Origin of the sequence: Crossiella sp. SN42, from assembly GCF_023897065.1 — a bacterium.
Classification (GTDB): domain Bacteria; phylum Actinomycetota; class Actinomycetes; order Mycobacteriales; family Pseudonocardiaceae; genus Crossiella.
Genome location: NZ_JAMHIV010000016.1, coordinates 115,034 through 172,205 on the forward strand (window position 1 = coordinate 115,034; position 57,172 = coordinate 172,205).

Consider the following 57,172-nt stretch of genomic DNA (forward strand, 5'->3'; position numbering starts at 1 on the left):
CTGCCTGCACCGGCACGCTTCCCCTGACTCAACGTCCAGAGTCGAAACCGTTCACCCCCGTGGGTTGTGGATCTGCTTCCACCAAGGATAACGCTTCGGAGGCCGCCGGTCATTCCGGTTCCCCCCGCGGCGGTGGGGACAGCCCTACCACCAGGTGACAGGGCTCCTCCATGGTTGACCGGAGCGGCATGCCGCAGGCTTTGCGGTATGACGGAGACCACCGCCCCGCGCCGAGTCGGCGACAGCGTGAAGAGCGCCGCCCGCTCCGCGCTCTACCTGCTGTCCGGGTTCCCGCTGAGCCTGTTCTGGTTCGTGCTGTTCGTGACCCTGCTGGCGGTCAGCGTGGGCACCGCGATCATCTGGGTGGGCGTCTTCCTGTTCATCGCCACCCTCTTCCTCGCCCGGGGCGCGGCCAGCCTGGAGCGGATCTGGCTTGGCATCGTGATGGGCCACGCGGTGCCCCAGCCCTACCGCAGGCTGCCCGAGGGCGGGCCGCTGACCAAGCTCAAGCGCCTGGTGTCCGACCCCGCCACCTGGCGTGACCTGGCCTTCCTGGTGGTGTTGTTCCCGGTTCGGCTGTTCGGCTTCATCTTCGGGCTGCTGCTGACCGTGCTGCCGCTGCCCTTCCTGAGCGCGCCGTTCTGGTACTGGACGGTGCCCGGCGGCATCCAGATGAACCTGGCCTTCAGCTGGAGCATCGACACCCTGTGGGAGTCCCTGCTGGCGGTGCCGATCGGCGTGGTGCTGGCCGTGCCCTGCCTGGCCGGCCTGCGCGGGCTCGGCTGGGTCTACGGCCAGCTGGCCGCCGCCCTGCTGCGGCCCAGCTCGGTGCAGGCGCTGGCCACCGAGGCGACCGAGCTGCGGGCCAGCCGGGCCCGCGGGGTGGACGCGGCCGAGGCCGAGCGCAGGCGGATCGAGCGGGACCTGCACGACGGAGCCCAGCAGCGCCTGGTCTCGGTGGCCATGGAGCTCGGCCGCGCCAAGGCCAAGCTGGACACCGACCCGGAGGCCGCGCGGGTGCTCATCGACGGCGCGCACTCCGAGGCCAAGCAGGCCATCGCCGAGCTGCGTGACCTGGCCCGCGGCATCTACCCCGCCGTGCTCGGCGACCGTGGCCTGGACGCCGCGCTCTCCGCACTGGCCGGTCGCTGCCCGGTGCCGGTGCACGTCTCGGTGGAGCTGCCACAGCGGCCGCCGGCCGTGGTGGAGAGCACCGCGTACTACATCGTGGCGGAGTCGCTGACCAACGTGGCCAAGCACGCGAAGGCGGTCACGGTCGCGGTGACCGTGCAGCGGCACGGGGACCGGGTGCTGGTGGAGGTCTACGACGACGGCAAGGGCGGCGCCACGCCGCAACCGGGGGGTGGGCTGGCCGGGCTGGCCGACCGGGCTGCCACCATCGACGGTGTGCTGACCGTGGAGAGTCCCGTGGGCGGGCCGACCAAGATCCGGGCGGAGCTGCCGTGCGCGTGGTGATCGCCGAGGACTCGGTGCTGCTGCGGGCAGGCATCGAGCGGCTGCTGGCCGATGACGACATCCACACCGTGGCCAGCACCGGGGACGGCGCGGACCTGCTGGACCTGGTGACCGAGCACAAGCCGGACCTGGCCGTGGTGGACGTGCGGATGCCGCCGACCTTCACCGACGAGGGCCTGCGCGCGGCGCTGGCGGTCCGGGACCACTACCCCGGCTTCCCGGTGCTGGTGCTCTCCCAGTACGTGGAGGAGCGCTACGCGGTGGAGCTGATCGGCGGCGGCGCGGCCGGGGTGGGCTACCTGCTCAAGGAGCGGGTGGCCGACGTGGCCGAGTTCGTGGACGCGGTCCGCCGGGTCGCCGCGGGCGGCACCAGCATCGACCCGGACGTGATCGCCCAGCTGCTCGGCCGCCGCCGCGACCCGCTGGAACAGCTCACCCCGCGCGAGCGCGAGGTGCTGACGCTGATGGCCGAGGGCCACTCCAACCTGGCCATCGCCAAGACGCTGCGGGTCTCCGACGGCGCGGTGGAGAAGCACATCGGCAACATCTTCGCCAAGCTCACCCTCGAACCCACGCCGGACGAGCACCGCAGGGTCCGCGCCGTGCTGACCTACCTGGGCCACCACTGACCAGCTGCGGGCCCCGGCCGGACCGGCGTGGCGGTGATCGCGGCCTGAGTCAGCGGCCGAGCAGCCGGGCCGGGGTGTCGTGCAGCACCGCGCGCAGGAACTCCGGCCCCAGGTCCTGCGCCCAGCCCGCGATCGCCCGCAGCTGCTCGCTGTACTCGTAAGGAATATTCGGGTAGTCGGTGCCCAGCGCCACCCGGTCGCCGAACTCGGCCAGCCGCGCGGTCCAGTCCGCAGGCAGCGGCGCGTTCCGCTCGGTGAAGGCCACCCCGACCATGGTGGTGTCCAGGTGCACCCTCGGGTAGCGGCGCAGCAGCTCCAGCGCGGCCAGGTAGTCCGGGGTGCCCGCGTGCGCGAGCACCGCGGTCAGCCGGGGATGGCGGCGCAGCACCGTCTCGAAGACGTCCAGCCCGGTGTGCCTGCCGGGCAGCGGCCCGTGTCCACAGTGGATGACCACCGGCACCCCGGACTCGGCGATCAGGCCCCACACCTTGTCCAGCAACGGATCCGCCGGGTCGTAGTCGCCGACCTGCACGTGCGCCTTCAGGCAGCGCACGCCGCGCTCCAGCGCGCGGGCCAGGTAGGCGTCCGCGCCGGGCTCGGGGTAGAAGGTGGCGGTGGGCACCGCGTCCGGCTCCCGCTCGGCGAACTCCGCGGCCCAGTCGTTGAGCCACTCGGCCATGGCCGGCTTGTGCGGGTAGAGCAGCGGCGCGAAACCGATCACGCCGAAGCCGCGCAGCACCGCCAGCCTGGTCGGCTCGTCGAAGCGGTAGCGCACCGGCCAGGCCACGCCGTAGTGCTCGCTGGCGGCGTCGAAGTAGGCCCAGACCTTGGCCAGCACCCGCTCCGGCATGAAGTGCACGTGGATGTCGATGAGTCCGGGCAGACCGAGCCCGCGCACCCAGTCGCGGATCTGCTCGTCGCTGCCCGGCCCGGTCACCACTTGCCCTTGCGGATGCGCCCGGCGACCTTGGCCACCTCGCGCTCGGCGTCCCGCTTGGCCAGGTCGTGCCGCTTGTCGTAGGACTTCTTGCCGCGGGCCAGGGCCAGCTCGATCTTGACCTTGCCGTCGTTGAAGTACATCGACAGCGGCACCAGGCTCAGCCCGCTCTCCTTGAGCTTGCCGATCAGGCGCTCGATCTCCCTGCGGTGCAGCAGCAGCTTCCGGTTGCGCCGAGGGGTGTGGTTGGTCCAGGTGCCCTGGAAGTACTCCGGGATGTGCACGTTCCGCAGCCACACCTCGCCGTCGTCCACGGTCGCGAACGCGTCGACCAGCGAGGCGCGGCCGAGACGGAGGCTCTTGACCTCCGTGCCGACCAGCACCACGCCGGCCTCGTAGGTGTCGACGATCGCGTAGTCGTGCCGAGCCTTGCGGTTCGACGCGATCACCTTGCGACCGGTTTCTTTGGGCATGAGAAGACCTTACGTGCGGGGACCAACCAGTTTACTGCCGCACGTACAGCCGCAGCGTGACGTAGCCGGTGACCGCGGAGATCACCACGCCGACCAGGAACAGCCACGGCGAGACGAAGAGCACATCGCCCATGCTGATCGCCGGGATCACGCCGTTGCGCACCGGCTCGGCCAGCACGCTGTCCACGATGGTCGACTTGATGATGGCCAGGCCGCTGACCGCGAGGATGGCGCCGATCACGCCCGCCACCACGGCCTCGATGAGGAAGGGCAGCTGGGTGTACCACCGGGTCGCGCCGACCAGGCGCATGATGCCGACCTCCGTGCGTCTGGTGAACGCGGAGACCTGGATGGTGTTGGAGATCAGCAGCAACGCGGCCAAGGCCTGCACCAGCGCGATGAAGAAGGTCGCGTTGCGCAGGCCGTTGAACACGTTGAACAGCTGGTCGATCAGCGCCCGCTGATCGTTGATCTTCGAGACGCCTGGTTTGTTGGCGTACTCCTTGGCCAGCGCCTCGAACCGGGTCGGGTCCTTGAGCTTGACCCGGAAGGAGGCCGGCAGCGACTCGGGACGGACGATCTCCACCAGGTCGCGGTTGGTCGCGTAGATCTCCTTGAACCGCTGGTAGGCCTTGTCGCGGCTCTCGTAGGTCACGGTGTCCACGAGCGGGCTCTCGGACAGGCTCTTGCGCAGCGCAGAGCAGATGTCCTGGGCGCAGTCCTTGTCATTGGCGCTGAGATCGCCAGAAAGGGTCACGCCGACCTGGAGCTTGTCGTAGTACTGGTTCTGCACCTTGTCGATGAGCCGCACGATCAGCAGGCCACCACCGAGCAGGCCGAGGGAGATCGCCGTCGTCAGGATCATCGCGATCGTCATCGTGATGTTCCGGCGCAGGCCGGTGATGACTTCGCTGAACACAAAACTGGCGCGCATCGGGCTTCGGCGTTCCTTGGGTAGTCGGGGAGGAGGAGACGGGACCGGAACTACCGGCCGACGCCGTAGACCCCTCGGGCGTCGTCGCGGATGACCTTGCCGAGGTGCAGCTCCACCACCCGGCGGCGCATGGCGTCGACGATCGAGTGGTCGTGCGTCGCCATCAGCACGGTGGTGCCGGTGCGGTTGATCCGCTCCAGGAGCAGCATGATGTCCTGGCTGGTGTCGGGGTCCAGGTTGCCCGTGGGCTCGTCGGCCAGCAGCAGCAGGGGCCGGTTCACGAACGCTCGCGCGATCGCGACCCGCTGCTGCTCACCGCCGGAGAGCTCGTTGGGCAGCCGGTCCGCCTTGCCGTCCAGACCGACCAGTTCCAGCACCTCGGGCACCACCTTGCGGATGGTGTGCCGCGGCTTGCCGATGACCTCCAGCGCGAACGCCACGTTCTCCGCGACGGTCTTGTTCACCAGCAGCCGGAAGTCCTGGAACACACAGCCGATGCGCTGGCGGAGCCTGGGCACGCGGCGCCGCGACAGCTTGCCGACGTTGTAGTCGGCCACGTGCACGGTGCCCTTGCTCGGGGTCTCCTCCCGCAGCAGCAAGCGCAGGAACGTCGACTTGCCGGAGCCGGACGGTCCGATGAGGAAGACGAACTCGCCCTTGTCCACGTGCACCGACACATCGTCGAGCGCGGGACGGGTCGAGGTCTTGTATGCCTTGGACACGTGTTCGAGCCGAATCACGACGCCGGAGTCTACTCATGCGACGTGTGGGTGCTGTGCGACGCAAGCCCGCAAGCGGGTATTCGGTCGGTTACATGGGGTGAACGGCACTTCGACCACCCCTTTTCCGCCCGCGCATGGGCCCGATTCGTACCCCGAGTTGACCGGAACACACGGAGTGTCAACAAAAATGACCGTCCGTATCGGACACGCGCGGGCGGAGATCCGGGGTCAGCCGGTGCGGCGCCAGCGGATGCCGGCCTCCAGGAAGCCGTCGATGTCGCCGTCGAGCACCGCCGAGGGGTTGCCCACCTCGTGGTCCGTGCGCAGGTCCTTGACCATCTGGTACGGGTGCAGCACGTAGGAGCGCATCTGGTTGCCCCAGGAGCCGCCGCCCTCGCCCTTGAGCGCGTCGATCTTGGCCTTCTCCTCCTGGCGGCGGCGCTCCAGCAGCTTGGCCTGCAACACGCCCATCGCGGTGGCCTTGTTCTGCAGCTGGCTGCGCTCGTTCTGGCAGGAGACCACGATGCCGGTCGGGATGTGCGTGATGCGCACCGCGGAGTCGGTGGTGTTCACGCCCTGGCCGCCGGGACCGGAGGAGCGGTAGACGTCGATCCGCAGGTCCTTCTCGTCGATCTCCACGTGGTCGGACTGCTCGACCACGGGCACCACCTCGACCGCGGCGAAGGAGGTCTGGCGGCGGCCCTGGTTGTCGAACGGCGAGATGCGCACCAGCCGGTGCGTGCCCTGCTCGACCGAGAGCGTGCCGTAGGCAAAAGGCGCCCTGACCCGGAAGGTGGCCGACTTGATGCCGGCCTCTTCGGCGTGTGACACGTCGTACACGTCGGTGTTGTAGCCGTGCCGCTCGGCCCAGCGCAGGTACATCCGCATCAGCATCTCGGCGAAGTCGGCGGCGTCCACGCCACCGGCCTCCGCGCGCACCGAGACCAGCGCCTCGCGCGAGTCGTACTCGCCGGAGAGCAGGGTGCGCACCTCCAGGGAGGCGATCGCCTCGCGGAGCTCGGCCAGCTCCTTGTCGGCGTCGGCGGCCGAGGACGCGTCCTCCTCCTCCTCAGCCAGCTCGTAGAGCACGCTGAGGTCGTCGAGGCGGGAGCGCAGGTCGGTCACCCGGCGCAGCTCGCCCTTCTTGTGGGAGAGCTGGCTGGTGACCTGCTGGGCGCGTTCCTGGTCGTTCCACAGGTCCGGCTGGGCGACCTGCTCGTCGAGATCGGCCACCTCGGCACGCAACTTCTCGAGGCCCATCACCGCCTCCACGCTGGCCAGGGTGGCGGAGAGGTCCTTGATGTCGGCTGCGACGTCGGGGTTCACAGCCATAGAGCGTACTGGGAAGCGGCCGCTCAGGTGACGGGGATGGCGTCCAGCAGCTTGATCACGGCCCGGGTGTGCGCCACGGCGAAGTCCGCGGCGGCCTTGGCGTAGGGGTCGGCGGCGGCCTTGGCCGCGTTGCGGGCCTCGTCCAGCTGGCTGTTGTAGGCCTGCTTCGCGGTGTCCACCAGCGTCTGGCGCTGCTTGGCCGGCAACGAGCCGGCGTGCATCAGCCGCAGGATCAGCGGGCTGCGCAGGTGGTCGGGGCCGGGCTCGGTGGCCAGCCAGGCCTTGAAGGCCTTCTTGCCGGCCGCGGTGATGAGGTACTGCTGGCTGGAGCGCGGCCCCTGCTTGCCGAGCTTGAGCAAGCCGTTGTCGGCCAGCGCCGGCAGTTCCCGGTAGACCTGGCTGCGCGTGACGCTGAAGAACGCACCGAAGCGTTCCGTTGCGGCAGCAACGAGCTGGCCGCCGGTCTTGGGACCGTCGTGCAGCAGGCCGAGGAGAGCCGCGGCAGTCGCGTTCAGTTCTGACACATGTCCAACGGTGCCACGGCTTTCCCCCGCTGTCCACATTGGTCAGCCGTTCTGTCCATTGTGTATGGTCGCGCTCTGGGCCGAACGGGCCTGGTGATCACCCGAATGGCCCTCTGCGGACTGGAACCGCCGGGCGCAGGGATCCGCGGTCGTGCACCAGATGCCGGGGGCTGGGCATGGGTCCGGCAGGCACCTCCACCAGCGCGGGCTCGGCCAGGTGGACCGCCCGCGCCACCGCCGCCGTCAGCGCCTCAGGGTCGGCGGCCCTGCTGGCCTGCACGCCAAAAGCCTTGGCCAGGCTGAGGAAGTCCACGTCTGTCGGGTTCTCGTTGAACACCACGGTGACCACACCGATCCGATAACGCTGGGCGGTGGCCAGCTCCTGCGGGTTCCACGCCGCCACCCCGTCGCCGAAGAGGGCCACCACCGGCCGGTCCGGCTGGGCCAGCTTGGCGCCCAGCGCGGTGGCGAACGCGCCGCCGAGCCCGCCGTCCTGCCCGGCGGAGAGGAAGGTTCGCGGCTCCAGCACCGGGTATGCCGAGGGGACCACGCAGCCGACCGGGCCGACCTCGTCCACCAGCACGCCCTCGGCCGGGATCGCTTTGCGCAGCGCGGAAACCCAGCCCAGCTGCGGCCCGCAGGAGGTCAGCTCGCGGGCCGTCCACGCCCAGATGCGGTCCACTGTGGACACCGGCCAGTAGCTGCGCGGCCGGTCCGCCAGCGCTTCGGCCAGCGCGGCCAGGCCCAGCCGGGCGTCGGCGCACACCGCCACGTCCGGCTCCCTCGGCCCGCCCAGGTCGTGCTCGTCGGCGTTGAGCAGCACCAGCTTGGTGTGCGCGCCGATCCGGTTCGGCTCGCCCGCGGCGTCCAGGAAGCGGGCCCCGACCGCGAGCACCACATCGGCCGCCCGCAGCAGCTGTCTGCCCGCCAAGTGGGGGAAGGCCAGCGGGTGGTCGCCGGGAATCGCGCCCGGACCGCCGAGGCTGGTCACCACCGGCGCGCCGAGCGCCTCGGCCAGCGCGAGCAGCTCGGCGTCGGCGTCGGCGGCCTGCACGCCCCAGCCCGCGTACAGCACGGGTTTGTGTGCCGCGCGCAACAACTTCGCCGCGGCCTCGATCTCGCCCTGATCCGGCCGCACCGGGAGCACGCCGTCGATGCCGGGGTCCAGCAGCCGGATGTCGGCCTCGGCGGCGAGCACGTCCGGCGGCAGCTCCAGCGCCACCGGCCGGGGCCGCCCCGAGCGCAGCGCGCGGACCGCGGTGCGCACCATGGCAGGCACCTGCTCCGGCCGCCTGGCCAGCGCGCACCGGGTGGTCAGCGCGGCCAGCACACCGGACTGGTCCGGCAGCTCGTGCGGCAGGCCGAGCCCGCCGCCGATGAGGTGCGAGGGCACCTGCCCGGCCAGCAGCAGCACCGGCGTGGACCGGCTGTGCGCGGTGGCCAGGCCGGAGAGCGCGTCCAGCACCCCGGCGCCCGGCCCGACCAGGCACACCCCGATCCGGCCGGAGGCGCGGGCGTAGCCGTCGGCCATCCTGGCCGCGGCCTGCTCGTGCCGCGCGGCGTAGAAGCGCAGTGCCCCGCCGGTGCGCTCGATCGCCTCGGTGGCCGGCGCCAGCAGGTCGTGCGGCACCCCGGACAGATCGCGCACCCCTTCCGCGAGCAGCTGCGCGGCCAGGGCCTGGCCGCCCGTCATGCGCATACGCGGCGCCCCCTCGTGCTCGGTTCGCCCCGGCAGTCTTGATCGCCGACTGGAGCAACGATTGTTCGTCAGCGCACGCACAGTGGTTGGCAACGCACACGCTGACCCGGTTCACTGGACGGATACCGGGAGGAGGCCGCCATGCCCGTGCTCGTGCACACCAGCACCGTCACCGAGCGCGACCGCCTTGACTACTGGCGGGATGCCGGCGAACGGGCCGCGATGCCGATCGAGATCACCGACGCGCGGGCCGAGCACTTCCGGGCGAGCCTGCGCGGCCAGCGCTTCGGCGCGGTGCAGGTCAACGAGATCACCACCAGCCCGCACGTGATCCGGCGGGCCCGCAGGGGCGGCGAGACCGGGTACGAGCTGTGCAAGACCACCCTGGTGGCTCAGGGCAACTGCGTGCTGAACCAGGACGGCAGGCGCACCGAGCTGGGTCCTGGCGACATGGTGCTCTACGACAGCTCCCGGCCCTACGAGATGGTGATGCCGGAGGACGTGCGGCTGCTGGTGCTGCAGTACCCGCGCAAGCTGCTGGCCACCACCGACGAGGAGGACCGGCTGCTGGCCACCCGGCTGCCCACCTCGGCCGGCCTCGGCCAGGTGGTCGCCCAGCTGCTCCGGCACGTGGTGTCCACAATGGACGAGACCGACGGCGCGACCGGGGTGCGGCTCACCGACAACCTCATCGACCTGCTCGGCGTGCTGCTCGGCGAGCACAGCGCGCCGAGGTCGATCGAGCCCGACTCGGCGCGGCGCGCGCTGCTGCTGCGGGTGCTCTCCTTCGTGGAGGCCCGGCTGCACGATCCCGACCTGGACCCGGAGTCCATCGCCGCGGCGCACCACGTCTCCACCAGGTACCTGCACAAGCTGTTCGAGGACCGGCCCGAGTCGCTGGCCGCCTACGTGCGGGCCCGGCGGCTGGAGCGCTGCCGCAGCGACCTGCGGGACGTGGCCCAGGCCGGCCGTCCGGTCGCGGTGCTGGCGGCCGCCTGGGGCTTCCGGGACGCCGCGCACTTCAGCAAGGTGTTCAAGAACGCCTATGGTCTACCGCCGGGTGAGTACCGGCGCTCCTTCACGCAGCGCAGCCAGCAGCGCGTTCCTTAGCCCCACGCGGGTGGTTCGGCCGACGCGGACCGGTGTTTCCGGCGCACAGGTCTACCCCGGACGGCGCAACAGCCCGGAAGATCACTCGGCGCGGGGCTCGTCCAACGCCGTACGGGCCCCGTCGTCCGCCGACGAGCAGATCCTGTGACGGGGAGGTCCTGCCGTGCACCGCAGTTGGTTCCGAACGAAGCTGGCCGAGAAGAAGACCGAGGTGACCACCAAGGTCAAGAGCAATGTGACCGCGCGGGCGAAGGCGTTGATCCCGCAGCGGCTCACCGAGTCCGCACCACGCGACAACTGCATGGTCTGCGGCAAGAAGCTCAAGCCGCATTCCGTGGCCAACGGCGACGGCCGGGTGTGCTCGCCCGCCTGCGCGCACGCGTGGGTCAAGGGGCTCTAACCGAAACGTGGGCGGGCCGGTCCAGCCCCTCCGCTGGACCGGCCCGTTCTTCCCCCTCGACCAGCTCGTCCCCGCCTCAGCCGCCGACCCGCAGCGGCACCGAGTCGAAGCCCCGCAGCAGCGCGCCGGGCCGCCGGCGCAGCTCCGCGACGGGCACCGCCAGCTCCAGCTTCGGGTAGCGCGCCAGCAGCGCGTTGAAGGCGATCTCGCTCTCCAGCCTGGCCAGCCGCGCGCCGAGGCAGAAGTGGATCCCGTAGCCGAAGGCCAGGTGCGGGTTGTCCGCGCGGTCCAGGTCGATCTCATCCGGGTTGGCGAACCGCCGCGGGTCCCGGTTCGCCGCGCTCGTGCCGAGCAGCACGAACGTGCCCGCGGCCACCGGCACCCCGCCGATCTCGGCGTCCACGGTCGCCCGCCGGACCAGCCCCGGGTGCACCGGCCCGTCCAGCCGCAGGAACTCCTCCACCGCGGCGGCCACCAGCGCGGGCTCCTCACGCAGCCTGGCCAGCACGTCCGGCCGCTGGAGCAGCAGCACCACGCCGTTGCCGATCAGGTTGACCGTGGTCTCGTGCCCGGCGTTGAGCAGCAGCACGCCCATGGCCACCAGCTCGTCAGGGGCCAGCCGGTCGCCGTCCTCGCTGATCGCGATCAGGTCGCTGATCAGGTCGTCCGCCGGGGCCGCCCGCTTGGCCTCGATCAGCCCGCTCATGTAGGCGACCAGGCCGTCGATGCCGGCCTGGGCCTCCCGGATGGCCCGCTCGGAGCCCAGGTAGGCCAGCATCTGGTGGGAGAGCGCGCTGAAGTGCGCGCGGTCCTCCGGCGGCACGCCCAGCAGCTCGCAGATCACCAGCACCGGCAGCGGGAAGGAGAAGTCGGCCACCAGGTCGATCTCGGACTGCCCGGCCACCTGGTCCAGCAGCTGCCCGGCCAGCTCGGTGATCCGCGGCCGCAGCGCGTCCACCCGCTTGGCGCTGAAGGCGCGCACCACGAGCTTGCGCAGCCGGGTGTGGTCCGGCGGGTCCACGTTGAGCATGGACCGGCCGAGCAGATCCTGGAACTTGCGCAGCACCGGCGCGGTGGGTCCCTGCAGGAGCGCCACGGACTCGCTCAGGTCGCTGCTGAACCGGGGATCGGCGAGCACCTGCCGGACGTCCTCGTGCCGGGTGACCAGATGCCGGTCCAGCCCGTCCGGGAACGCGATCGGCACCACCGGCGAGGTCTCGCGCACCCGCGTGAGCAGGTCGAACGGCTCCGGCCCCATCAGGGTGAGAAATTCAGCAGTGGGCGTCGACATGACACACTCCCCCAGATCCTGGCCCAGACTCTACGGCTGTAGAGGCTCTACAGCCGTAGAGTACACGGAACGACGCCGAGGTGCGACCGAGCATGAGCAACGAGCAGCCCACCCGCCGCGAAGCGATCGCCGACGCGGCCATCGAGGTGCTCGCCGAGGCGGGCTCCCGCGGCCTGACCCACCGCGCGGTGGACGCCAAGGCCGACCTGGCCGCCGGCTCCACCTCGTACTACTTCCGCACCCGCCTCGCCCTGCTGGAGGCCGTGCAGGCCAGGGTGAACGAGCGCCAGCTGGCCGTGATGACCGCGGTGGCCGAAGCCCAGCCCCGCACCCCGCTGGAACTGGCCCAGATGATCAGCTCACACATGCGCGCGGTGCAGGCCGACCCGACCCTGACCATCGCCACCATGGAACTGACCCTGGAGGCCGTCCGGCGCCCGGAACTGCGCCCGGGCGTCGCGGCGGCCAGAAGCCGGTTCGCGGACTGGCAGAAGCGGATGCTGCGCGCTATCGGCGGCGAGCCCTCGGAGGACCTGGCCCAGCTGCTGGCCAGCCTGGGCACCGGGATGATGGTCGAGCTGCTCAGCCTGGGCGAGGCGGTGCCCCCAGAGTTCTTCGACCCGGAGGTCCAGGCCCGCAACTTCCAGCGCCTGCTCGGCAACTACTGACCCAGGCCCGCCGAGCCCCGTCGCCCAGACTGTGCGGCCCCGCCGGTCCCATCCCGGCCACCGCGGCGGCATTGGCGCACAAACACCAAAAAGAATCCGGCCCCCAGGGCTTAAAACCCTGGGGGCCGGATCTAGTAGCGGGGACAGGATTTGAACCTGTGACCTCTGGGTTATGAGCCCAGCGAGCTACCGAGCTGCTCCACCCCGCGCCGTCTTGCTTTTTTGTTTCCGTCGTTCTTGCTGACAGGAACTACTTTACACCCACGTCCATGCATTTCCAAATCGGGGGGTAAAACCGCCCCTGACCTGCTGGAACTTCCCCCAGCCTACCCGCCCCCGGGCGACCGCCGGAGATCGTCGCCCGGCCCCTCCACCCCCAGAAAAAGCGGAAAGGCCCGGCGAACCGGGCCTGACCACGACATTCAGCTGACGGAAGGTGCGGGGCGAATCACCTGGAGACCCAGAAATGTGACCCACCCCGCACTCCCAATCATCCGCCCGGCGTCGAAGTGGGCGGTGTAGAGGTGCCCGTGCTGGGCGGCGGCGCCTGGCGGGCCTGGTCGAAACGCTTGGACGCCTCGTCCAGTTCCTTGAGCGCCTGACCCTGGGTCGCGTAGTCCCCGTCGGCCTGTGCCTTCTTGTACTTGGCCCAGGCGGTGCCCATCTCGTTGGCCGCCTTCTGGGCCGCCTCGCTCAGGCTGCCCGTGTTCGGGTTGGGCGGCGGCTGTCCCGGCGTGGTGGTGCCACCACCGGGCTGGCCGGGGTTCGTCGTGTTCGAACCCGCGCCCGCGCCGAACACCTGGTCCAGCGCCTCGGACAGGGTCGCCTTGAAGCCGACCCGGTTGCCGAAGCTGACCAGCACCCGGGCCAGCTGCGGGAAGGCGTTCTGGTCCTTGCGCTGGATGTAGATCGGCTCCACGTACAGCAGCCCGCCGGCCACCGGCAGCGTGATCAGGTTGCCGTTGACCGCGCTGGCGTTCGGGTTGTTGAACAGCGTCCGGTTCTCCGTCACCTCAGGGGTGGAGAAGAACCTGTTCTGCACCTGGCCCGGACCCTCGGTCTGGGTGTTGGTCGGCAGTCTGAGCACGTTGAGCTGGCCGTAGGTGTCCGGATCGGAGGACGCGCTCACCCAGGCGGCCAGGAACTCCCGTTTCAGACCGGTCAACGCGCTGGTCAGCTGGAAGGTCGGCTTGGTCTGGCCGTTGAGCTGGGCCACCACGTAGTACGGGGGCAGCTTGCCCTCGCGGTTGCCGGTGGCGGTGGAGGTGCCCACCGACTCGTCGGTCGGGTCGTCCGGCACGTCCCAGAACTCGTTCTGGTTGAAGAAGATGCCGGGCTGGTCGACGTGGTAGCGGGCGAGCAGGCTGCGCTGGACCTTGAACAGGTCCTCCGGGTACCGGAAGTGCTCCCGCAGCGAGGGCTTGACCTCGTTGTTGCCCTTCACCAGGCCGGGGAAGACGCCCCGCCAGGCCTTGAGCACCGGGTCCTGCTCGTCCACCGCGTACAGGGTCACCGTGCCGTCGTAGGCGTCCACGGTGGCCTTGACCGAGTTGCGGATGTAGTTGATCTGCGTGTTGGGCAGCCGGGGCTGACCGGGCAGCGAGTCCTGCACCGTCTCGCCGAGCGACATGCGCTGGGCGTACGGGTAGTTCTGCAGCGTGGTGTAGCCGTCGACGATCCACTGGATCCGGCCGTCCACCACCGCGGGGTACGGGTCGGCGTCCACGGTCAGCCACGGCGCGGCCTTCATCACCCGGTCCCGCGGGTTGCGGTTGTAGATGATCTTGGAGTCGTCGCCGATGGCGCTGGAGAACAGGATGTTGCGTTCACCCTCGTTGGCCGCGAAGGCCAGGCGGTTGAACCAGTTCCCGATCGGCACCCCACCCTTGCCGGTGTAGGTGTACTTGCTGGAGTCGGTGTCGTACTCCTGCGGCTGCCCACCCGCGGCGCCGACGATCGCGTAGTTGGTGATCTTCTCGCCGAAGTAGATCCGCGGCTGCTCCACGTTGAAGATGCTCTTCGAGGACAGGTCGCTGACCTGGTAGTTCGGGTAGCCGCCCTGGCCGCTGCCGTCCTCGATCGCGGAGTTCACCGTGTTCGCCGGGGCCGCGACGAAGCCGTCGCCGTGGGTGTAGGTGAGGTGGGCGTTGAGCCAGTCACGCTGGTTCTCGGCCAGCCCCTGCGAGTTCAGCTCGCGGACCGCGACGATGTAGTCCTGGATCTTGCCGTTGATCGTGTAGCGGTCGATGTCCAGCTTGTCGCCGAAGGCGTAGAAGTTCTTCCGCTGCTGCTGCTGGGTGAACGTCGGCGCGAGCACGTTCGGGTCCAGCAGGCGGATGTTCGGGATGGTGCCCTTGTCCGCCTTGACCTCGGCCTGCGAGGACTCGGACTTGCCGGGGTAGTCGGTGTACTTGACCTTCTCCGGAGTCAGCCCGTACGCCTGTCTGGTCGCGGCGATGTTCCGCTCGATCGACTGGGACTCCCTGGCGATCGGGTTCGGCCGCACCGAGAACTGCTCGAGCAGCAGCGGCCAGGCCGCGCCCAGCAGCACGCTGGAGAGCACCATCAGCACCGCGGCGATCACCGGGATCTGCAGGTTGCGCACGAACGCGCCGACGAAGAAGGCCACCGCGCAGATCACCGCGATGATGGTCAGGATCAGCTTCGCCGGCATCACCGCGTGCAGATCGGTGTAGGTGGCGCCGTTGAACTGGTCCTTGCGGGTGCTCAGCAGCAGCCCGAACCGGTCCAGGTAGTAGGAGACGCCGTAGAGCAGCACGAACACCCCGGCCAGCACGGCCAGCTGGACGCGCGCGGGGACGGAGAGCTGCCCGCCGCGGCCGGCCAGCCGGATGCCGCCGAAGATGTAGTGCGCGATCAGCCCGACGAAGAACGCGCCGGCCACCGCGACGAACGCCCAGGAGACCAGCCACTCGTAGAAGGGCAGGCGGAAGGCGTAGAAGCTGATGTCGTGGCCGAACTCCGGGTCGGTGACACCGAAGGACGAGGAGTTCAGGAAGAGCTGGACGCGTTCCCACTCGCTCTGCGCCGCGGTGCCCGAGACCAGGCCGACCGCGATGGGAATGCCCCACCCGACGATCCGCACCCGGGAGAGCACCGCGGTGCGGTAGCGGGAGACGGGGTCGTCCGGACCGGCCACCGGCACGAACACCGGCCGGCTTCGGTAGGCGATGAACAGGCTCAGCCCGACCGCGCCACCGATCAGCACGGCGACCGAGACGAACAGCACGATCCGGGTGAACAGCACGGTGGTGAACACCGAACGGAAGCCGACCTCGCCGAACCACAGCCAGTCGACATAGGTGCCGAGCAGCTGGGAGGCCAAGAGGAAGGCGCCGAGGACTACCGCGCCGACGATGAGCAGAATCCGACTACGTCGGGATAGCTTCGGCATCCCGACCGGGGGCCGCATGGCCACGTGAGCACGCTCCTGGGTTGCGGTCGATCAGTTTTCAGCGGTCTGGGCCGGATGTCGTCCAGGCCCGAGAGCACGGCTGAGCAACGGACAGGCATCGTCCCGTATGTCCAACTCTACGGACGGCCGTTTGGGTTCCTGACTCGCCTCGTGTTATCGAAGTGCGACGATGTGCGCCGTGTCTTCCGCACCCGACTTCACCGCCGCCCTGCCCGCAGCCGCACGAGAGGTGGACGACTTCGTCGCGACCGGTGGCTGGGACCAGCCGCCGCAGCTGTTCGCGCTGGTCCCGACGGCCGCGCTGCTGGAACAGGAACCCGAGCTGGCGGACAGCCTGGACCCCGACGCCATGCTCACCCCGATCGCGCAGGAGAGCCTGCCCGACGGTGACCTGGGCACCGCGCTGGCCCGGATCGTGTGGCCGGCCGCGGTGCAGGGCTGTGTGGTGACCCAGGAGATCGTGGTGCTGCCGCCGGAAGCGGAGGACCAGCTCAACGGTGCGGGGACCGACCCGGAGGAGGCCGCGCGGATCGCCGCCGAGCACCCGGACCGCAGGGAGGCCCGGCTGGTGGCCGCGGTGCTGCGGGACGGCACCGGCGCCTGCGTGCTGCGGGTGCGCAAGGCCCCGGACGGTCCTGGCGACGAGCTGGTCGAGCAGCCCGACCTGGCGCCGAACCTGCTGGCCGCGCTGCGGCAGACCTTCCAGGACTGAGCCGCGGCACACCGGCCGGGTTCGCCGAGGACCCGGCCGGTGTGCCGGCGTGTCCGCTCAGCAGGCGGGCGTGGGCTGGTTGCTCCGCAGCGCCTCCAGCGCGTTCACCGCCTGCTCCAGCGTGCCGACCTTGATCAGCTTGAGCCCCTCGGGGGCGCGCTGCCTGGCCTCGGCGCAGTTGCCCTCCGGCACCAGGAACACCGAAGCGCCCTGGTTGCGGGCGGCGATCATCTTGAACGGGATGCCGCCGATCGCGCCCACCTTGCCGTCGGCGTCGATCTCGCCGGTGCCCGCGACGGACTGGCCGCCGTTGATCTCACCGGGGGTCAGCTTGTCCACGATGGACAGCGCGAACATCAGCCCGGCCGAGGGGCCGCCCACGTCCTTGAGCGCGATCTTGATCTGGAAGGGCACGTCCGGCCGCTCCGCCGAGGTCACGCCGAGCACGCCCTGCGGCCGGTCCTCGGCCTTGCCCAGGGTCACCCGGGCGGTCTTCTCCGGGTCGGTGTTGTGCTGGTAGCGAACGTCGACCTGCTCGCCGGGCTTGCTGCCCTCCAGCGCGGCGCGCACCTCGGCCGCGGTGGCCACCGGCTTGCCGTTGACCGCGATGATCCGGTCGCCCGGCTCCACGATGCCCTTGAGCGCGCTGTTGTCCTCGATCTTCATCGCGAGCACCTTGACCGGGTACTTCAGGTACCGCAGCGCGGCGATCTCGGCGCTGGTCTGGGAGTCCTGGAAGGCCTTGGTGTTCTCCTGGTCGATCTGCTGCTTGGTCTTCTCCGGCGGGAACAGCTCCTCGCGCGGGGCCAGCGCGTAGTCCCCGGAGAGCCACAGGCCGAAGGCGCTGAGCAAGGTCATGCCGTCGTTGAGCGAGACCGTGGTCATGGACAGCTTGCCGCCGGTCGGGAAGGTGTTCTCACCGCCGATCTCGACCACCTGGGTGTCGTTGACCTTGCCGAGGGTGTCGTAGACCGGGCCGGGGCCGAGTGCGACATACGGCACCGGCAGCAGGGCGCCGAGCAGGCCGAGCACCAGCACGAGCACGGAACTGAAAAGCAGCGTCCAGGTACGGCGGGTCACGACCACACAGCGTACGGGGCGGGCGACGCCACCGGGTGCACCCACCACGGTCCGCGTACCGTGGAGGCATGACGGACCAGCCGTTCGGCTTCAGCGCACCGGACCCGGACGAGGGCGACGGCCGCAAGCGCTCCGAGGGAGCGGGCGGCCAGCAGAACCCCTTCGGTTTCGGCCTTCCCGGGATGCCACCCGGGGGCATTCCCGGTCTGCCGGGCATGCCGCCAGGCGGCAGCCTCGACATGGGCGCGCTCGGCCAGATGCTCAGCCAGCTCGGTCAGATGCTCAGCCAGTCGGCTGGGCAGTCCGGACCGGTCAACTACGACGTGGCCAAACAGATCGCCGTGCAGCAGCTCATCGACAGCGGCGGCAACCTCAACCCCAGCGGCCAGCAGGACACCGCGGTCGCCGACGCGGTGCGCCTGGCCGAGCTGTGGCTCGACCCGGCGACCGCGCTGCCGGTCGGCGCGCGCAGCACGCAGAGCTGGTCGGCGATGACCTGGGTCGAGCAGACCCTGCCCGCCTGGCAAAGGCTGTGCGACCCGGTGGCGCAGCGTGTCTCCGGCGCCTGGGTGGACGCCCTGCCGGACGAGGCGCGGCAGGCCGCTGGCCCGCTGCTGTCCATGGTCGGGCAGATGGGCGGGCTCGCCTTCGGCTCCCAGCTCGGCAACGCACTGGCCCAGCTCGGCGCGGAGGTGCTGACCTCCACCGAGGTCGGCCTGCCGCTCGGCCCGGAGGGCGTGGCCGCCCTGGTGCCGGCGAACGTGGAGAAGTTCACCGAGGGCCTGGGCCGCCCGGCCAGCGAGGTGCTGGTGTTCCTGGCTGCTCGCGAGGCCGCGCACCAGCGGCTGTTCGCGCACGTGCCGTGGCTGCGGCAGCGGCTGATGGCCACGGTCGAGGAGTTCGCCAGCGGCATCAAGGTCGACGTGGCCGCCCTGGAGAACCTCGCCGGCCAGATCGACCCCAGCAACCCCGCCGCCCTGGAAGAGGCGATGGGCTCCGGCGTCCTCAACCCGGAGCACTCCCCAGAACAGAAGGCGGCGCTGGCTCGCCTGGAGACCATGCTGGCCCTGGTCGAGGGCTGGGTGGACGTGGTGGTCGGCGACGCGGTCGGCGACCGTCTCCCCGGCGCCGACGCCCTCCGCGAGACCCTGCGCCGCCGACGCGCCAGCGGCGGCCCGGCGGAACAGACCTTCGCCACCCTGGTCGGCCTGGAGCTCCGCCCGCGCCGCCTGCGCGCCGCGGCGGCACTGTGGCGGGTGATGACCGACCAGCACGGCATCACCGGCCGCGACTCGGTCTGGGAACACCCGGACCTGATCCCCACCGCCGAGGACCTGGACGACCCGCTGGGCTTCGCCGAACGCTGGGGCCAGGACAACGCGGACCTGGACGACCCGATCGCGGCGATCCAGCGCGCCGAGGAGGCGGAACGCCGCGAGCAGGGCAAGGACGAGAAGGACAAGGGCGGCGACGAAGGTCCGGCCCGCGACTGACGAAGGTCGCGAGCCCGGACCGGACCATCCGGCACGCGGCGGACGGCTCGGCTCCGAGCCGTCCAGCCCGCGGTCAATGACGCTGGCCCCGGTCGCTCAGTCCGCTCCGGCCGCTCAGTCCGCGCGGCGAGCGGGCCTGATTCCAGCCGTCCGGCCCTCGACCGGCAGTTGGCCTCGTCCATCCGGCCCCGATCAGCGGCCTCGGCCCGGGCGGTCCAGGTCGCGACCAGCGGTGAGGCCCAACCACTCATTCCGCGCGACCAGTGGTCTCGGCCCAGTCGCCCAGCCTGCGACCAGCGACATTGGCCCCGACCGCTCCGCCCGCGCGGCCAACGGGCCCGGTCCCGTCCGCTTCGCCCGCGGCCAACGGGCTCACCCCAGCCGTCCAGCCCGCGACCGGCGGCTTTGTCCCCTCCATCCGGCTCGCGCCCCGGCGACCTCGGCCCCCTCCATCCGGCCCCGCGACTAACGGGGCTGGTCCCGGCGGGCCGCGCGCGGTGCCATGAAACGGTGTCCGCTGACCTGCCCCGCCGCGCCTTCCTCCGCGGCGCGGCCGCCCTCCCGCTCGCCGGGACCACCGCGGCCGCCGCCACCCAGCCCGCCGCCGCCAACACCCCCGCCGACTCCGGCGCCGCGCACGCCGCCGAGCCCCTGGCCGGCGACGATGCCGCCCGCAAGCGCCGCCGGGTGCGCTTCGGCGTCAACTACGTGCCCTCCCGCAACTGGTGGTTCAGCTGGGCCGACTGGGATCGTGGCTCGATCGCCCGTGACCTGGCCCAGATCGCCGCGCTCGGCATGGACCACATCCGGATCATGTGCGTCTGGCCGGAGCTCCAGCCCAACCCGCACTACGTCCGCGGCGAGCAGCTCGACCGGGTCGCCGAACTGCTCGACCTGGCCGACCGGTTCCGGCTGGACGTCGAGGTCACCGTGTTCAACGGCGCGGTCAGCGGGCTGCTGTTCGTGCCGCCCTGGCTGATCGACAACGGCAACGGCAAGGTCCGCGACTTCTTCACCGACCCGGACGCGCTGGCCGCCCAGCACCGCCTGCTCGAAGCCCTGGCCACCCGCATCGGCCGCCACCGCCGGTTCCTGGGCTTCGACCTGTCCAACGAGGTGCACTGGGCCGGCATCCCGCTCGGCCTGAAACCCACCCCGGCCCAGGGCGACGCCTGGCACAACACCCTGTTCGCCACCTGTGAGCGGGTGGCCCCCGGCAAGCTGCATGTGTCCGGAATTGACCACTACCCCTGGCTCACCGACGCCTATTTCAGCCGCGACGGACTGGCCACCAGCGGCACCGCCTCAGCCGTGCACACCTGGGCGGGCTGGACCAGGGTGATCCAGGACTTCGGCCCGCTGTCCACCCCGTCGGTGCACTACTCGGAATACTTCATCGAGGTGATCAAGGCTTTCCACCAGGACCTGCGCCGCCAGGTGTGGGTGGAGGAGACCGGTGTGTCGACCAAGTGGATGGCCGCCGAGCTGATCCCGGAGTGGACCGAGCGGTCGATCCGGGCGATGGCCTCCTGCGGTGAGCTGTTCGGCGTGAGCTGGTGGTGCTCCCACGACCTCAACCCGAAGCTGTCCGGTTTCAACCCGCTCGAATACGACCTCGGCCTGCTCACCAACACCGGTGACCGCAAACCCATCGGCGACACCCTGGCCCGGCTGGTCCGCGAGTACGACCGCCACCCGCCGGCACCGCTGCCCCGGCCGGTCGCCCTGGTGCTGCCGGACAACCAGATCCCCGGCTTGGACTTCCTCAAGGCTTTCGCCCGGCTCATCGACCGGGGCATCCGCCCGGCCGTGGTCAAGCAGTCCAAGGCGAGCGATCCGGCCTACCTGGCGGCCCGCCGCATCGAGCGGCTGCTCCGGCCGGAGGAGGCGTGACGACCTAGCTCAGCCCCCGTCCCCGTCGACCTCGATCCCCAGGCCGGCCGCCGCGGCGAGTCCTTCCAGGAAACCCATCGCGCGGTCGGTCTTGGGATAGGCCCGCACCAGCTGCCAAAACTCGGCGCTGTGCCCGTGCACCAGCAGGTGCGCCAGCTCGTGCACCAGCACGTAGTCCAGCACCCAGGACGGCACGTCGCGCAGCCGCTCGCTGACCCGGATGGACCCGTCGCCCGGCGAGCACGAGGCCCACCGGGTGCGCATCGGCGGCACCCAGCGCACGCTGCCCGGCACCGCCTTGCCGTCCAGGTACTTCGCGGACAGCTCGGCACACCTGGCCAGCAAGACCTCGTCGGAGGAGCGGGCGGGGGAACGCCGCCGCGTCTCGTTGCGCTGGAGCTTGCGCAGCATCTCCTCGACCCAGTGCTCCTCTTCAGCCCGGCTCATCCGCGCCGGGAGCAGGACAACGATCTTGTCCCCCTCGCGGTACGCGGTGACCGTGCGTCGACGCCGCCAGCTGCGGCGTACCTCGACCTGCGCCTTCGCCACGGGGTTCACCGTACGGCCAGCACCGACATTTTGGCGGCAGCCATCCACAGGCAAGGTCGGGTGAAGCGGGCACACCGTGGCTGTGTCGTTCCGGCGGTTCCCAGAAACCACAGGTAGCGTGGCCGCGAGTCGCGAGCGAGGCGGGCGGGCCGAGCTCAGTCAACCCCGGTCGTGGGAGATCGGGGCCACAACAGCCAAGGGAGGTCGCCGTGGCCGAGAGCTACAACGGCTACTGCGTGAAGTGCCGGGAGAAGCGGGACTTCGAGGGCCAGGTCGAGGAAAGCAACAACCGTCGGATGGCCAAGGGCACCTGTCCGGTGTGCGGAACCAAGATGACCCGAATTCTCGGCAAGGCGACTGTCTGACCGAACAGACCGTCGCCACAACACGCGACACCACACGAACCGAGGGGCGGCTCACCACGAGCCGCCCCTCGGTTCGTGCCCGCGTCTACCAGCCCAAACCCCACTCCAACACCCCCGCCGCCAATCTGTGGATAACCCATCCCCCTGTGGATAGCTTTTTTCCACTTTCGCCCCCACCCTGCGACGGTGGCCGCATGACCAGCACTCTCCTGCCCACCGCACCCCCACCTCCGGCCACCAGCGCCGATCCCCCGCAGACCCGCACCAGGCCGCGGATCCTGCCCTGCCTGCCGGTGCTGCGCCGCGAGGACGACGCGGTCCAGCTCGGCCTGGACCGCAGACACGGCGTGCTGCTCGACCGCCTGTCGCCCGACCAGGTGAAAACCGTGCTGCGCCTGGACGGCGGGCACACCGTGGCCGATCTGCACGACCTGGCCCCGCCCGCCCAGGTCGACCAGGTGCTCGACCTGCTGGAGGAGGCCGGGCTGCTGGACGAGCCGGTCGGCCCTGGCGCGGGCGGGCGGCTGCGCAGCGACCGGGCCACCTGGGCCTTACGCACCGGCTCGCCGCCGGAGACGTTGATCGCGCTGCGCGAGCACGCCGCGGTGCTCGTGGTCGGCGGCGGCAGGCTGGCCACCGGCATCGCCGGGCTGCTGGCCACCGCGGGCGTCGGGCACGTCCGGGTGGAGACCCGCGGCGCGGTGGACGCCGACGACCTGGGCTGCGGGTTCACCGAGGCCGACGTCGGGCAGCCGAGGGAGGCGGCCGCGCGGGCGCACCTGCGGCGCTGCTCGCCCTCGGTGCGCACCGAGGCGCTGCCCACCCGCCGCCGTCCCGACCTGGTGGTGCTCACCGACTGGCACGCACCGGACGCGGTCCGGCTGAACCAGTTGATGGTCGAGCGGGTGCCGCACCTGGCCGTGCGGGTCAGCGAGGGTGTGGGCTACGTCGGGCCGTTCGTGCGCGCGGCGCGGGGCGCCTGCCTGCAGTGCGTGGAACTGCACCGGGGCACGGTCGATCCGCACTGGCCGCGGATGTCGGCGCAGCTGCTGCGGCAGGTGCCACCGCCGGAGCTGAGCTGCGCGCAGGCCACCGCGGCGCTGGCGGCCACCCAGGTGTTGCTCGCGCTGTCCTGGCCGGAGACCGGGCGGGTGCCGCCGCCGAGCTGGTCCGCGGTGCTGGAGATCGACCCGATCAACGCGTCCATGGGAAAGGAGGTGCTCAAGCCGCATCCGGATTGCCCCTGTGGCGCTGGCTCACCCCATGCTGATTACATGTAGTCAGACAACTAGGTGGGCAGGGCCGCCGCGACGGCCGGGTCCGTCCTGACCGCTGTCGACCTCGGGGGAGAATCGCTCGGTGACCGAAATCCCGCGCCGTGCCGTCGCTCGCACGGCCAAGCTCGCCAGCCTGCCGCTCGGCGTGGCGGGACGTGTCGCCGCCGGCTGGGGCAAGCGCCTCGTCGGCCACAGCGCCGAGGAGATCAGCGCGGAGATGTCCGCCAAGACCGCCGAACAGCTGTTCGCGGTGCTGGGGCAGCTCAAGGGCGGGGCGATGAAGTTCGGCCAGGCGCTGAGCGTGTTCGAGGCGGCCATTCCCGAGGAGATGGCCGCGCCGTACCGCGAGGCGCTGACCAAGCTCCAGTCCGCCGCGCCCGCGCTGCCTGCCAAGACGGTGCACCGGGTGCTCGCCGAGCAGCTGGGCAGCGGCTGGGCCAAGCGGTTCAGCGAGTTCTCCGACGAGCCCGCGGCCGCGGCCAGCATCGGCCAGGTGCACCGCGCGGTGTGGCACGACGGGCGCGAGGTCGCGGTCAAGGTGCAGTACCCGGGCGCGGACGAGGCGTTGCTCGCCGACCTGCGCCAGCTGGAGCGCTTCAGCAGGCTGTTCCAGGCGGTGGTGCCCGGTATGGAGGTCAAGCCGCTGCTCACCGAGCTGCGGGAGCGGATGGTCGAGGAACTGGACTACCGCAACGAGGCGGCCAACCAGCGCACCTTCGCCACCGCCTACGCCGGGGACGATCGGGTGTTCGTGCCCAGGGTGGTGGCCAGCGCGCCCAGGGTGATGGTCACCGAGTGGGTCACCGGCACCCCGCTGTCGGCGATCATCCGGGACGGCGACCGCGAGCAGCGGAACGCGGTCGGCGGCAGGCTGGCGGAGTTCCACTTCTCCGCACCGGCCCGCTCCGGTCTGCTGCACGCCGACCCGCATCCCGGCAACTTCCTGGTGCTGCCCGACGGCAGGCTGTGCGTGCTGGACTTCGGCGCCTGCGCCCAGCTCCCGGACGGCCTGCCGGAAACCCTGGGCGTGGTGACCCGGATGGCCCTGGAGGGCCGCTCCGACGACATGCTGACCAGGCTGCGCGACGAGGGCTTCGTCCGCCCGGACGCCGAGCTCGACGCCGAGGACGTGCTCGCCTACCTGGGCCCGTTCGTCGAGCCGCTGCGCACCGAGCGGTTCCACTTCACCCGGTCCTGGCTGCAGGGCCAGGCCGAACGGATCAGCGATCTGCGCGGCCCGGACTTCCGCACCGGCCGGTCCCTGAACCTGCCTCCGCAGTACCTGCTGATCCACCGGGTGACCTTCGGCTCCATTGGCATCCTGTGCCAGCTGGACGCGGAAACCTCCCTGCTGGACATCGTCACCCAGTGGCAGCCCGGCTTCGCCGACGAGAGCTGACCGGCCCCGCCACCAGCGGGACAGGCGGACGGCTCGCGGCGAAGGCAGCTCGCGGCCGCGAGGGCCGGGTGAGGAGAAGGGCCGGGCGGCGGCTCGGGGCGACGGCTTCCTGCGCCGGAAGCGGCGAAGGACCGGGCGGTTCCGCTCTACGGGAGCGGCTGGGCGTCGGGCGACTACGCGCAGCGGGAGCGGCTGAGCGCCGCGCGACTCTGTGCGGAGCGGTGCGGGGCTGGTGGTGCTGGCTGGAGCCGGTGGTGCGGGTCCGGGGCTGGTGGTGCTGGGTGGGCTGGCTGGCCGAGGAGGGCTGGGTCCGGGGCAGGATCACCAGTACTCGTCGGGCAGTTTGCCCTCGATGTCGCGCACGTGGGCGCGTGCGCAGTCGGGGCACAGCCAGCGGGTGCCGCGGGTGGTGTGTTCGGCGGACCAGGCGAGGCGGACGGCTGGGTTGGCGTCTTGGTCCTGCCGGTGGCCGCAGCGGATGCACATCGGTGTGTCGGGCTCACCCATGTGCCTGACGGTAGCGCCTTAGCCGAGCAGCGCGGCGTCGTGGGCGATGAGGGCAGCCTGGACCCGGTTGTCGCAGCGGAGCTTGGCCAGCATGCGGCTGACGTGGGCCTTGATCGAGCTCTCGCTCAGGCACATCACCCTGGCGATCTTGGCGTTGGCCATGCCCTTGGCCACGTGCACCAGCACCTCGCGTTCCCGCTTGGTCAGGGCGCGGACCCGGTGCGAGGCGCGGTCCCTGCGGTCGGCCTCGGCGCCCGCGACGTGGTCCACCAGGCTCCGGGTGGCCGCCGGGGACAGGATCGCGTCGCCGGCCGCGACCACCCGGACCGCGTTGACCAACTCCTCCGCGCGGCCGGTCTTGGGCAGGAAGCCGACCGCGCCCGCGCGCAGGGCCGGGAGCAGCAGGTCGCCGACGGCCGGGGCGGCGAGCATGACCACCCTGGTCACCGGTGAGTGGCGGCGGATCATCCGGAGCGCGGCCAGTGCGTCCGTGCCGGGCATCACCGCGTCGAGCAGCAACACCCTGGGCCGGTGGGTGCGCACCAGGTCGACCGCGCCGGGGCCGTCCTTGGCCTCGCCGACCACGACGATCTCGGTCGCGCGGTCCAGCACGCCGCGGACGCCGGTGCGGATCAGGAGCTCGTCATCGGCGATGCCTACGGTGATCAAACCGGTGCGTTCTGGCGTCGGGACACTGGATCGCTCCGATGTGTTGTCTCGTCGGTAGACCGGCGCTGTTCTTGTCATCAGCGTCATCTCTGCACCCCTACAGATTTCGTTGCCTGTGGGCAGGTGTCCGAACTCAAGAGATCGGATGGCTAAGTCTGACTCGAATCCTGACTGACTGGCTAGTCATCCAGTCGGCCGAGTCCGCTCAACGTGCCGGGGTGGCGACGAACAGTGACGACGGGGCCGCTTGCCGAACCGTTACCGAGGCCGCGACGGGGTTACCGGCGGGTCTTCTCGGTATGCGTCCGATCGGCGTCGTGCGGTACGGCGTTGGTTTGGTCAGCTGGGGGCGGATCCCAGGTGCACGGTGTCGCCTGCCAGCCAGTAGATGTCCTCGCGGTTGGCGACGTAGGCCTCGTCGGCCGGGTCGAGCAGCCGGAGCAGGGTGGTGCGGTCGGTTTCGGACAGGGCGTCGATGGTGACGTCCTTGAGCCAGTGCAGGCGGTGCACCACGGCGGCGCGCAGGGACTCCGGCAGCGGGGCCGGGTGGTCGGTGATGAAGCTGCGGGCGGTGACGCCGGTCAGGCCCGCCTTGGCCAGGACCAGGTTCCAGCCGTAGGGCAGCGGGACCGCGCCGTCGAGCTCCTGGCGGAGGCGGCAGAACCAGGCGTCGCGGGTGGCGGCCAGGCGTTCTTCCAGGCCAGGGGTGCCAAAACCCAGGTCCCAGGGCAGCACGCGGATGGGCAGGCCGCCCTCGACCAGGGCCAGGGTGCCGCCGGGGCGCAGCAGTGCGGCCAGGTCGTCGACGGCTCGCTGCTGGTCGGGCAGGTGGTGCACGACCCGGCTGGCCCAGACCAGGTCGGCGCGGGGCAGGGTGGCCAGCACCGCCGGGTCGGCCAGGTCGTCGGGGACCTTCTCGATCTTCACCACGGCCGGGTCGATATCGGACTGGGCGTGGGTGGCGGCCACGCGCAGCAGTTCTTCCTTGGCGTCGAAGAGCACCAGGGTGCCGCCGCCGCGGGCGGCCAGCGCGCGGGCCAGGTGCGCGGACATGCCGCCCGCGCCGCAGCCGATGTCGAGCACGACCTCGGTGGACCCGGTGACCAGGGACCCGGCCAGGGTGCGGTGGGTGTGCGCGGTCAGCTCGTCGTGCTGGCGGAGGCGGGCCAGCCACTCGCCACTGTCGTAGTCGGCCATATGAAAACCATACCCATTAACGCCGACAGGCGTTGCTCCACGGGGAAGCAACGCCTGTCGGGGTTGTCGGAGTAGGGATCGGGGTGGGCTTCAGGACGCGGAGAACCTCTCCGCGCGGCGAGCCGCCCACCTGGACAGCGCCCGCCACCGGCGTGCCGAGGCCAGCTCGCAGGCAAGCCTGCGTTCGGCCGACACCCGTTGAGCCTCCTGTATTCGTACCTTCGACAGTTCTTCGTACAGATGCATCGTCTTGAATCCTCGGCTCGGTCGTTCGATGTTCATGATCAGGAAGGTGGCATCGCCGCTGGAGTTCACGCCGCCGCCTCCTCAGTGCCGGTCGCGACCTGGGTCGCGGAGGTCTCGACGCGGTCGGTCTTGCGCGGACGGCCGCGAGGCCGCTTCTTCGCGATGACCACACCGCGCTCGAAGATCTCGCCACCCCAGACGCCCCAGGGCTCGCGGCGGGTCAGCGCACCGGCCAGGCACTCGGCGAGCACCGGACAACCAGCGCAGAGACCCTTCGCGGCCTCGAGGTCGGCGGGGGCGTCGGCGAACCACAGGTCTGGGTCGTTGACACGGCAGGGCAGGTTGAGACCTGCGCCTGACGCGTCGTCCAACAGGTCAGTCACACCGGCGGAGGTGTCCCAGCCGGTAGGGGCCACGTCGCGAGTCGACGGAGCGGTGACGGTAAACAAGGTTTTCTCCTTCAGTACCAACGGGTTTGGTGCTGGATTTTCGGGTGGAACGACAAAAAGGCCGCGGTCCCTGATGGGGGTCCGCGGCCTGGAGAGGTCGGTCATTCCTGACCTGGGGTCAGGGACTTCTCTCCAACGCGGACATACGACGCTCATCGGTGTTCGGCACATCGACGGCAGCCGGGATCAGGGTGGTAACGGTGGCGGGGGTCCAGGCAGCGAACACACTGGTCCCCTGGATCTGGGCATAACGCCGGGCGGCAAGGCCGACCCTCGCGTTCACGCAGAAGCCAGCGCCCTTGAAGACGCCGTTACCATTGATGCCATGGCCAGACGGGCCGAATTCTCCGGTCGAGGGGTGGGCCGGAGTACCGATGATCATCAGTTTCTTCACGACGTCCACCCCCTTCCCCAGTAGGCGAGACCGAGTCTCGCGGGCTCGGGGCTCTTCGCACCCGGCTGTTGCAGGTTATTGCTGAGTCCCACGGGCATGCAACCGCTTTTTACAGATTGCTTCTCAACTGCCCGATCGTGTGTCTTCCCCGTGGTCAGACGATTGCGCGCCGTGCACGAGCGCGAGCACGTCGGCGCCGAAGCGGGTCAGCTTGGTGGCGCCGATCCCGGAGATCGACACCAGCGCCGCGTCGTCGGCGGGCCGCTGTTCGGCGATCGCGGTGAGGGTGGCGTCGGTGAAGACCACATACGGCGGGACCTTGAGTTGTTTGGCCCGCGCACCCCGCCAGGCCAGCAGCCTGGCGAGCAGCTCTTCGTCCACAGTGGACGGACATCCGGCGCACCGGCCGAGCTTGATCGCGGTGGTGCCGACCAGCGCGCCGCCGCAGCCCCGGCAACCCGGTTTGACCGGTTGTCGAGACACTGTGTTGACGGACACAGCCCTGGCCGGCAGGGCGGCCGGATGGTCCTCCGGCATCAGCCCGTTGAGGAAGCGGCTGCGCCGCCGGTACCGCTTGCCGCCCTCGGCCCGCGACAGCGCCCAGGACAGCCACAGGTGCTCGCGGGCCCGGGTGATGCCGACGTAGAACAGCCGCCGCTCCTCCTCGATGGCCGCGAGGTCGGCGGCCGAGTCGCCGATGGCGTGCTGGATCGGCAGCGTGCCCTCGACCAGGCCGACCAGGAACACCGCGTCCCACTCCAGGCCCTTGGCCGCGTGCATGGAAGCGAGGGTGACCCCGGCGACGGTGGGCGGGTGCTGGGCCTCGGCGCGGGCTTCGAGCTCGGCGGAGTAGCGGCGCAGGTCGGCCTCGGGCAGGGCGGTGAGCAGCTCGTCGGCGACGCGGACCAGGCCGGCGAGGGACTCCCAGCGTTCGCGGGCGGCGCCCCCCGCGGGGGGCTGGGGGGTGAGGCCGAGGGGGGCGAGGACCTGGCGGACGACGCTGACCAGGTCGAAGGAGGGGGCGGGGCGCGGCGGGAGTGCGGCTTCAGCGGAGTGCGGGGCGGGCGAGGTCTGCGTGGCGACGGCGGAGTGCACGGCTGGCGCGGTCCGGGCGTTGGCGGAGTGCAGGGCGGACGAGGCGTTCGCGGCGTCGGCGGAGTGCAGGGCGGACGAGGCGTTCGCGGCGTCGGCGGAACGCGAGCCGGACGGGGCGTTGGCGGCGCGCGGGGCGGGCGGGGCCTGCTCGGCGTTGGCCGGGTGCGGGGCGGGCGAAGCCTGGGCGGAGTGGTGTGGGAAGGCGGCGTCGACGGGGTGGGGTGGGAACTCGTCGTCGGCGGAGCGGGGGCGGGGGCGGGTGAGCACCGCGGCGCGGATGGCCTGCATGGCCTGGCGGACCTCGGGGCGGTTGAAGAAGCGCTCGCCGCCGCGGACCAGGTACGGGATGTCCGCCTCGGTGAGGGCCTGTTCGTAGACCTCGGACTGGCCGTTGACCCGGAACAGCACCGCGATCTCGCTCGCCGGGACGCCCGCCTTCATCAGCTTGCCGATGCGGCGGGCCACCGCGCGGGCCTCGGCCGGTTCGTCGTCGAACTCGGCGAAGTGGGGCCTGGGGCCCTTGGGGCGCTGGCCGATGAGCTTGAGGCGGGAGCCGCTGGGGCGGTCGCGGGCGGCGCTGATCACCTGGTTGGCCAGGGAGACGACCTCGGGGGTGGAGCGGTAGTCGCGTTCCAGGCGGACGATCACCGCCTCGGGGTAGCGGCGGGGGAAGTTGAGCAGCCAGTGCGGGGCGGCGCCGGCGAATGAGTAGATGGTCTGGTTGGCGTCGCCGACCACGGTGAGGTCGTCGCGGCCGCCGAGCCAGGCCTCCAGCACGCGTTGCTGGAGCGGGGTGACGTCCTGGTACTCGTCCACCACAAAGCACCGGTACCGGTCGCGGAACTCGGTGGCGACCTCGGGGTGTTCCTCGAAGACCGCGGCGGTGTGCAGCAGGTAGTCGTTGAAGTCCAGCATCCGGGCTTCGGACTTGAGCTTCTCGTAGGTCTGGTAGACCGTGACGATCTGTTCGGCGGCGGCGGGCAGGTCGCGGGTGGCCTTGGCCGCGGCGGCCGGGTAGTCGACCGGGGCGACCAGTGAGGACTTCGCCCAGTCGATCTCGCCTGCCAGGTCGCGCAGCATCTCGGTCTCGGTGGACATGCCCGCGCGGCGGGCGGCCTGGGCGATGGCCCGCATCTTGCCGTCGATCAGCTGCCACGGGTCGCCGCCGATGACCCTCGGCCAGAAGTAGCGCAGCTGCTTCATGGTGGCGGCGTGGAAGGTGCGGGCCTGCGCCTGGTGCACGCCCAGCTCGCGCAACCTGGTGCGCATCTCGCCGGCGGCGCGGCTGGTGAAGCTGACCGCGAGGACCTGGCCGGGCGCGACCAGTCCCCGGTGCACCAGGTAGGCGATGCGGTGGGTGATGGTGCGGGTCTTGCCGGTGCCCGCCCCGGCCAGCACGCAGACCGGACCCCGTGGGGCCTCTACCGCTGCGCGCTGTTCCGGATCCAGTCCCGCAAGAAGCGTCTCGGCGTCACCCACCGCCTCATCCTCGCATTGCCGCCCAGCTGTCCAGCATGCGGCGCGCGATGGAGGTCTCCGGCGGCAGCCGCAGCCCCGGGATCTCGCCGTCGTTGGCGATGGCCTCGCGCACCTTGTCCCGGTGCACCCACATCGCTTCCTCGATCTCGCCGTCGGCCGGGGTCAGCGTGGCCCCGGCATCGGCCAGCGCGGCGAAGCCGACCATCAGCGAACGCGGGAACGGCCACGGCTGGCTGGCCAGGTAGCGCACCTCGCGCACCTTGACGCCGACCTCCTCGGCGACCTCGCGCACCACGCAGGCCTCCAGCGACTCGCCGGTCTCCACGAACCCGGCCAGCACCGAGTAGCGCTCCGGCGGCCAGATCGGCTGGCGGGCCAGGATCACCTGGTCCGCGCCGTCGTGCACCAGGCAGATCACCGCGGGGTCGGTGCGCGGGTACTCCTCCCGGCCGCAGCCGGTGCAGCGGCGCGCCCACCCGGCCCGCTCGGGCTTGGTGGGCGAGCCGCAGCGCGCGCAGAAACCGGAGTGCCGGTGCCAGGTCAGCAAGCCGACCGCGGTGGTGAACAGGCCGGCGTCGGTGTCGTCGAGCAGGGCGCCGGACATCCGGAGGTCCTGCCAGTCCTCGTGTTCCAGCCCGTCCTCGGCGGGCACGGCCCAGTAGGAGCGGCCGTCCTGGGTGCCCAGCAGCACCGCGGTGTCCCCGGGTTCGGGCGAGTGCTCGACGGCGGCGCGGTACCGCAGCGCCGCACCGCCTTCGAGCAGCTCGACCCGGCCCCGGCCGTCCACCACGAGCAGCTGCGCCTCGCGCCAGAGTTCGGCGAGGCGGGCCGGGTCGTCCCGCAGCAGATCGTCGCGATCGACGGTGGAGCGGGACAACGCGGGCAGCCGGTCGAGCTGGAACTCCTGGGTCACGGCAGGACAACACCGCCGAGGGCGCCCATTGTTCCGGCCAGCGCGTCCGCATCGCCCACCACGACACCGGTCCAGGCGTCCGGGGCGAAGAACTCGCGGGCCGCCTCGGCCACCTCCTCGACCGTGACCTGGGCCAGCCTGCGCTGGTGCGCGCGCAGCCAGTCGAAGTCCAGCCCGAAGGCGGTCAGCGACAGCAACGTGTTCGCCAGCCCGGCCTGGGATGCCTCGGCGATCAGCTGCATGCCGATCAGGTAGTTGCGGGCGGAGTCCACCTCGGCCTGGGTAGGCGGCGAGACCACCATCCGGCCCAGCTCGTAGCGGATCTCCAGCAGCGCGGCGGCGCTGACGTCGCTGGCGGTGTCGGCGTCCAGCAACAGGGTGGCGTTGCCGGGGGTGTACTCGAAGGCGGAGCGGGCCGAGTAGGTGAAGCCCTTGTCCTCGCGGATGTTCTCCACCAGCCGGGAGGAGAAGTAGCCGCAGTACACCAGGTTCGCCAGCTGCAGCGCGGCGTACTTCTCGTGCCCGCGCGGCACCGCCTGGGTGGACAGCCGGAACTGGGACTGCACGGCCCCGGCCCGGTGCACCAGCCGCAGGTCGCCGCCCTTGAGCTCGGGCAGTGCGGGCAGCGGGGTGGCGCTGCCCTCGCCGCGCCAGCCGCCGAGCTTGTCCGCGACCAGCTCGATCATCTTGTCCGGCTCGACATCGCCGACCAGCACCAGGATCGAGCCGCGCGGCAGCAGGTTGCCCCGGTGCAGCGCGCGCACCTGCTCGGCGGAGACCTCGGCGACATCGGAGTGCAGCGGCACCTCCTTGGTGAAGGGGTGGTCGCCGTAGCGGTGCTTCTGCAGCGCCTCGCGGGCGATGGTGCCCGGCTCGCTGCGGGCCAGCGCGATCGCGTTGACCAGCCGCTCGCGCTCGCGCAGCAGCTCGTCCTCCGGGTAGCTGGCGCCAGTGAGCAGGTCGCCGAGCACGTCCAGCTGCACGTCCAGCCCGCTGGCCAGGCCCTCGCCGCTGAAGGAGAGCCGCTCCGGGTCGACGGTGGCGCTGATCGAGGAGCCGACCAGGGCCAGCTCGTCGGCGATCTGCAGGCGGCTGCGCCTGCCGGTGCCGGTGGTCACGGTGGCGGCCAGCAGCTCGCCGATGGCCGGGTGCTTGGCGTCGGTGCCGGCGAAGGGCACGAACAGCCGCATGCCGACCAGCGGCACGGTGGGCCGCCTGGCGGCCACCACCCGCAGGCCGTTGTCCAGGATTCTGTCCACAATGGACACTTCGGTGGCCACGTTCTGCTCGCCCAGCGGCGGCAGCGGACGCGGACCGATTTCAGTGCGGCCGATCTCCTCGGCGGTGCGGAAGCGACGCTCCACAGTGGACTCGGTCACTGGTCTCCTCCGGCGTTGAGCACGAGCACGGCGCGGGAGTCGGGGCGCAGCGCCTTGGCCGCGGTCACCACGTCCTCCTCGCTGACCCCGGCGATCCGCCGCGGCAGTTCGCTGATCAGCTCGGCCCGCCCGAACAGCAGCTCGGCCGCGCCCAGGGCGAGGGTGCGCGACATCAGCCGGTCGTGCTCGGAGTACAGCGCGGCGGCCCAGCGGGCCTCCACCCTGGCCAGCTCGTCGGTGTCCGGGCCGTCGGAGGCGAGCCGGTGCAGCTCCTCGTCCAGCGCGCCCAGCACCCTGGAGACGTCCACAGTGGACGGGTGGATGGCGGTGACGGTCAGCGTGTCCGGGTCCCGCGCGTCCAGCGCGCTGCCCAGCAGGCCGCACCGGGCGCCGACCTCGACCACCAGCTCCTCGTCCTGGGTCATCCGGCGCTGCAACCGGGAGGAGTCCCCGTCGGTGAGCAGCGCGGTGAGCACCACGTAGTTGAGGTAGGAGTCCAGGTCGGTGGACGGGTCGGGCAGCCGGTAGCCGACCGCGACCCCGGGCAGGGTGGCGTGCGCGTCGATGTACTCCCCGCGCAGCTCGCCCTGCGGGAACGGCTCGGCGAAGGACGGCCGCACCGGCACCGGGCGGGCAGGCACGTCGCCGAAGTGCTTGCCCACCAGGTCGATCGCCTCGGCCAGCACGAAGTCACCGGCGACGGTGAGCACCGCGTTGCCAGGGGCGTAGAAGGTGTCGAAGAAGGTCGCGCAGTCCTGCAGGCTCGCCTGCTCCAGGTCGGAGAAGTCCCCGTAACCGTTGTGCGCGTTGGCGAAGGTGGAGTACAGCACCGGCGGCAGGGTGATCCACGGGAACCCGCCGTAGGGCCGGTTCAGCACGTTGAGCCGGATCTCCTCCTTGACCACGTCGACCTGGTTGCGCAGGTTCTCCTCGGTCAGCTTGGGCGCGCGCATCCGGTCGGCCTCCAGGAAGAGCATGCGCTCCAGCGCCGCGGAGGGCGCCACCTGGAAGTAGTCGGTGTAGTCCGGATGCGTCGAACCGTTGAACACCCCGCCGGAGCCCTGGACGTGCCGGAAGTGGGCGAGTTTCTCCAGGCTTTCGCTGCCCTGGAACATCAGGTGCTCGAACAGGTGCGCGAAGCCGGTCCGGCCCTCGGGCTCCGATCGGAAGCCCACGTCGTAGTGCACGCTGACACACACCACGGGAGCCGTGCGATCAGGCGCGAGCAGAACGCGCAGCCCGTTGGCGAGAGTCACCCGGTGCAGCTGGGGATCTGACATGACGTAAGACTACGGGCCTCAGCGCAGCGCGCGCAGGTGCCCGGCCTCGGCCAGCACCCCGTCCACCGCGGCCAGGAACAGCGGGAAGTGCGCCGCGAACCGCCGGAGGTCGGGCGTGGACTCCTCCCCTTCGGCCGACTCCCCGTACCAGTAGAGGCCGGGGGTGCCGTCGGCGTCGGACTCCAGGGTGGCGAAGGCGCGCAGCCAGCGGTCGGTCTCACCGAGCACCACCGCGTAGGGCAGCGAGCGGGAGAACACCATCTCGCGGTCGGCGGGCGGGATGTCGTCCACCTGGACCGTGTGCAGGTAACCGCGCAGGCCGCGGACCTGGGCCAGCAGCGCGCTGCCCCGGCGGGTGCGGGCGGGCATGGAGCGGGCGCCGACGGCCAGCGCGATGCCCGCCACGATGACCGCCAGGCCGAGCACGGCGTAGGTGGTGGTGAAGGCCAGCACCAGGGTGGCCGCGATGCCCAGGCCGGTCAGGCCGAGGCCGACCCACCACCAGCGGGTGCGCTCGGTGTCCGGGCGGCGGGTGAACCACTGCCGCTCGACCACGTCGGTGTAGAGCGCGTCGCGCACGCCGGTCAGGTCCAGGCCGCCCTCGCCGCGCAGCTGGCTGAGCAGCACCTGCTCGCGGTCGCCGGTGAACAGGGTGTCGTAGACGGCGCGCTCGTAGTCGGTGAGGTAGTCATCCGGCGGGTTGCGGCGCACGATCCGCCAGTTGGCCACGCCGCTGCCGCCGTGGATCTCCTCGATCCACAGGTAGTTGCGCACCGCGAGGTCGACCAGGGTGGCGGTCACGTCCACGACGTCGACGTGCTCGTCCACCACGGTGCCGACCTGGCCGGGCAGCACGCCGTCGGGGGAGGCGAAGCTGACCCGCTGCTGCTCGTCCGCGAGCAGCACCTGCACCGGGCCGACGTCGCTGGCCAGCGCCTTGGCGTCGCGGCCGCGGGCGAACCAGAGCAGGCCGACGCCGCCGAGCAGCAGCAGCGCCAGGCCGCCGAGCCCGGCCAGGGTGACCGGGGTGAGCGCGAAGGCCTTGGCCAGCGTGGAGCCCTGGTCGAAGCGGGCGTTGGCCGGCACGGTGCCCGCCTCCAGGCCGACCGCGAGGTCGATCCGCTCGCCCTGCTTGAGACCGATGTTGCGGGCCGAGGCGGCCTCGCCCGCGACCACCTGGGCGTTGGTGCACAGGGTCGCCGAGCCGGGCGCGCCGGCCAGGCAGGTGACCGAGGTGGGCGGCTTGGGCGAGACGAAGCTGATCTCGACCGAGTCGACGTCGGCGCTCCAGCCGCCGGAGACCTGCCAGCGCACGTCCTGGGTGTCGCCGGAGTCGCTGACCGCGCCCTCGACGGTGTAGGTGACCTTGGACTGACCGCCCTCCAGCCGCAGGGTCAGCTCCTCGGCGTTCTGCTCGACCCTGCCCTTGCCCTCGACCTTGGCCCCGCTCACGGTGAACACCCGCTCAACCGCGTCACCAGCGCCGATGCGCAGCGGGACGGTCCGGCTGACGCTCTGGCCTTCCGGCACCGCGACCTGCTCGGTCACACTGAGCTTGCCGTCCCGCTCCAGCCGCAGGGACACCTCGGCGGCCACCGTGCCGGGCAGTCCCTGCGGGCCGGTCGGCTCACCTCCGCCCGAGGGTGGCGGGGGCACAGCGAGGAACGCGACAGGTGCCAGCACGGCCGCGGAGAGCAGAGCGCCCCAGTTCGTCAACACGGCAGCGGAGGATAGCGGCATCGACCTATGCTTCGGGGCATCGAGTGGGAAAAGAGGGGTGAGCACGCGATGACGGCGCCTTCAGGGCCGGGTCAGCCGCCGGAGCACGGCGGGAGCGCGGGCTCGGGCCACCCCGCGTACCACGACCCGTACCCGGCCTACGCCGACTACTCCGGCTACCTCGATCCGGAGCCGCCGAAGCCGCCGCGGCGCCGCAAGAACTCACCGCTGACCATCCTGCTGGTGCTGGTCGTGCTGGTCGGGTCGGTGGTGGTCTACGCGAAGGTCACCGCGAACAACGCGGCCGAGCCGGACAACTCGGCGCAGTCCTCGCCGAACAGTCCCGGCACCACCGCGGCCCCCGGCTCCACCCAGCCCTCGCCCGCCCCGCTGCGGCCGCGGCCGACCCGCAAGCTGGAGGACCACCCGCTGATGGTCGACGGCGGCAAGCTCGCCTTCGCCCAGTGCGACCTGCCCAAGATCGGCCGGGCCACCGACCAGCTGCGCACGTACTACCTGGCCGGCATCGACTGCCTGGAACGGGCCTGGACCCCGCTGCTGGAATCGGCGAACCTGCCCACGCACAAGGTCGAGCTGGACACCTCGGCCGACATCACCGAGACCGCCTGCGGCAAGGCGGACAAGGACGAGCAGTTCGTGGCGATGTACTGCTCGCGGAACTCGATGATCTACATGCCGACCAAGCGGCTGCTGCGGGTCTACGGCACCAGCTCGCCCGGCGGGCACCTGGCCACGCTGGCGCACGAGTACGGCCACCACGTGCAGTCGCTGAGCGGGATGCTCGCCGCGGCCGGGCAGAAGCAGGAAGAGGCCGGCGAGGGGACCCCGGGGTCAGCGGAGCTGTCCCGCCGCCTGGAAATGCAGGCAAACTGCTTCGCGGGCATGTTCCTTGCCGCTACGGTCGGCCGCGGCACCGTGACCAAGGCGCTGGCCGACAAGGCGGTCAACGACTTCCGGCAGGCTGACGACTCCCCCGACAGCCAGTCCAGTCACGGCACCGGCAAGAACCAGGGAGCCTGGGCCAAGCGGGGTTACGCGTCCGGCAACGCGAAGGACTGCAACACCTGGGCGGCCAAGCCCGCAGACGTGAAATGAGCTGAGCACCGAGCATGACCACGCCGCCTCCCCCCGGCTCGTGGCCGCCACCGGGACCCGGACCGCAGCCCGGTCCGCGCGCCGGCTGGCCACCGCCCGCGCCGGTCGCACCGCCGCCGCGCCCCGCCCCGGTCGCCCCGCAGGGCACTCGCCGGATGCCGCCGCCCGGTGCGGTGCAACCGCCGCCGATGTCCTCGGGCCCGCAGCACCGCCCGCCGATGCCGACCGGTCCGCAGGGCAGGCCGCCCGGTCCGCCGCCCGGTGGTCCGCGCCCGCCTGGTCCGACTGGCCCGCCGATGGGTCCGCCGATGGGCGGGATGCCCGGTGGCGGGTTCGCGCCGCCGCCGCGCGCGGTGATGCCGCCGCCGATGGCCGCCCCGCACAGCGCGCCGCGTCCCGGCGGTCCCGGTGGCCCTGGTGGGCCGCCCCCGCCGTGGCTGCCGCCGCAGCAGGCCTGGCCGATCGGCTTCCCGCCGCCGCGCCGGAAGTCCTCCGGCCCGGTGGTCGCGCTGGTGCTGGTGGGCGCGCTGGTGCTGGGTGTCGGCCTGGTCGCGATCGCGATCGGCAGCACCCGGCGGACCTCGGTCGCCGAGCCCGGCTACACCTTCCCGAGCTACACCGGCCTGGCCCGGACCACCGGCCGCAGCAGCACGACCACCACGACCACCACCACCGGCAGCACCTCGGGCCGGTTCACCACCACCCGCGCCAGCACCTCCACCAGCAGCGCCCCGCCGCAGCCCCGCCCGGTGCCCAAGCTCAAGGACAACCCGCTGCACCTGGCGGGCAAGCCGGTCGCGCCGGCGAACTGCAACCTGCCCGCGTTCAAGTCCAACCCGGACGCGCTGCGCGCCTTCTACGGCGCGGCGGTGAAGTGCATGCACGAGGCCTGGGCGCCGGTGATGCGCGCGGCGAACCTGCCGGACGACCCGCCGGGCCTGGAAGTCGTGGTGGGCAAGGACAACAGCCCGTGCAGCTCCGGCGGCTACTCCAGCGGCGCGTTCTACTGCGGGCGCAACCACACGATCTACATGAACGCCAGGGTGGAGCGCAACGACGGCCAGAACGTGCAGGCCGGTCCGAGCCTGGGCGTGATGGCGCACGAGTACGGCCACCACGTGCAGTCGATGAGCGGCATCCTGGGCGCGGCATGGGACCTGATGTACGACGCGGGCCAGACCTCGGCCACCGGCCTTGAGCTGTCCCGCCGCAAGGAGCTCCAGGCCAGCTGCTTCGCCGGCATGTTCCTGGCCGCCGCCTCCGGCCGCGCCTCGGTCAACCGCAACCTGGCCAACGCGGCCATCGCCGACCTCGGCCAGCGCGGCGACTGGCCGAACAACAAGCGCCCCCGCGACCACGGCTCCCCCGGCAACAACAAGGCCTGGGCCAACCACGGCGCCAAGTTCAACAACAGCCGCGACTGCAACACCTGGGACGCCAAGTCCGACATCGTGAGCTGACCACTCCGCGGTGGTGCCGTTCCCGGCGCCACCGCGGGATCAGCGCACGGCGCCTGCCGGGTCGTCGAGCGCGGTGGCCCAGAAACCGCGCACCAGTGCCAGTGCTCCGGCGAGGTCGGCCGCGGTTTCGGTGAGCCGCTCCGCCAGCACGGGGTAGTCGCTGCTCCACCGCGGCGGCGGATCGGGAATGGCGACCGGGCACGGGTGCGTGTCGCGCACGGTGAACACGTGCCGCACCACCTCGACCAGAGCGCGGTCGGCCGGCAGCCCGTTCTCGATCAGGAGAACCAGGTCGACCAGGTCCTTGACCCTGGTGTTGGGGCGACCACCGTAGTCCCGGGTCAGCGCGTGCAGCTTCTCCGCGAAGTGCTGGCGCGGTTCCACGGCCTCGATGGACCGGGCCGGAACGTCGGCGAACCCCAGCAGGCCCGGAAGCCGCAGTTGCTCGGTGGCGGCCAGTTCTTCTCCTCTGGCCGCGACGTCGAGCCGGATCGCGGCGAACACCTTGCCCGCGAGCCAGGCCTCGACCGAGAACCGCCAGGCGCCACGACCCGCGGCATCCGCGGCCAGCGGCACCGGCGCCTGGATGCGGCAGGAGAACCAGTCACCATCCGGGTCTTCCTCGAGCGCCTCGACCAGCAGCTCCCGCACCGCCAGGCCATCCGCCGCGCCGTCGGCGACCGCGAGGTCAAGATCCTTCGTCGCTCTGGCGCGGTCCCGGAGCCGGAACTCCAGTACCGCACCACCCTTGAGGATCCACTGCGCTCCGTCGTCCGCGGCGAGGCGGGCCGCCACCCGGTCGAACACGACCCGGCGGCGGAGTCTGCCGAGGTCGGTGCTTTCCCGCTCGGCCTGCTGTTTGAGCCGGGTCTCCAGCGCTTGGCGCAGATCGGGCGCGCTCCGGTACTGCATCACTCCGCCTCCGCGCGCAGGGCCCGTTCCACGGCCAGCTCGGTCCGCGCGCCCATCTCCTGGGCCGCGTGCAGGAGTCGCCGTCGGCTCACCATTCCCCTGGCGAGGAGCTCACCGGCGGCGGAGTCGACGATGTCCTGGTCCATTCCCGCCGCGGCCGTCTCGAGGACGGCCCGCAGCGGGGTGGTGACCTGGAAACCCGAGTGCCGCTGCACGTCCTCATCGGTCAGCCGGGCCCGGTGCAGCACCACCGCGCTGTTCTGCTGCCGGAAGCCGGGTGGCACGGTCAGGTGGATCTCCGCGGGGTTCGCGATGCCGAGGTCGTGCACCGCGAGCGCGCTGGTGTGCGAGACGACGGCGCGGTCCCGGCTCCAGATCGACCAGCGGACGAACTGGTCGGTGTCCTCACTGGGCAGGTCCAGGTACTCGCGGAAGCGGTAGACCGCCCGGTCGACCCGCAGCCAGTTTCCGCGCTGCCGGTGGAACCGCTGTGCTTGATAGGAGTAGCCGGCCGCGAGGGCGTCCGCCGCGGTGAAGTAACCGCGCTGGCGGGCGGCTACCTGCCAGAGCCGGTCACGCGGGCCTCGCTCGTCTGACACCCGGTCACCGTACCTCATACTCAGAGTAAGTTTTAGTTTTGCGCACCGAGTGCGCGTGAAACTAAAACTTTCGTGTAGTTCAGTCCCACCCCAGCGTCCGTGCCAGGTCCGCCAGCATCCGTTGCACCTGCGCCGTCACCCTGGCCGGGTTCCCGGGCGCGACCGTCGTCCACGACGACCCGTCATAGGTCCCGCGCTGCTCCAGCAGGTACCGCCCCCGCTCGGTGTCCAGGAAGCTCACCGTGTGCGCCGCCAGGTGCCGGCGACCGGCCCGGTCACGCATGGCCGCGGCGAACTGCCCACCGCCGATGATCCCGCTGAGCATGTGCCCCAAGGCTTCCGCGTCAGCGGACCGGACCCGGCGGGCGCGCAGGGCGGCGGTCAGGTCCTCGGTTCCGGTGTAGGCGCGGCCACAGGCCTCGTCGAAGACGGCGCTGGGCACGCTGACCGAGCGGCCGGGGCCGCCGCGCAGGGCGGGGGCGACCGAGACGATCAGGCGGGGCAGGGCGGTGCCGAAGGCTGGGCGCAGGCGGATGAGGTGGTCGCTGCGGATGGCCAGCAGGCCGGCGTCGCCGGAGGCCACCGCGACCGCCCACACCTCGGGCTGCCGGGAGACCTGCACGGTCACCTCGCGCTGGGCGCCCGCCAGCAGGCGCAGCGCGGGGACCAGGTCGTCCTCCGGCGGCGCGGGCGGTCCCTGCCGGGCCGGGCCGGGTGGGCCGGCCAGTGCGGGTGGTGGCGCGCCCAGGTCCAGCCGTTGCCAGGTCAGGGCGAACTGGCGCGGGTCGAGTCTGAGTTCGGCGCGGCGCGTTCCCGCGGTCACGGCAACGTCCCCATGAGGCTGCCCCTCTCCGCTGTTGCGACGGTGCGGAAAGTGAGACGGGAAACGGGACGTGCGGGTTCCCTATGAACGAGGTTCCCTATACGGACCTACGAACGGCGGGGCATCGGCAGCCGGACGCGGAGCAGGAAGCCGTAGAGCGCGCCCGCGACGCAGGCCAGGGCGAGCAGCACCGAGCTGAGCCTGCCCGCGAGCCCACTGCCGGTCGGTGTCGCCCCGGCCGGCAGCACCACCAGCTCGCCGGCGGCCACCGGCACGGGCAGGGCGACCCGCAGGGTCTCGCCCTGGCGGTGGCCGCAGCCGTCCAGCTTGGCCTGGCGCTTCTGGCCGTCGACCTCCAGCTCGACCACGTCCTGCGCGGCCTGGCCTGAGCACGGCGATGAGGTGACCACGACCGCGCTGACCTCGCGGGTCCGCGCCTGCGGCGGGGTGTCACCGAGCAGCGGGCGCAGCCAGACGACCAGCGCGGTGCCGAGACCGACCAGCCCGACCGCGAGCAGGATCAGTCCCCAGCGCACGGGAGCGGGTCGGGGAGCCACCCTGCCGATGGTGGCAGAAGGCTCCCCGTACCGGTCAACCGGCGCTACCGCTTGGCCGGGACCTGGCGCAGGCGCTCGGCCTTGAGCACCGCGCCGCTCTCCACCGCGTCCCCGCGCACCGCGACCACGTCGCCCACCTTGGGCTTGTCCTGGATGCCGGAGAGGTCGACCGCCTGGGCCAGCCCGGAGCGGGCCAGGATGGTGGCGCGGTCGCCGTCCAGCTTGGTCACGGTGCCGGTGAGGTGCGCCTTCGGCACGGTCACCCGCAACGCCTTGTTGTCCTTGGTCACCCGGACCGCGACCCGGTGGCCCGGCTTGAGGCCGGTCAGCTCGGCCACCCCGTTGCCGTGCACCCTGGTGCGCGCGTCCGCCTCCACGGTCACCTCGCCGCCGCCGTCCCTGGTGACGGTGAGCTTGCTGGTCTCCACCGACTTCACCGTGCCGAGCAGCACGGTGGTGTCGGCCTGCTGGCGGCGCTTGTCCTTGGGCCCCTTGGCCGGGTGCGCGGCGGCCTCGGCCGCGACCGGCTCGGCGGCCAGCCGGACCTCGCCCGCGGGCTGGGCCTGGCCGGTGAGACCGCCGAGCAGCACGGCCCCGATCGCCGCGCCCGCCACGCCGACCACCGCGACCACGCCGAGCGCCTTGAGCCCCCTGCGGCGGGGTGGCGCGGTCTCGGCGGCCTGCTCCTGCGGGACGGGCACGATCAACGGCTCCTCGTTCACGGTTCCTCCACGACGGCTGTGCGCACTTGACGGCTGGTGCGCGATCCGTCAGCCGACGCTCCTCGCCGAAGCTGAACCCGAGCTGAAACACCCGGTTCGGGGCAGGCACCTTCAGCCATGCTTCAGCCTGGTGGGACCACAATGGGACCGGTGAGCACCGCTGCACGAGTTCTGCTCGTCGAGGACGCCGAGGCCATCCGGGTCGCGGTGGCCTCCGCGCTGTCCGCCGCCGGGTACGCCGCCGAGGCCAGACCGGACGGCCGCACCCTGGAGGCGGACCTGGAGTCCTTCCGGCCGGACCTGGTCATCCTGGACGTGATGCTGCCGGGCCGGGACGGGTTCGCGCTGCTGGAGGTGGTGCGCAGCCGGTGCGACTCGGCGGTGGTGCTGCTGACCGCGCGGGACGGCGTGCACGACCGGGTGCGCGGGCTGCGCGGCGGCGCGGACGACTACGTGGTCAAGCCGTTCGAGCTGGCCGAGCTGATCGCGCGGGTGGGCGCGGTGCTGCGGCGGCTCAACCGGGTGCCCTCCACCACCCAGATCGCCGACCTGGTGATCGACGCCGACGGCGGCATCGTCTCCAGGGGCGGGGCGAACATCGAGCTGACCGCGACCGAGCTGCGGCTGCTGTCCTACCTGGCCGCCCAGCGCGGGCGGGTGGTGAGCAAGACGCAGATCCTCACCGCGGTGTGGGGCTATGAGGACTACGACGCGAACCTGGTCGAGGTGCACGTGAGCGCGCTGCGCCGCAAGCTGGAGGCGCACGGGCCGCGACTGCTGCACACCGTGCGCGGCCTGGGCTACGTGCTGCGCGCGAACGAGCCGTGACCGGCGCCGAGCCGCGACCGCTGCGCACCGGCTCGCTGCGGCTGCGGGTGTCCTGGGCCTCCTTCGGCGTGTTCGCGCTGGCGGTCATCGCGCTGATCGTGCTGGTGGACTGGCGCTTCGGCGTGCAGTCGACGCGCGAGCTCAAGGACCGGATGCAGGCGCGCGGGGACCTGGTGGTCAGCGCGGCGCGGGACTACCCGAGGGACAACCAGTACCTGGCGGTCAAGGCCACCGGCAACGGCATCCGCGGCACCGTGGTGCTGCCCAACGGCCAGGAGTTCCACGGCCCCAACCTCGGCGAGCTGGTCGACCCGGTGCGGGTGGAGCGGCAGCTGCCCGGCAAGCGCAAGCTCATCCTGGTCGCCGACCGCACCGAGACCAGCGCGGCCCAGCGCAGGCTGCGCCAGCTGCTGAGCCTGCTCGGCGTGGGCACCCTGGTCATCGCGGCCCTGGTGCAGGCGCTGGTGATCCGGCTGTCGCTGCGCCCGCTGGACCGGATGACCAGCCTGGCCCGCTCCATCGCCGGTGGGCACCGCGGCGGCAGGCTGGCGCCGACCAAGCGGAACACCGACATGGGTCGCTCCGCCGCCGCCTTCGACGAGATGCTGGACGCCCTGGAAGGCGCGGAACGGCAGGCGCGGGAGTCCGAGGAACGGGTGCGCCGGTTCCTGGCCGACGCCGCGCACGAGCTGCGCACCCCGCTGGCCGGGGTGCAGGCCGCGGCCGAGGCGGTGGTGCAGAGCAGCCCGGAGACCAGCTTCGAGGAGCGGGAGCGGCTCAACGTGCTGATGGCGCGGGAGGCCAGGCGGGCCGGCAGGCTGGTGGAGGACCTGCTCTCCATCGCCCGGATCGACGAGGGCCTGGAGCTGCGCTGGGAGCCGGTGGACCTGCTGGCGCTGGCCCGCTCGGAGGCCGAGCGGATCCGGTTGCTGGCCAACCACGTGCAGGTGGTGGTCGCGGGCACGCCGGCGGTGGTCTCCGGGGACGCCGACCGGCTGGCCCAGGTGCTGGCCAACCTGCTCGGCAACGCCCGCCGCTACTCCGAGCGCGGCGGCGTGGTCACGGTGCAGGTCGGGCAGCACGGGCCGTGGGCCTACGCGGAGGTCGCCGACGCCGGGCCGGGGGTGCCGCCCGCGGACCGGGAGCGGATCTTCGACCGGCTGGTGCGGCTGGACTCGGCGCGGGACCGGGGCTCGGGCGGCGCGGGGCTTGGGCTGGCGATCGCGCAGGGCATCGCGCGGGCGCATGGCGGCAACCTGGAGTGCGTGCAGCCGCCGCCGGGTCAGCCGGGAGCGCTGTTCCGGCTGCTGCTGCCGATCCGCCCGCCCGGCGACTGACCCGCGCGGCTCACTCCGGGCTGGCCGGGGTGACCTTCTTGACGTACAGCAGCCGGTCCCCGGTCTCGATCGCGTCCGCCTCCGGGGCGTCCACCCGGTACAGCTGACCGGCACGGACCACGCCGAGCACGATGTCGGAGATGTGCCGGGGCGAGCCGCCGACCTCGTTGGGCTCCACGTCGCGTTCGGCGATGGCCAGGCCGGCGTCCGGGGTGAGCAGGTCCTCGAACATCTCCACGATGGACGGGGTGGTGGTGGCCATGCCGAGCAGGCGGCCAGCCGTCTCGCTGGAGACCACCACCGAGTCGGCGCCGGACTGGCGGAGCAGGTGCACGTTCTCCGCTTCGCGGACCGAGGCGACGATCTGGGCCTTGGGGGCGAGCTCGCGGGCGGTCAGGGTGACCAGCACCGCGGTGTCGTCCCGGTTGGTGGCCACCACCACGGCCTTGGCCTGCGGCACGCCCGCGATGCGCAGCACGTCGGAGCGGGTGCCGGAGCCGTGCACGGTGACCAGCTTCTGCTGGGTGGCGGCTTCCAGGGACTCGTGCTCGGTGTCCACCACCACGATCTGGCTGGGGTCCACCCCGTCGCCGAGCAGCGCGCTGACCGACGAGCGGCCCTTCGTGCCGTAGCCGATGACGACCACGTGGTCACGCACGTTGGCCCTCCACTTCTGGATCTTGAAAGCCTGGCGGGAACGTTCGGTGAGCACTTCGAGGGTGGTACCGACCAGCACGATCAGGAAGAGCACCCGGAGTGGGGTGATCACCAGGATGTTGGTCAACCGGGCCGAGTCCGAGACCGGGGTGATGTCGCCGTAGCCGGTGGTGGACAGCGACACCGTGGCGTAGTAGATGGAGTCGAGCAGGGTCAGCCCATTGTCGTCCACGTCCCGGTAGCCGTGGCGGTCCAGGTACACGATGATCACCGTAATGGCCAGCGCGATGGACGCGCCGATCACCCTGGTGATGATCGAGCGCACCGGACCGCGGCCACCCTCGGGGATTCTGATGACCCCCACCAGGTCGTGGTCAGGACGGTCGGTCAGCTGGCTCACCGACCACCGACGCCGGATCATGCGGCACTCCCCCGATCGGTCAGGCCGGACGCGCGGGCGCCGGCGGTGCGCACCAGTGTGGCGAGTGCCTCCGCGTGCCCGTGCAGCGAGGCCAGGTCAACCCGCTCGTCCGCGCCCGGACCCGGCCGCGCGGTCAGCGGTGGCAGGGCGGGCAGCGCCCGTGCGCCCAGCGCGGTGCTCAGCAGCGGGGCGGCCTGCGCGCGCACCGGTTCGGCGGCACAGCACAGCACGTGATCCGCGGCCAGCTCCGCCGGGTACTCCCCGAGCAGCTCGTACAGGCTGGCCGCCGAGGGCAGGCCGGCGCCGTCGGCGAGCAGCCGCAGGCCCAGCGCGGGCCGCCGGCGGCCGGTGGCGGCCAGGTGGGCGCGCACGCCCAGGCGCAGCGCGGCGATCCGGCCGCGGCCGGATCGCACGCCGAGGCCGTGCAGCTGGCCCTCGCGCACGGTCGGCTCGAACGGCGGGAACCGCCAGTCGGCCAGCGCCGAGGGGGCGGGCACGTCGTGGTGGGTGTAGAGCAGCAGGGTCGGCGCGCCGGGCTCGGCCGGCCACTCGGCGTACACCGAGGGCACGCCGCGCAGGTCCCAGCGGCGGATCCGCGGCCAGCCGTCGCGGTCCAGGCGCAGGGCCAGCGCGTCGGCGGAACGGGTCACATCGGTGCGGTGCGCCGGGTCGGCGCTGATCGCGGGGATGGTCGTCCAGTCACGCAGGTCCGCCAGGAAGGTCTCGGCCAGGGCCTTGACCGCCTGTGCTTCGGCGGCACCCGCGCCCGGATGGTGGTCGTCGGTCACGGCGAAGCAGGCTAGGGCATCGGCGCGGGCGGCCGCCGCCGACACGACCTATGCTCGCCGGCATGAAGCGTGCCAAGGCCGCGGTTGTGCTCGCCGGGTTCCTCAGCGGGATGGGTGTGCTGCACTTCGTGCACCCGAAGCCCTTCGACCAGCTGGTGCCCGAGGCCCTGCCCGGCGGACCCCGGACCTGGACCTATCTGTCCGGGGTCGCCGAGCTGGCGGTGGGCGCGGCGGTGGCCGTGCCGAAGACCCGCAGGCTGGGCGCGCTGGCCGCCGCCGCGCTGTTCGTCGCGGTGTTCCCGGCCAACGTCAAGATGGCCTGGGACTGGCGGCACAAGCCGCTCAAGCAGAAGCTGGTCGCCTTCGGCAGGCTGCCGCTCCAGGTCCCGCTGGTGCTGTGGGCACTGCGGGTGCGCCGCGACGCCGGTCAGTAGTAGAGGACGTCCCAGTGCGGCGGGTTGGCCTCACGGGTGTAGATGTTCCCGGCCGCTGACACCCACTGCTCCACGCCGAAGGTGGGCCTGCGCTGGGTGAAGCTGCGCCGGATGTAGCCCTCCACGCAGTCCGCGCGGCGGATGTCGACCTTGTAGCCGTTCCAGTGCGAGTAGGTGCCGCTGCCGTGCCCGGTCTCGGTGCCGCCGGTGAGGTGCACGGCGCAGCCGCTGGCCCGCTTGAGCGTGATGACCTGGTCGATGGTGCCGGAGTAGATCTGCTCGAAGGAGGTGCAGCTGGGGTCGAGCCGGTTCGAGCAGTTGCCGCTGGAGGACCAGGTGATGCCGGCCGCGCGCAGCCGGGCGGTCGCGGTGGCGTGACTGATCTTGACCCCGCTCCTGTGCTGTCCCGGGATGTCGAACCCGGCCAGTCGAACGTGCTCAGGGGTGCGCTGTTCGGTGGACGGGACGGCGGTGGCCGCGGCGACCGGGGCGGTGAGCAGGCCGATGGCCGACACGGTGACGGCTAACAGGCCTCCGAGAATTTGTGTACGCATGGGTCTCCTAAAACGCAGGGGAGCGAACCATGCGCCACCGAATGGTTGGCTGGTCACAAGTTGACGGAGAGATAAGAAAAATCCCTCCATCCAGGGCAGCCCATTGCGCGGAATGGACGAAAACGGTGCTCACCCAGGCGGCCGCCGCACCGATCAACGACCGATCGGCCTAGGATGCCGGGGTGCCGCCACTCCAACACGCCGCTTCGGCGCTCGGCTGGCACGGCGTGGTCATCCCCGATGTCGCCGTGCTGGGCCAGCAGGTGTCCGCGGTGGTCCGCGTCCTGGACCACGTGCACCAGTGGCGCACCGAGCACGGCTGGCCGCCGGAGCCGGACCCGTCCTGGTTCCGCTCCTGGTTCGAGCCGGACTTCCACGACCAGATCCCGGTGCCCGCGGTGGAACTGCTGGGCGTGCTGGTGATCGAGTCCTCGGTGGAGTCCGCGCTGAACTCCTGCGGCACCCTGATGACGCTGGCCCCGTGCGCGGTGGTGCTGCCCGCGCCGCAGCCCGCGGACGCCTGGCCGCTGATCGAGCTGGACTACTACGGCATCGGCGTGGTCACCGCGGACACCGACGGCGCCGACGTGCTGATCGCGCCGGAGGACCGCTCGCGGGAGTTCGGTCCCTCGCTGTTCGGTCGCTGGCTGCAGGAAGTGCTCTACGAGCAGGCGCTGAAGCTGACCACGCAGACGGTGCGCACCCGCAACTGAGCCCGGGAGCCCTCCCGGCGCACCGGACTTACCGTGCCGCCATGCTCCGCACCGCGCCGGTGGTCCTCGGGATCGCACTCACCCTCGCCGGTTGCGCCGCCGAACCGGCCGCGCCGCCCTCCTCGACCGCGCCTGCCACGCCGACCAGGGAGATCACCCCGAAGGACCTGCTGCGCGCGCAGGCCCGCGGTTCCACGGCGGACATGGCGACCACGGCCTGCCGCCAGGGCGTCGCGGCCACCGACCCGGTGTGCGGTGAGCACCTGACCGCGGTCGAGCAGACCGTGGCCAAGGTGCGGGAGGCGCTGGGCCAGTCGGTCAAGGACCGCGACCTGACCAAGGCGAACGAGGCGGCCGCCTGGGTGGCCAAGTCGGTGGGGCAGGTGCGGAAGATGAACTGCTACGGGATGAACGGGCCGGAGCACAAGCCGGGCAAGAACGAGTCGGAGCTGTGCGGCTCGTTCGGGCGGCTCGCGCTGATGAAGTGGCTGAACTACCAGACCACCGTGGAACGGCTCTAGGCCGTGCCTAGCGCATCGGGATCGAGCGGACCAGCTCGCGCAGGCCCTCGGCGTCGAGCAGGTCGGCCGGGCGCAGCGTGACGTCGGCGCGCACGTAGTGGAAGGCGGCGCGCACGGTGTCCAGCTCCGCGCCGGAGAGCGCGGCCCAGGCCAGGCGGTAGGCGGCCAGCTGGACCGAGAGCGCGGGCAGGTGGTCGTCGTCGGGGACCGCGCCGGTCTTCCAGTCGACCACGGTCCAGCCGCCGTCCGGGTCGGCGAAGACCGCGTCCATCCGGCCGCGCACGGTGATCCCGTCCACCTCGGTCTCGAACGGGACCTCCACGTCGTGCGGCGTGCGCTCGGCCCAGGCGCTGGCCAGGAAGGCGCGCTGCAGGACGTCCACGTTCTCCTCGGTCGGCAGGTCGGCGTCGGCCGCGCCGGGCAGCTCGTCGAACTCGAGCAGCCGGCTGGCCTGGAAGCGGTTCTCCAGCCAGGCGTGGAAGGCGGTTCCCCGGCGCGCCAACGGGTTCGGCGGGAACGGCAGCGGGCGGCGCAGGCGGCGGGCCAGCGCGTCCGGGTCCTTGGCCAGCTCAACCAGCTGGCTGACCGAGAGCTGCTCGGGCAGCAGGACCTGTTCGCGGCGGCTCGCGGCGGCGGCGCGTTCGGCGAGCAGGACGTCGACGTCGCGGGCCCAGCCCTCAGGGTCGAACTCGTTGGTGGGAACGGGTTCGGGGGCCGGTTCGGGCTCGGGCTCTGGTTCGGCGGTGGCCTCCGGGGCGGGTTCCGGCGGTTCCGGCTCGTCGAAGTAGGGGTCCTCCGGCAGGTACTCGTCCTCCTCCGGCGGGAGGTAGTCGTCGTCCGGGGGCAGGTACTCCTCGTCCGACGGGGTGGCGAGCGGTTCCTCGTCGGCCGGTTCCTCGACCGGCGGCCGGTATTCGTCCACAGTGGACAGTGCTTGGCGGACCAGGTTCGCGCCCTCGGTGACCGCGGAGCGCCTGCGCGCCAACGGGTCCACCGGCCAGGTGAGGCTGTTTCCCTGGGCCGCCAGCGGGTTGTCCTCGTCCTCCTCGGGGCGCGCGGCCCAGTGGTGCACGATGCCGACTCGCTCGCCCGCGGTGACCACCTCGTGGATCTCGGTCAGGAACTCCGAGGGGCCGCGCGGCTTCTCCCCCGTCTCGCCCCACCAGTGGCCGGAGACCAGCAGGGTCTCCTCGGAGCGGGTCAGCGCCACGTAGAGCAGCCTGCGCTCCTCGGCCAGCCGTCGTTCCTCGAACTCCTCGGAGTGCACGGCCAGGGCTTCCTCGATCTCCTTGCGGTTCTCGCAGGAGGCCAGGTTCAACCCGGGCAGGTCCTGGGCGTCGCCGCGCAGCACCGCGGGCAGCTGGTGCGGCACCCGCAGCCAGGAGGCGGACTTGCGGCGGCCCGGGAAGACGTCCTTGACCAGGTGCGGCACCGCGACCACCTGCCACTCCAGGCCCTTGGCCGCGTGCGCGGTGAGGATCTGCACCCGGTCGGGCGAGACCTCGACCTCGCCGGGTTCCAGGCCGTCCTCGGCGCGTTCGGCGGTGGCCAGGTAGTCCAGCAGGCCGTTGAGGGTGGGGTTGGCGCTGCTGCGGGCGAACTCGGAGACCACGTCGGCGAAGGCGTCCAGGTGCGCGCGGCCCACGCCGGAGAGCCGGGACAGCGACTCGATGTCCAGCAGCAGGGTGCGTTCCACGTCGGCGACCAGCTCGCCGAGCGGCTGGTCGCCGCGGCGGCGCAGCGCGGCCAGCTCGCCGCCGAGCCTGCGGATCCGGCGGTAGCCCTCGGGGCTGTAGTCCTCCGGCGGGCCGGGATCGTCCAGCGCGTCCACCAGCCCGGCCTGTTCGGCGTGCTCGCCGGGCAGCGCGTCGGCCAGCGCGTCCAGCGGGTCCGGGCCGCCGCGTTTGCTCTCCGGGGTGGCCAGGTGCCGGGCCCGGCGCCACAGCGCGGCCAGGTCCGCCACGCCCAGCCGCCAGCGGGCGCCGGTGAGCAGGCGCATGGCCGCGGTGCCCGCCAGCGGATCGGTGAGCATGCGCAGCGCGCTGACCAGGTCGCGGACCTCGGGCTCGTCCAGCAGGCCACCGAGGCCGACCACCTCCACCGGCAGGCCGCGTTCGCGCAGCGCGGCGGCGATCCCGGCCATGTCGGCCCGCCTGCGCACCAGCACCGCGGCCGTGGGCGGCGCGCCGGTGGCGTCCACTGTGGACTCCCAGCGGGCGGCCACGGTGTCGGCCACCCAGTCCAGCTCGGCCCGGATGTCCGGCAGCAGCGCGATCCGCACGTCGCCGACGCCCGCGCCGTCCCTGGCCCGCAGCTCGGCCACGCCGGAACGCAGCTCGGCGGAGACCTGGTTGGCCAGCCGCAGCACCTCCGGCGGGTTCCGGAAGCTGGTGAGCAGGCCGTAAGTCGTTGCCGGGACCCACTTCCCGCGCGGGTCGCGGGCCGGGAAGTCGGTGGCGAAGCGGGGCAGGTTGGCCGCGCTCGCGCCGCGCCAGCCGTAGATCGCCTGCACCGGGTCGCCCACCGCGGTGACCGGCAGCACCGGCCGCCCGGACCCGCCGAACAACCCGCGCAGCAGCACCCGCTGGGCGTGGCCGGTGTCCTGGTACTCATCCAGCAGCACCGCGCCGTAGCGCTCCCGCTCCAGCGCCACCACGTCCGGGTCGGACTCGGCCAGGGTGGCCGCCAGCGACATCTGGTCGGCGAAGTCCATCGCCGCCTCCCGCCGCTTGCGCTTGGCGTAGGCCTCCACCAGCGGCAGCAGCGCGACCCGGAGCCGTTGCGCGGCAACGATCTCCTGCAGGGCCACCGGCAGGCCCTCGCGCTGCCGGGGCGCCCTCGGCGCGTCCTCGATCAGGCAGCAGAACTCCGCGGCGTGCGCCCGCAGCTGGTCCGGGGTGACCAGGTGCTCGCCCAGCTCACCGGCCAGGGACAGCAGGTACTGGGTGACCGTGGCCGGCACCTTGTCGGTGTCGATGTCCTCGGTCCACCCGGCCACCACCCGGTGCGCGAGCTGCCAGGCCGCGGTCTCGGTGAGCAGCCGGGCTCCCGGCTCGACCGGCAGCCGCAGCCCGTGCTCGCCGACCAGCCTGCCCGCGTAGGCGTGGTAGGTCAGCACGGTCGGCTCGGCGGCGGTGACCGCGGCCCTGCGGTCGCCGCTGGGGTCGAGCCGGTCCAGCAGGCCGGAGCCGGCCAGCCTGCGCAGCCGGGCGCGCACCCGGTCGGCGAGCTGGCGGGCGGCCTTGCGGGTGAAGGTCAGGCCCAGCACGCGTTCCGGGGTGACCAGGCCGTTGGCCACCAGCCACACCACCCTGGCCGCCATGGTCTCGGTCTTGCCCGCGCCCGCGCCCGCGATGACCAGCGCGGGCTCGGCGGGCGCGGCGATCACCTCGGCCTGTTCCGGGGTGGGCGGGTGCAGGCCGAGTGCCGCCGCCACCTCGTGCGGGGTGGCGAGTTCGGTCACTCGCTCACCTGCCTGCCGGAATCCTGTGTGGGACAACAGGTCTTGGCCGGGCAGCGGGAGCAGTCGGTGTTCTCGGTGGCGGTGAAGGTGGGTCCGATGCAGGCCTGCCCGGCGGCGTAGACCGCGTCCAGCCAGACCTTGACCTTCTCCCCGTCCAGCGGCGGCTGGTTGCGCTCGGCCGCGCCGGACTTCTTGTCCGGCTTGGCCACGTAGAGCAGCCGCGCGCCGCCGGGTTCGTCCCGCAGGCCGAGGGAGGAGAACGCGCCGAGCGCGGCGGCCAGCTGGTAGACGGCCAGCTGCGGGTGCTCCTCGGCCTCCTTCTTGCTGACCGCGGTGCGCGCGGTCTTGATGTCGACCACCACCGGGCGGCCCTCGCCGTCGGCGTCCAGCCGGTCCACCCGGCCCTTGACCCGCAGCCACGGCCCGCCCTCCTCCTTCGGCGGCAGCTCCACGGTGATCTCGTGCTCGACCGCGACCTGGGTCAGCTCGGCCCGGCTGCGCACCAGCCAGGCCCGGAAGGAGTCGACCATCTGCTCGACCCTGGCCCTTTCCTTGCGGGAGAACCAGGGCGCGCCCGCGTCCACCGCGGCCCACGCCTCGTCCAGGGTGCGTTGCAGGGCCTCCGGATCGGCCCCGGAGGCGGCGGCCTGCACCAGAGCGTGCACCAGAGAACCGGTGATGGAGGCCAGCTCGGCCGGGTCCTGGCCGCCGTGCCGCTCCACCATCCAGCGCAGCGGGCAGCGGGAGAGGATGTCCACAGTGGACGGTGAGATGCCGACCGCGTCCACATCTGTCCACAGTGGACGTTCGGTGCTGGTCTCGCCCAGGCCGTACCAGGAGTCCGGGTGCGCGCCGGGCACCCCGGCCGCGGCCAGCCTGGCCAGCTGGGTGGCCGCGCGCTGCCGCTGGTCGGCCTCGGCCCGCGGATCGCAGACCGCGCGGCGCAGATCGCCGACCAGGTCGGCCAGGATCAGGCCGCGGCTGGGCTGGAACACCGGGCGGACCGCGTCGGCCTCCTCGCTGCCCTCGAAGTCCGCGCCGTCGAGCTCGTCCAGGAAACGGGACGGGGTGTCGTCCTCGCCGCGCACCGCGCTGACGATCAGCGACTGCCGGGCCCGGCTGGCCGCGACCAGCAACAACCGCCGTTCCTCGGCCAGGATCGGGGCCACCGCGGAGACCTTGTCCTCGGCGCGCACCCCGGAGAGCAGGTCGACCAGCCGCTCCACCCCGAGCAGCGAGCCGCGCAGCCGCAGGTCCGGCCAGATCCCCTCCTGCACCCCCGGCACCGCGACCACCGTCCACTCCCGGCCGACCGCGGCGTGCGCGGTGAGCAGCGCCACCGCCTCGCCCTGCGGCGCGGCCGGGGCCAGCGTGTCACCGGAGATCTGTTGCGAGGCAAGGTAGTCGGCGAACCCGGCCACCCCGGAGCCGGGCAGCCGGTCGGCGTAGCGGGCGGCCGCGTCGAACAGCTCGACCACCGAGTCCAGGTCCCGGTCCGCCTGCGCGCCAACGGGTCCGTGCCGCCCGGCCAGCGCCAGCCAGCGCTGCTCCAGCCCACTGGCCTGCCAGACCTGCCAGAGCACCTGCTCCACGCCTTCCCCGGCGGCCACCGCCTGCCGGGCGATCCGCAGCAGCATGGCCACCCGGCGCGCGGGCTCGGCGGCCTCGTCCAGCGCGACCAGCTTCTCGTCCACGTTGAGCGCCTCGACCAGCAGCTCCCCGCTGGCCCGGTCGCCACCGGCGGCCAGCTCCAGCCGGCGCAGGCCGCGGCGGAGCTTGCGCAGCGCCAGCGGGTCGCCGCCGCCGAAGGGCCCGGTGAGCAGCGCGGCGGCCAGGTCGGGGTCGAGCAGCGCGGGGTCGGCCGCGCAGCGCAGCACGGTCAGGAACGGCCACACCGCGTTCTGCTGGGGCAGCGGCAGCTCGTCCCCGGGCACCGCCACCGGCACCCCGGCGGCCAGCAGCGCCCTGCGCAGCACCGGCAGCGTGTTCCCGGTGCTGCGCACCAGCACCGCCATCGCCGAGTAGGGCACCTCCGCCAGCAGGTGCGCCCGCCGCAGCTGGTCGGCGATCCAGGTCGCCTCCTGCGCCGCCGAGGCCAGCACCTTCACCTGCACCGACCCCGGATCGCCATCGGTCCGCCCGCGCAGCTCGCGCTGCGGGCCCGCGCCGGGCAGCCGACCGGCCAGCCTGCTCACCGCGGCGCGCACCGCGGGCGCCATCCGGTGGTCGTGGGCGAGCACCACGGTGCCGCGCTCGCCGGGCACCTCGGCCAGCAGCCGCCGGGGGTCCGCGCCGCGGAAGGTGAACACCGCCTGGTCCGGGTCCCCGGCCAGCACGCACTCCTGCGCCGCGTCGCCCAGCCGGCGCACCAGCGTGTACTGCAACGGGTCCAGGTGCTGCCCGTCGTCCACCAGCAGGTGCCGCACCCGGGCCTGCTCGGCGGCCAGCAGCTCTGGATCGGTCTGCAGGGCCAGCAGCGCGGAGCCGACCAGCTCGGCCGCGTCCAGCGCGGGCGCGGCGGCCTGCGGACCGGCCGAGCCGACCACCCCGCGCAACAGCGTCACCTGCTCGTACTGCAACCCGAAGGTGCCAGCCGCCACCCACTCCGGCCGCTCGTGCCGCTCACCGAGCTCGATCAGCTCCTCCGGCCCCACCCCGCGCTCGGCGGCCCGCAGCAGCAGGTCCCGCAGCTCCGCGGCGAACCCCGGCAGCCCCAGCGCGGGCCGCAACCGCTCCGGCCAGTCCGGCGCGCCCGCCTCGATGTCCCCGGCCAGCAGCTCCCGCACCACCGCGTCCTGCTCCGGCCCGGACAACAGCCGCGGCGGCGGCAACCCGTCCCTGGCGGCCTGCAACCGCAGCACCGCGAAGGCGTAGGAGTGCACGGTGCGCACCAGCGGCTCCCGGATGGTGCGCAGCCCCTCCGGCTGGTCCGCGGTCAGCCGGGCGGTGATCCGGGCCCGCAGGGTGATCGCGGACTTCCGGCTCGCGGCCAGCACCAGCACCCGCTCCGGATCGGCCCCCCGCCGGATCCGGTCCGCGGCCACCTCGGCCAGCAGCGTGGTCTTGCCCGTCCCCGGCCCGCCCAGCACCCGCAGGAACCCGCCGGTGTGCGCGAGCACCGCACGGGCCGCGTCGTCCCACCTGGGCGGCGGAACCGGCTCGGCCGTCCGGCGAACCAGCGCGGGCGGACGGAGGGACACCGTGGCATCGAATCACGCCGGGTGGTCGGGCGGGTGAACTGACCCCCGGCGCGTTCCGCTCATGGCCGCGGCCGGTGACCGGCCGGGCACGCGCGGGTGCCACGGCGGGCCCCCGCCGGGGGTCGCGCACGAATGCGCACAGGCCAGATTTTGCCCTTTTGGGCACTGATTGCGCGCACAAGTGAAAAGCCGGGGGTAGCGGATCATGGGATGTGTCCACTTGCGATAACACACGATTTGCAACGCTCTCTGCGACATAGATCACGAAAGCTCGTTTGGCGTAAGGGGAAACTCGTTCTGTGCACTGGTCGCATTCGCGGGTCTGCGGCAACCGTGTCCGGACTGGGCCGAGTGTTCGCACAAAATGCCGATTGCCAGTCACAGCGCGCTGCGTAAACCCCCAAATCGTGTGGTCATGCACCTTGCAAAACTTGTCGTAAGACAAAGAACAAGTCCCCCGGTCAGGTGACTTCACGCGGGCGAACGGGCGGTGCTAGCTTCGCCATGACCGGACGTTAATGCGAGGCCCACCCCACTCGGACACCTAGCCGAGTGGCTGCGCCACGCCATTGAGCAGCACAATTTTCCCAAAGGTTTCCTTTTACTTTTTCAATCTATTCTTCCCTTTTTCGCATGCATAGAAATTGGTGGTGTACGCGGTGACTGAATCGTTGGAGTCCGACGTCCGGACCGAGAGCAACGGCAACGGCAACGGGCACGCCCAGCTCAGCCTCGGTACGGCTGCGGCGCGGAACCTGGCGACGACGACCAAGTCCGTCCCGCAGATGCAGGCGATCTCCTCCCGGTGGCTGCTGAAAGTGCTGCCCTGGGTGGAGGCCAAGGGCGGCGCGTTCCGGGTCAACCGGCGGCTGAGCTACACCGTCGGCGACGGCCGGGTCACCTTCACCTCGGTCGGCGACCAGATCCGGGTGGTGCCGCCGGAGCTGTGCGAGCTGCCGATCCTGCGCGGGTTCGGCGACGAGGAGGTGCTCACCGCGCTGGCCCTGCGGTTCCAGCAGCGGGAGTACCAGCCGGGCGATGTGATCGTGGAGTTCGGCAACGAGTCCAACGAGGCGTTCCTGATCGCGCACGGCAAGGTCAACAAGCTCGGCCTCGGCGAGTTCGGCGACCAGACCGTGCTGGGCACCATGGCCAACGGCGACCACTTCGGCGACGACTCGCTCACCGACCCCAGCAGCATCTGGGACTACACCGTCAAGGCGGTCACCCCGGTGACCGTGCTGGTGCTGGAGCAGCGCGGCTACGACGAGATCGTGGACCAGTCCCCCGCGCTGCAGGAGCACATCGCGGCCTACGTGGCGGGCCAGGCGCGCAAGGGCAACCCACACGGCGAGGCCGAGATCAGGGTGGCCTCCGGGCACGAGGGCGAGGTCGCCCTGCCCGGCACCTTCGTCGACTACGAGCTGAGCCCGCGGGAGTACGAGCTCAGCGTGGCGCAGACCGTGCTGCGGGTGCACTCCAGGGTCGCCGACCTCTACAACCAGCCGATGAACCAGCTCGACCAGCAGCTGCGGCTGACCATCGAGGCGCTGCGCGAGCGCCAGGAGCACGAGCTGGTCAACAACAAGAGCTTCGGCCTGCTGCACAACGCCGACCTCAAGCAGCGCATCCACACCCGCTCCGGCCCGCCCACCCCGGACGACCTGGACAACCTGCTGGCCACGGTGTGGAAGGAGCCGAGCTACCTCATGGCCCACCCGAAGGCGATCGCCGCCTTCGGCCGGGAGTGCAGCAAGCGCGGCATCTACCCGACCGCGATCGACATGAACGGCAACAAGGTGCCGTCCTGGCGCGGGGTGCCCATCCTGCCCTGCAACAAGATCCCGATCAGCCGGCACAACACCAGCTCGATCATGCTGCTGCGGGTCGGCGAGCACAACCAGGGCGTGGTCGGCCTGCACCAGACCGGCATCCCGGATGAGTACCAGCCCGGTCTCTCGGTGCGGTTCATGGGGATCAGCGAGAAGGCGATCATCTCCTACCTGGTGAGCGCCTACTACTCGGCCGCGGTGCTGGTGCCGGACGCGCTGGGCGTGCTGGAGAACGTGGAACTCGGCCGGCACGATGGCTGATCAGCCCTTCGAGCTGCCGGACTTCTACCTGCCGCACCCGGCACGGTTGAACCCGCATCTGGAGTCGGCGAGGGCCCACGACAAGCGGTGGGCGCTCGAGATGGAGATGATCGGGTGCACGAAGGACGGCGGACCGGAGATCTGGAGCGAGGCCTACTTCGACGGCATGGACATGGCCGGGCTGTGCGCCTGGGCGCATCCCGATGCGCCCGGCGACCGGCTCGACCTGGTGACCGACTGGTACACCT

Annotated in this window: 52 protein-coding genes, 1 tRNA gene and 1 other RNA gene (2 of these 54 cut by a window edge); 20 read left to right on the forward strand and 34 right to left on the reverse strand. The window is 71.9% G+C overall.

Annotated features, from left to right (window positions below):
- Nucleotides 1-59, reverse strand: a transfer-messenger RNA (tmRNA) gene (ssrA, locus tag M8C13_RS20295) (it extends 313 nt beyond the left edge of the window).
- Between the two features lie 148 nt (nt 60-207).
- Here ssrA and M8C13_RS20300 point away from each other — a divergent pair.
- Nucleotides 208-1,476: a sensor histidine kinase gene (locus M8C13_RS20300; protein ID WP_252482215.1), complete on the forward strand. Its 1,269-nt coding sequence runs from the start codon at nt 208-210 to the stop codon at nt 1,474-1,476.
- Nucleotides 1,464-2,105 carry a response regulator transcription factor gene (locus tag M8C13_RS20305; RefSeq protein ID WP_252482216.1) on the forward strand — a complete coding sequence of 214 codons (642 nt, stop codon included), beginning with the start codon at nt 1,464-1,466 and terminating at the stop codon, nt 2,103-2,105. The genes M8C13_RS20300 and M8C13_RS20305 overlap by 13 nt, the downstream gene beginning before the upstream one ends.
- 49 nt (nt 2,106-2,154) lie before the next feature.
- On the opposite strand, the gene M8C13_RS20310 is transcribed toward M8C13_RS20305, so the two are convergent.
- The 7 genes from M8C13_RS20310 to M8C13_RS20340 form a co-directional block, all read right to left on the reverse strand.
- On the reverse strand, nt 2,155-3,042 hold the full coding sequence (locus M8C13_RS20310; RefSeq protein ID WP_252482217.1) for an amidohydrolase family protein: 888 nt from the start codon (nt 3,040-3,042) through the stop codon (nt 2,155-2,157).
- The gene (smpB, locus tag M8C13_RS20315; protein WP_252482218.1) at nt 3,039-3,515 is read right to left on the reverse strand and encodes an SsrA-binding protein SmpB; all 477 of its coding nucleotides are present in this window, start codon (nt 3,513-3,515) and stop codon (nt 3,039-3,041) included. Before smpB ends, M8C13_RS20310 begins: the two co-directional genes overlap by 4 nt.
- Before the next feature lie 31 nt (nt 3,516-3,546).
- Nucleotides 3,547-4,449, reverse strand: a complete 903-nt coding sequence (ftsX, locus tag M8C13_RS20320; RefSeq protein ID WP_252482219.1) for a permease-like cell division protein FtsX — start codon at nt 4,447-4,449, stop codon at nt 3,547-3,549.
- A gap of 50 nt (nt 4,450-4,499) precedes the next feature.
- Entirely contained in the window at nt 4,500-5,189 is a 690-nt protein-coding gene (gene ftsE, locus M8C13_RS20325; RefSeq protein ID WP_252482220.1) for a cell division ATP-binding protein FtsE, read from the reverse strand.
- A 210-nt stretch (nt 5,190-5,399) separates the two neighbouring features.
- On the reverse strand, nt 5,400-6,503 hold the full coding sequence (gene prfB, locus M8C13_RS20330) for a peptide chain release factor 2 (RefSeq protein ID WP_256509363.1): 1,104 nt from the start codon (nt 6,501-6,503) through the stop codon (nt 5,400-5,402).
- Between the two features lie 23 nt (nt 6,504-6,526).
- On the reverse strand, nt 6,527-7,027 hold the full coding sequence (locus tag M8C13_RS20335) for a PadR family transcriptional regulator (protein ID WP_252482222.1): 501 nt from the start codon (nt 7,025-7,027) through the stop codon (nt 6,527-6,529).
- A gap of 97 nt (nt 7,028-7,124) precedes the next feature.
- A complete protein-coding gene (locus tag M8C13_RS20340; RefSeq protein WP_252482223.1) occupies nt 7,125-8,726 on the reverse strand; it encodes a thiamine pyrophosphate-binding protein in 1,602 nt (533 codons plus the stop codon).
- A 141-nt stretch (nt 8,727-8,867) separates the two neighbouring features.
- Here M8C13_RS20340 and M8C13_RS20345 point away from each other — a divergent pair, with 141 nt between their 5' ends.
- Together M8C13_RS20345 and M8C13_RS20350 are read left to right on the forward strand one after the other, a co-directional pair.
- Complete coding sequence (locus M8C13_RS20345) at nt 8,868-9,836, forward strand: helix-turn-helix domain-containing protein (RefSeq protein ID WP_252482224.1); 969 nt, start codon at nt 8,868-8,870, stop codon at nt 9,834-9,836.
- A 163-nt stretch (nt 9,837-9,999) separates the two neighbouring features.
- Nucleotides 10,000-10,236 (forward strand): hypothetical protein, encoded by a 237-nt coding sequence (locus M8C13_RS20350; protein ID WP_252482225.1) that lies wholly within the window; start codon nt 10,000-10,002, stop codon nt 10,234-10,236.
- Between the two features lie 76 nt (nt 10,237-10,312).
- On the opposite strand, the gene M8C13_RS20355 is transcribed toward M8C13_RS20350, so the two are convergent.
- A complete protein-coding gene (locus tag M8C13_RS20355; protein WP_252482226.1) occupies nt 10,313-11,527 on the reverse strand; it encodes a cytochrome P450 in 1,215 nt (404 codons plus the stop codon).
- A gap of 92 nt (nt 11,528-11,619) precedes the next feature.
- On the opposite strand from M8C13_RS20355, the gene M8C13_RS20360 reads away from it, so the two are divergent.
- Nucleotides 11,620-12,195, forward strand: a complete 576-nt coding sequence (locus M8C13_RS20360; RefSeq protein WP_252482227.1) for a TetR/AcrR family transcriptional regulator — start codon at nt 11,620-11,622, stop codon at nt 12,193-12,195.
- Between the two features lie 135 nt (nt 12,196-12,330).
- Here M8C13_RS20360 and M8C13_RS20365 read toward each other — a convergent pair.
- Together M8C13_RS20365 and M8C13_RS20370 are read right to left on the reverse strand one after the other, a co-directional pair.
- Nucleotides 12,331-12,404 (reverse strand) — tRNA-Met (locus tag M8C13_RS20365).
- A 281-nt stretch (nt 12,405-12,685) separates the two neighbouring features.
- Nucleotides 12,686-15,628, reverse strand: a complete 2,943-nt coding sequence (locus tag M8C13_RS20370) for a UPF0182 family protein (RefSeq protein WP_256509393.1) — start codon at nt 15,626-15,628, stop codon at nt 12,686-12,688.
- A gap of 181 nt (nt 15,629-15,809) precedes the next feature.
- Here M8C13_RS20370 and M8C13_RS20375 point away from each other — a divergent pair, with 181 nt between their 5' ends.
- Nucleotides 15,810-16,343, forward strand: a complete 534-nt coding sequence (locus tag M8C13_RS20375) for a PPA1309 family protein (RefSeq protein ID WP_374213105.1) — start codon at nt 15,810-15,812, stop codon at nt 16,341-16,343.
- Nucleotides 16,344-16,400: 57 nt separating this feature from the next.
- Here the strand turns inward: M8C13_RS20375 and M8C13_RS20380 are convergent, their stop codons facing one another.
- Nucleotides 16,401-17,423: a PDZ domain-containing protein gene (locus M8C13_RS20380; RefSeq protein WP_252482230.1), complete on the reverse strand. Its 1,023-nt coding sequence runs from the start codon at nt 17,421-17,423 to the stop codon at nt 16,401-16,403.
- 68 nt (nt 17,424-17,491) lie between these two features.
- Here M8C13_RS20380 and M8C13_RS20385 point away from each other — a divergent pair, with 68 nt between their 5' ends.
- The gene (locus M8C13_RS20385; protein WP_252482231.1) at nt 17,492-18,916 is read left to right on the forward strand and encodes a zinc-dependent metalloprotease; all 1,425 of its coding nucleotides are present in this window, start codon (nt 17,492-17,494) and stop codon (nt 18,914-18,916) included.
- Between the two features lie 510 nt (nt 18,917-19,426).
- Nucleotides 19,427-20,809, forward strand: a complete 1,383-nt coding sequence (locus M8C13_RS20390; RefSeq protein ID WP_252482232.1) for a cellulase family glycosylhydrolase — start codon at nt 19,427-19,429, stop codon at nt 20,807-20,809.
- 9 nt (nt 20,810-20,818) lie between these two features.
- On the opposite strand, the gene M8C13_RS20395 is transcribed toward M8C13_RS20390, so the two are convergent.
- Nucleotides 20,819-21,358 carry a M48 family metallopeptidase gene (locus tag M8C13_RS20395; protein ID WP_252482233.1) on the reverse strand — a complete coding sequence of 180 codons (540 nt, stop codon included), beginning with the start codon at nt 21,356-21,358 and terminating at the stop codon, nt 20,819-20,821.
- A 209-nt stretch (nt 21,359-21,567) separates the two neighbouring features.
- On the opposite strand from M8C13_RS20395, the gene M8C13_RS20400 reads away from it, so the two are divergent.
- The 3 genes from M8C13_RS20400 to M8C13_RS20410 all read left to right on the forward strand — a co-directional run bounded on the left by M8C13_RS20400 (nt 21,568) and on the right by M8C13_RS20410 (nt 24,399).
- Nucleotides 21,568-21,723 (forward strand): DUF5679 domain-containing protein, encoded by a 156-nt coding sequence (locus M8C13_RS20400; RefSeq protein ID WP_185009861.1) that lies wholly within the window; start codon nt 21,568-21,570, stop codon nt 21,721-21,723.
- Between the two features lie 194 nt (nt 21,724-21,917).
- The gene (locus M8C13_RS20405; RefSeq protein WP_252482234.1) at nt 21,918-23,003 is read left to right on the forward strand and encodes a ThiF family adenylyltransferase; all 1,086 of its coding nucleotides are present in this window, start codon (nt 21,918-21,920) and stop codon (nt 23,001-23,003) included.
- Nucleotides 23,004-23,082: 79 nt separating this feature from the next.
- Nucleotides 23,083-24,399, forward strand: coding sequence for an AarF/ABC1/UbiB kinase family protein (locus M8C13_RS20410; RefSeq protein ID WP_252482235.1), 1,317 nt, complete (start codon nt 23,083-23,085; stop codon nt 24,397-24,399).
- A gap of 321 nt (nt 24,400-24,720) precedes the next feature.
- Here M8C13_RS20410 and M8C13_RS20415 read toward each other — a convergent pair whose 3' ends face one another.
- From M8C13_RS20415 to M8C13_RS20465, 11 genes are all read right to left on the reverse strand, one after another.
- Entirely contained in the window at nt 24,721-24,906 is a 186-nt protein-coding gene (locus M8C13_RS20415; protein ID WP_252482236.1) for a hypothetical protein, read from the reverse strand.
- Nucleotides 24,907-24,924: 18 nt separating this feature from the next.
- A complete protein-coding gene (locus M8C13_RS20420; RefSeq protein ID WP_252482237.1) occupies nt 24,925-25,575 on the reverse strand; it encodes a response regulator transcription factor in 651 nt (216 codons plus the stop codon).
- A gap of 339 nt (nt 25,576-25,914) precedes the next feature.
- Nucleotides 25,915-26,772: a class I SAM-dependent methyltransferase gene (locus tag M8C13_RS20425; RefSeq protein WP_252482238.1), complete on the reverse strand. Its 858-nt coding sequence runs from the start codon at nt 26,770-26,772 to the stop codon at nt 25,915-25,917.
- A gap of 90 nt (nt 26,773-26,862) precedes the next feature.
- Nucleotides 26,863-27,087 (reverse strand): hypothetical protein, encoded by a 225-nt coding sequence (locus tag M8C13_RS20430; RefSeq protein ID WP_252482239.1) that lies wholly within the window; start codon nt 27,085-27,087, stop codon nt 26,863-26,865.
- Nucleotides 27,084-27,467 (reverse strand): WhiB family transcriptional regulator, encoded by a 384-nt coding sequence (locus M8C13_RS45480; protein WP_374213106.1) that lies wholly within the window; start codon nt 27,465-27,467, stop codon nt 27,084-27,086. Before M8C13_RS45480 ends, M8C13_RS20430 begins: the two co-directional genes overlap by 4 nt.
- A 118-nt stretch (nt 27,468-27,585) precedes the next feature.
- Nucleotides 27,586-27,861, reverse strand: a complete 276-nt coding sequence (locus tag M8C13_RS20440; RefSeq protein ID WP_252482240.1) for a hypothetical protein — start codon at nt 27,859-27,861, stop codon at nt 27,586-27,588.
- A 123-nt stretch (nt 27,862-27,984) separates the two neighbouring features.
- On the reverse strand, nt 27,985-30,435 hold the full coding sequence (locus tag M8C13_RS20445) for an ATP-dependent DNA helicase UvrD2 (protein ID WP_252482241.1): 2,451 nt from the start codon (nt 30,433-30,435) through the stop codon (nt 27,985-27,987).
- A 4-nt stretch (nt 30,436-30,439) separates the two neighbouring features.
- Nucleotides 30,440-31,348, reverse strand: a complete 909-nt coding sequence (gene nudC, locus M8C13_RS20450; protein ID WP_252482242.1) for an NAD(+) diphosphatase — start codon at nt 31,346-31,348, stop codon at nt 30,440-30,442.
- The gene (locus M8C13_RS20455; protein ID WP_252482243.1) at nt 31,345-32,727 is read right to left on the reverse strand and encodes a pitrilysin family protein; all 1,383 of its coding nucleotides are present in this window, start codon (nt 32,725-32,727) and stop codon (nt 31,345-31,347) included. The genes nudC and M8C13_RS20455 overlap by 4 nt, the downstream gene beginning before the upstream one ends.
- Complete coding sequence (locus tag M8C13_RS20460; protein WP_252482244.1) at nt 32,724-34,007, reverse strand: pitrilysin family protein; 1,284 nt, start codon at nt 34,005-34,007, stop codon at nt 32,724-32,726. Before M8C13_RS20460 ends, M8C13_RS20455 begins: the two co-directional genes overlap by 4 nt.
- An 18-nt stretch (nt 34,008-34,025) precedes the next feature.
- Nucleotides 34,026-35,726 carry a DUF2207 domain-containing protein gene (locus tag M8C13_RS20465; RefSeq protein ID WP_252482245.1) on the reverse strand — a complete coding sequence of 567 codons (1,701 nt, stop codon included), beginning with the start codon at nt 35,724-35,726 and terminating at the stop codon, nt 34,026-34,028.
- Nucleotides 35,727-35,795: 69 nt separating this feature from the next.
- Between M8C13_RS20465 and M8C13_RS20470 the strand changes: the two genes are divergently transcribed.
- Together M8C13_RS20470 and M8C13_RS44585 are read left to right on the forward strand one after the other, a co-directional pair.
- Entirely contained in the window at nt 35,796-36,842 is a 1,047-nt protein-coding gene (locus tag M8C13_RS20470) for a neutral zinc metallopeptidase (RefSeq protein ID WP_252482246.1), read from the forward strand.
- A 308-nt stretch (nt 36,843-37,150) separates the two neighbouring features.
- Entirely contained in the window at nt 37,151-38,302 is a 1,152-nt protein-coding gene (locus M8C13_RS44585) for a neutral zinc metallopeptidase (protein WP_305883977.1), read from the forward strand.
- A 39-nt stretch (nt 38,303-38,341) separates the two neighbouring features.
- Here M8C13_RS44585 and M8C13_RS20480 read toward each other — a convergent pair whose 3' ends face one another.
- From M8C13_RS20480 to M8C13_RS20500, 5 genes are all read right to left on the reverse strand, one after another.
- On the reverse strand, nt 38,342-39,214 hold the full coding sequence (locus M8C13_RS20480; RefSeq protein WP_252482247.1) for a nucleotidyl transferase AbiEii/AbiGii toxin family protein: 873 nt from the start codon (nt 39,212-39,214) through the stop codon (nt 38,342-38,344).
- Complete coding sequence (locus tag M8C13_RS20485) at nt 39,214-39,813, reverse strand: type IV toxin-antitoxin system AbiEi family antitoxin domain-containing protein (RefSeq protein ID WP_252482248.1); 600 nt, start codon at nt 39,811-39,813, stop codon at nt 39,214-39,216. Before M8C13_RS20485 ends, M8C13_RS20480 begins: the two co-directional genes overlap by 1 nt.
- A gap of 79 nt (nt 39,814-39,892) precedes the next feature.
- On the reverse strand, nt 39,893-40,636 hold the full coding sequence (locus M8C13_RS20490) for an ESX secretion-associated protein EspG (RefSeq protein WP_252482249.1): 744 nt from the start codon (nt 40,634-40,636) through the stop codon (nt 39,893-39,895).
- A 107-nt stretch (nt 40,637-40,743) separates the two neighbouring features.
- Nucleotides 40,744-41,193 (reverse strand): hypothetical protein, encoded by a 450-nt coding sequence (locus tag M8C13_RS20495; protein ID WP_252482250.1) that lies wholly within the window; start codon nt 41,191-41,193, stop codon nt 40,744-40,746.
- A 44-nt stretch (nt 41,194-41,237) separates the two neighbouring features.
- Nucleotides 41,238-41,915 carry a DUF5666 domain-containing protein gene (locus M8C13_RS20500; protein ID WP_252482251.1) on the reverse strand — a complete coding sequence of 226 codons (678 nt, stop codon included), beginning with the start codon at nt 41,913-41,915 and terminating at the stop codon, nt 41,238-41,240.
- 141 nt (nt 41,916-42,056) lie between these two features.
- On the opposite strand from M8C13_RS20500, the gene M8C13_RS20505 reads away from it, so the two are divergent.
- Nucleotides 42,057-42,743 carry a response regulator transcription factor gene (locus M8C13_RS20505; RefSeq protein WP_252482252.1) on the forward strand — a complete coding sequence of 229 codons (687 nt, stop codon included), beginning with the start codon at nt 42,057-42,059 and terminating at the stop codon, nt 42,741-42,743.
- The gene (locus tag M8C13_RS20510) at nt 42,740-44,080 is read left to right on the forward strand and encodes a cell wall metabolism sensor histidine kinase WalK (RefSeq protein WP_252482253.1); all 1,341 of its coding nucleotides are present in this window, start codon (nt 42,740-42,742) and stop codon (nt 44,078-44,080) included. Before M8C13_RS20505 ends, M8C13_RS20510 begins: the two co-directional genes overlap by 4 nt.
- 10 nt (nt 44,081-44,090) lie before the next feature.
- On the opposite strand, the gene M8C13_RS20515 is transcribed toward M8C13_RS20510, so the two are convergent.
- The gene (locus M8C13_RS20515) at nt 44,091-45,158 is read right to left on the reverse strand and encodes a TrkA family potassium uptake protein (RefSeq protein WP_252482254.1); all 1,068 of its coding nucleotides are present in this window, start codon (nt 45,156-45,158) and stop codon (nt 44,091-44,093) included.
- Nucleotides 45,155-45,946, reverse strand: coding sequence for a hypothetical protein (locus M8C13_RS20520; RefSeq protein WP_252482255.1), 792 nt, complete (start codon nt 45,944-45,946; stop codon nt 45,155-45,157). The genes M8C13_RS20515 and M8C13_RS20520 overlap by 4 nt, the downstream gene beginning before the upstream one ends.
- A gap of 62 nt (nt 45,947-46,008) precedes the next feature.
- Between M8C13_RS20520 and M8C13_RS20525 the strand changes: the two genes are divergently transcribed.
- Nucleotides 46,009-46,380: a hypothetical protein gene (locus M8C13_RS20525; protein WP_374213107.1), complete on the forward strand. Its 372-nt coding sequence runs from the start codon at nt 46,009-46,011 to the stop codon at nt 46,378-46,380.
- Here the strand turns inward: M8C13_RS20525 and M8C13_RS20530 are convergent.
- Complete coding sequence (locus M8C13_RS20530; RefSeq protein ID WP_252482257.1) at nt 46,374-46,934, reverse strand: hypothetical protein; 561 nt, start codon at nt 46,932-46,934, stop codon at nt 46,374-46,376. The two genes, M8C13_RS20525 and M8C13_RS20530, sit on opposite strands and share 7 nt — an antisense overlap.
- 182 nt (nt 46,935-47,116) lie before the next feature.
- On the opposite strand from M8C13_RS20530, the gene M8C13_RS20535 reads away from it, so the two are divergent.
- Entirely contained in the window at nt 47,117-47,647 is a 531-nt protein-coding gene (locus tag M8C13_RS20535) for a hypothetical protein (protein WP_252482258.1), read from the forward strand.
- Nucleotides 47,648-47,688: 41 nt separating this feature from the next.
- Complete coding sequence (locus M8C13_RS20540) at nt 47,689-48,168, forward strand: hypothetical protein (RefSeq protein ID WP_252482259.1); 480 nt, start codon at nt 47,689-47,691, stop codon at nt 48,166-48,168.
- A gap of 7 nt (nt 48,169-48,175) precedes the next feature.
- On the opposite strand, the gene M8C13_RS20545 is transcribed toward M8C13_RS20540, so the two are convergent.
- Complete coding sequence (locus tag M8C13_RS20545) at nt 48,176-51,631, reverse strand: ATP-dependent DNA helicase (RefSeq protein ID WP_252482260.1); 3,456 nt, start codon at nt 51,629-51,631, stop codon at nt 48,176-48,178.
- Complete coding sequence (locus tag M8C13_RS20550) at nt 51,628-54,831, reverse strand: ATP-dependent DNA helicase (RefSeq protein ID WP_252482261.1); 3,204 nt, start codon at nt 54,829-54,831, stop codon at nt 51,628-51,630. The genes M8C13_RS20545 and M8C13_RS20550 overlap by 4 nt, the downstream gene beginning before the upstream one ends.
- A gap of 659 nt (nt 54,832-55,490) precedes the next feature.
- On the opposite strand from M8C13_RS20550, the gene M8C13_RS20555 reads away from it, so the two are divergent.
- The gene (locus tag M8C13_RS20555) at nt 55,491-56,924 is read left to right on the forward strand and encodes a family 2B encapsulin nanocompartment shell protein (RefSeq protein ID WP_374213108.1); all 1,434 of its coding nucleotides are present in this window, start codon (nt 55,491-55,493) and stop codon (nt 56,922-56,924) included.
- Nucleotides 56,917-57,172 carry the 5' portion of a hypothetical protein gene (locus M8C13_RS20560; RefSeq protein ID WP_308202831.1) on the forward strand. 836 nt of this gene lie beyond the right edge of the window, so 256 of the gene's 1,092 nt are visible here — the first part of the coding sequence; the start codon lies at nt 56,917-56,919; its stop codon lies off the right edge, out of view. Before M8C13_RS20555 ends, M8C13_RS20560 begins: the two co-directional genes overlap by 8 nt.

Coding starts and splice junctions, on each gene's coding strand:
- M8C13_RS20300 (WP_252482215.1), top strand. CDS start 208: ATGACGGAGACCACCGCCCCGCGCCGAGTCGGCGACAGCGTGAAGAGC.
- smpB (WP_252482218.1), bottom strand. CDS start 3,515: ATGCCCAAAGAAACCGGTCGCAAGGTGATCGCGTCGAACCGCAAGGCT.
- ftsX (WP_252482219.1), bottom strand. CDS start 4,449: ATGCGCGCCAGTTTTGTGTTCAGCGAAGTCATCACCGGCCTGCGCCGG.
- prfB (WP_256509363.1), bottom strand. CDS start 6,503: ATGGCTGTGAACCCCGACGTCGCAGCCGACATCAAGGACCTCTCCGCC.
- M8C13_RS20340 (WP_252482223.1), bottom strand. CDS start 8,726: ATGCGCATGACGGGCGGCCAGGCCCTGGCCGCGCAGCTGCTCGCGGAA.
- M8C13_RS20345 (WP_252482224.1), top strand. CDS start 8,868: ATGCCCGTGCTCGTGCACACCAGCACCGTCACCGAGCGCGACCGCCTT.
- M8C13_RS20355 (WP_252482226.1), bottom strand. CDS start 11,527: ATGTCGACGCCCACTGCTGAATTTCTCACCCTGATGGGGCCGGAGCCG.
- M8C13_RS20360 (WP_252482227.1), top strand. CDS start 11,620: ATGAGCAACGAGCAGCCCACCCGCCGCGAAGCGATCGCCGACGCGGCC.
- M8C13_RS20370 (WP_256509393.1), bottom strand. CDS start 15,628: ATGCGGCCCCCGGTCGGGATGCCGAAGCTATCCCGACGTAGTCGGATT.
- M8C13_RS20385 (WP_252482231.1), top strand. CDS start 17,492: ATGACGGACCAGCCGTTCGGCTTCAGCGCACCGGACCCGGACGAGGGC.
- M8C13_RS20405 (WP_252482234.1), top strand. CDS start 21,918: ATGACCAGCACTCTCCTGCCCACCGCACCCCCACCTCCGGCCACCAGC.
- M8C13_RS20415 (WP_252482236.1), bottom strand. CDS start 24,906: ATGGGTGAGCCCGACACACCGATGTGCATCCGCTGCGGCCACCGGCAG.
- M8C13_RS20425 (WP_252482238.1), bottom strand. CDS start 26,772: ATGGCCGACTACGACAGTGGCGAGTGGCTGGCCCGCCTCCGCCAGCAC.
- M8C13_RS20460 (WP_252482244.1), bottom strand. CDS start 34,007: ATGTCAGATCCCCAGCTGCACCGGGTGACTCTCGCCAACGGGCTGCGC.
- M8C13_RS20470 (WP_252482246.1), top strand. CDS start 35,796: ATGACGGCGCCTTCAGGGCCGGGTCAGCCGCCGGAGCACGGCGGGAGC.
- M8C13_RS44585 (WP_305883977.1), top strand. CDS start 37,151: ATGGGCGGGATGCCCGGTGGCGGGTTCGCGCCGCCGCCGCGCGCGGTG.
- M8C13_RS20480 (WP_252482247.1), bottom strand. CDS start 39,214: ATGCAGTACCGGAGCGCGCCCGATCTGCGCCAAGCGCTGGAGACCCGG.
- M8C13_RS20505 (WP_252482252.1), top strand. CDS start 42,057: ATGGGACCGGTGAGCACCGCTGCACGAGTTCTGCTCGTCGAGGACGCC.
- M8C13_RS20515 (WP_252482254.1), bottom strand. CDS start 45,158: ATGATCCGGCGTCGGTGGTCGGTGAGCCAGCTGACCGACCGTCCTGAC.
- M8C13_RS20525 (WP_374213107.1), top strand. CDS start 46,009: ATGAAGCGTGCCAAGGCCGCGGTTGTGCTCGCCGGGTTCCTCAGCGGG.
- M8C13_RS20530 (WP_252482257.1), bottom strand. CDS start 46,934: ATGCGTACACAAATTCTCGGAGGCCTGTTAGCCGTCACCGTGTCGGCC.
- M8C13_RS20540 (WP_252482259.1), top strand. CDS start 47,689: ATGCTCCGCACCGCGCCGGTGGTCCTCGGGATCGCACTCACCCTCGCC.